Genomic DNA, 56,041 nt, shown 5'->3' with positions numbered 1-56,041 from the left:
CGGTCCTGGTGTTCGATATCGGGGTCTACCTAGTGGTCTTCGGATCCGTCCTGACCCTCGTCTTCGCCATGGAGGAGGAGGTCTGATATGGAAACCCTGATCGCCATCGCCATCGGCATCCTGACCGCCGCCGCCGTCTACCTGATGCTGGCGCGCAACGTGCTGCGCTTCATCTTCGGGCTGCTCTTGCTGTCCAACGCCGCAAACCTGCTGATCTTCACCGCCGGGCGGCTGACGCAGGGCGCGCCGCCGCTGATCCCGAAGGGGGCCGACATCCCCCCCGAGGGCGTGGCCAACGCGCTGCCGCAGGCGCTGGTACTGACCGCGATCGTGATCGGCTTCGGGCTGTTCGCCTTCGCGCTGGTGCTGATCTTCCGCGCCTACACCGGGCTTGGCACGCTGGACAGCGATGACATGCGCGTCGCCGAGCCGAAGGAGCAGGGGCGTTGAGCTGGATCCTGGCGCTTCCCATCGCCATCCCGTTCCTGACGGCGGTTCTGGCCTACCTGCTGCGCGAGCGCCCCGCCGGGCGCTGGGTCAGCGTGGGCGGCTCCGCCGTGCTGCTGCTGGCCGCCGTAGTGCTGATGCGCGCGGTGCTTGAAGAGGGCGTTGTCGCCGGGCAGATGGGCGGCTGGCCCGCGCCCTTTGGCATTACGCTGGTGGCGGACCGGCTGAGCGCTGTCATGGTGGTGATCACCGCGATCACCGGGCTGGCCGTCTCGATCTATGCCCTGGGCGAGATTACGAAGCGGGTCGCCTACCTTGGCTATCACGCGCTGTTCCAGGTGCTGATCGCGGGCGTCACCGGCGCGTTCCTGACGGGGGACCTTTTCAACCTCTACGTCTGGTTCGAGGTGATGCTGATCGCCTCCTTCGGGCTGCTGATCCTTGGAGGCACGCGCGCACAGCTGGACGGCGGGATCAAGTATGTGACGCTGAACCTGGTTTCGACCGTGCTGTTCCTTTCGGGGATCGGTCTGCTTTACGGGCTGACCGGCACGCTGAACCTGGCGGACCTGAGCATTGCCGTGGCGCAGGTCGAAAACCAGGGGCTGTTGACGGTGGTGGCGATGATGTTCATGTTCGCCTTCGGGGTGAAGGCGGCGGTGTTCCCGCTGTTCTTCTGGCTGCCTGCCTCCTACCACACGCCGAGTTTCGCGGTCTCCGCCGTCTTCGCGGGGCTGCTGACCAAGGTGGGCGTCTATGCGCTGATCCGCATGTTCACCCTGGTCTTCGATCACGATATCGCCTTTACCCACACGATCCTGCTGTGGGTGGCGGGCTTCACCATGGTCACGGGCGTTCTGGGCGCGGCGGCGCAGTCCGATTTCCGCAAGATCCTGTCGTTCCACATCGTCAGCCAGATCGGCTACATGATCCTGGGCCTTGCGCTGATGACTCCCATGGCGCTGCTCGGCGCGGTGTTCTACCTGGTGCACCACATCATCGTGAAGGCGAACCTGTTCCTGATCGCGGGTGTCGCCCATCGCATCGCGGGCGGGACCGAGCTTGCGCGCATCGGCGGGCTTTACAAGACCGCACCGCTGCTGGCCTTCCTGTTCCTGATCCCCGCCTTTTCGCTGGCCGGGTTTCCGCCGCTGTCGGGCTTCTGGGCGAAGTTCCTGCTGGTGAAGGCCGCGCTGGAGGTTCAGGGCTGGATCATCGCCGGCGTCGCGCTGGCCGTGGGGCTGCTGACGATCTATTCCATGACGAAGATCTGGGCCCAGGCCTTCTGGGAGCCGCACCCCGGGGGGCATGACCCGAGGCTGTCGGACATGTCCGGTTTCGAGCGCCGCGCGCTGCTGATCCCCATCGGGGCGCTGGCAGCCATGACCATCGTGATTGGCTTCTTCCCCGAACCCTTCGTGCAGTTCGCCACCGCCGCCGCCGCCGACCTGCTGGAGCCTAGCGCCTATATCGCCGCCGTGCTGGGGGGTGCCCCGTCATGAACCTGTTCGTGCTGAACCTGATCCTTGCCATAAGCTGGGCTGCGCTGTCGGGGGCATTCTCGCTGGTCAGCCTGTCGGTCGGCTTCGTGCTGGGCTACGGCGTGCTGTGGATCCTGCAACCGCTGATGGGCGGGCGCAGCCGGTACTTCCGCCGCCTGTATGCCTGGGGCAAGCTTTTAGTGATGTTCCATTATGAGCTGGTTGTCTCCTCCCTCGCCGTGACGTGGGACGTGCTGACGCCGCGCCACCGGGCGCGCCCCGGCTTCGTGGAAATGCCGCTGGACGTGAAGACGGACGCGGGCATCCTGCTGGTGACGAACCTGATCTCGCTGACGCCGGGCACGCTGAGCCTCAACGTCTCGGACGATCGCAAGACGCTGCTGGTACACGCGATGTTCATGGATGACCCGGACGCGGTGATCCGCCAGCTGAAGAACGGCATGGAAAAATGGGTGAGGGAGGCCATCGAGTCATGACACCGCAGGATTTCGCCGAACTCGCCGTCGATATCGGTTTCGCGATGCTGATCGTCGCGCTGGTGCTGGCCTTCATCCGCCTGATCCTGGGGCCGAGCCTGCCGGACCGGGTGGTGGCGCTGGACATGATGACCGTGCTGATCGTGGCCTTCTGCGGGCTGTTTTCGATCAGCACCGGGGACCGGGCGTTCCTGGACGTGGCCATCGTGCTGGCGCTTGTCGGCTTCCTCGCCACCGTCGCGCTGGCTCGCTTCGCCGAACGGCGCGTCTCCCGGCGCGAGGACGAAGAGCTGGAGTCCCTGGAATGAGCGAGATCGTCATCGGCATCCTTGTCTTGTTCAGCGGCGGCTTCGCGCTGATCGCGGCGCTTGGCATCCTGCGCCTGCCGGACGTGCTGCTTCGGATGCACGGCTCCACCAAGGCGGGGACGCTGGCCTGTGGGCTGGCAATGGCGGCGGTGGCGGTCCATTTCGGAGACCTTGCGATCATCTTCCGCGTGGTGGCGATCGTCGCCTTCCTGCTGCTGACCGCCCCGGTGGCGGCGCATATGATCGGGCGCGCGGCGGTGCGCACCGGCGTGAAGCTTTGGCAGCGCGACGGGGAAGACCAGCGCGCGAAGATCGGGGGCGAGGACTGACCGCTGGTCCCATGCGCGGTTTGGGCAGACTCAGGGCAGGGGGCGGCCCCGGCGGATCATGTCCTTCGCGGCCAGCACCGCGCCCAGCGTGATCAGCACGCAAGCAATGGCAATGGTGGCGGTGAAGCGGGCCTCTCCGGCGGCGATCAGGACCAGCGTGGACAGAAGGGGTGCCGCGTAGCTGGCTGCGCCGAGCACGCGCATGTCGCCGTGTTTCATGCCGATGTCCCAGATGAAGAACGCCAGCCCCACCGGCCCCAGTCCGAGGCCTATGACCGCCGCCCATTCAACCGTGTCCGCAGGCCAGATCGTCTGCTCGAACGCCAGGTGGCAGAGCGTGGCAAGCGCCGCTGTCACCAGGCAGTAGCCGGTGACGATGGCTGTGGGCACGCCCTTGAAACGCCCCGACAACACCGAGTAGCCCGACCACAGGAAGGCGGCCCCGAAGGCGACGAGGTAGCCGAAGCTGTACTGCGCCTCGAATTCGAAGCTGCCCCCGCGGGACACGATCAACCCGGCCCCGGCAAAGCCCATCAGCGCGCCCATCAGGTGATGCGCCCTCAGCCGTCCGCCCCCGGCGGCGGCGGAGAACAGCACGATCAGCAGCGGCCAGAGGTAGGCGATCAGCCCCGCCTCGACTGGGGGGGCGTTCCTCAGCGCGGTGAAATAGGCGAAGTGATAGCCGAACAGCCCGAAGATCCCCAGCGCCCAGACCGGCAAGGGCTGGCGGAAGACGGCCCAGGAGTCGCCCCGAAGCACCATCGCCACGGCCCCGGACGCCCCGCCGATGCCAAAGCTGAGCGCGGCCAGCAAGAACGGCGGGACCGCGCCGCTTGCCGCCGTGAACAGCGCCAGAAGCGCCCAGAGCAGGACGGCGCCGAAGCCGATCAGGGTTGCGCGGGCGGTGGTCATGGAGCGTTTCGGGCGGTCTGCTTTGGACGACTCTTGCCAGCGGACCGGCAAGGCGCGGGGGTGATCATTGCCGTTGTTTTTGGACAAAGCGGGCCTGCGCGTCCAGCGTCATCTGTGCCCCGGCCGAACGTGGCCCTGCGCTTATTTCAGCGCCTCGGGAATGGCGTTGGCGTCCGGGGCAGGCGTCCAGGCGTGGGCGGCGATGCTCCAGCGTCCGTCGGACTTCACCAGAAGGTAGCCGCTGACGTCATGGCTGGTCTCGGTCCCGTTTTCCAGCAGCTCGGACATGGCCAGGACAACGGCCACATCCCCGAACCGCAGGATCTGCATGCCGCGGGTCTGTTCCTGGAACGATTGCAGATTTGCCCGCGCCACGGTTTCCATCCGGTCGATGAACGCGTCGAGCGATTTGGCCGCGACGGGCCGGGCGGCCCCGAACAGCTGCGCATCGGGCAGGAAGTCCGCGCGGAACCTGTCCCAGTCCGGCGCGCTGTCCTTGTCCCAGCGCATGGCTTCGAAATGTGCGCCGATCAACGCGCGGATCTGGGCGTCGTCATCCATGGTACACCCCCCTGTCTGTCTTTTCACGCGGTATTCCGGCAACAGACGGATGGCGGCGCAACGCTGCGAACCCCGCCGGGTGGCCTCCCTGGGTTGGGAGGGAGGCCCTCAGTCCACCTGCATTTCCGACAGCAGCCACGCCCATTGCGAGGCGTGCATGTCCCGATCCTGCCGGCTGCCCTGGATGTTGATCCGGGGCATGGAGAATTTCAGCACGTGCAACTCCGGTATGGCGAAGCGCTTCAGCGTCTGGCCCGGTTGGTCGTAGAGCTTGGCGATCGCGGCCGTGGTCAGCTGCGGCTCCAGCCGCTCAAAGGTTTCTGTGTCGCCGCAGAAGATGTCGATGGTCAGCCAGAACGGCCCCGCGTTCTTGGATCGCACGCGGGAAACGAGACTTCCGAGTTCAGGCATGGGCGACCTCCTCGACTTCAAGACGGAAGGCCTGCATGGGGTCGTCCAGCGTCATCACGTGGTTCAGCGCGAATTCGTAGAGCGCCCCGCGCGCGCTGTCGGCGGGCGAGAAGGGGAAGGCGAAGGTCGCCTGCGGCTCGTCATCGGTCAGCGGGTAGTGCAGCAGGAAGGGGTTGGCGAGCTTGGCGATTTCGGCCGCGCGCTGTTGCGTTGGCGCGGTCACGATGGCCAGAACGCCGACCTCCACCGGGGTGCCGGCGCGGTTTTCCAGCGCGCCGAGGGTGGCGTTCTGCCCGATCAGGCGGAAGTCGAGCGCGTAGTCGTCCGGGCCTAGGCCCATGCGGCTGGCGATTTCGCCATGGAGGAAAGTGCCGAGCCGGTCCACCCAGGCCTGTGCGTTCTGGACGTAGCGCCGCTCACGCAGGGTGACGAGGATGGTGGACTGGTAGCCGGACAGGCGTGCCCCTTCGAGCTTCACGGTGTAGTTGTCCGAGGGCACCCATTCGGAGCCTTCGACACGCACCTCACGCTCGGTCAGGGCGGAGTAGCGCGCGCCGCGCACGTCGAGGTGGCCGCCCGGCTCATACAGGATGAACGGGTCCGAGTTTTCGTACAGCATATGGGCAGAGACGAGGGCGGGCGTCGCTTTCGCGCCCTCGGCCATGGGTTGCACGGTGAAGCCGTCCTCGTCGAAGTCGATCAGGATCACGCCGGAGGTGGGGTTGGTGGAACACAGCGCGCCGCATTCGCCGATTTTCGCGCCATGCCACGCGCCGCCGGGATGCGCGCCGCGTTTCAGGGGCAGGGCGGCGATGGTGGCGGTGTCGGTGGTGCGCCCCGCGATCACGATGTCCGCGCCGGTGTCCAGCGCCGCCGTGATCTGCTCGACCCCGGCAAGGGCGACGATGTTGGTCAGCGTGGCGGGGGCGCCGGCGTCCGCAGGGATCACCGGCTCAAGCGGGTGCACCTCGCCGGCGGACCAGGCGTCGGTGACGGTTGCGGCGTCCTGGCTGGAGTAGAGCTTGGCGATCTTCACGGTCTGGCCCAGCTCGGCGGCCAGCTCTCGGGTGATCTCGGCCATCCAGTCCACGGTGCTGTCGGTGCCGCAGGTGCCCGCGGTGCCCACGACCAGCGGCACACCTGCCTCGGCCCGGGCCAGCATCAGCGCGCGCCATTCCGCCCGCGTCGCGTCGCGGCCGTATTTCGAGGTGCCGGTGCCAAGGTAGAATGGCCCGCTGTCGGTGGAGCCGCCGTCAACGCAGATGATGTCGGGCTTGGCCGCGACGGCGCGCGCCAGCGCGTCAGCGTCAAAGCCGAGGCCGATGGCCCCGGTGGGGATGAGTACTCGGGTTCGCATGTCTTCTCGCTCAGTCTGTCACAGCCTGGGGTTTCTTCAGCACGCCGCGCAGGAACATCGGGGCGATGAACCCGGCCACGGCCGCGACCCAGAGCCCGATGGAGATCGGCGAGGAGAACAGGAAGCTCACGTCGCCATCGGACAGGATCATCGCGCGGCGCAGCGCATCCTCCATGTTGTTGCCCAGCAGGATGCCGAGGATAACAGGCACGGTGGGAATGTCGAGTTTGCGCAGCACGTAGCCGAGCACCCCGAAGGCGACCATCAGAGTCAGGTCGAAATAGCTGCCCGACAGCGAGTAGATGCCGACGAAGGAGATCATCGTCACCCCCGGCAGCAGCACCGCGGGGGGCACCATCAGCACCTTGACGAAGATCTTGACCATGGGGACGTTCATCGCCAGCAGCACGAAGTTCGCGATCAGAAGCGAGGCGATCAGCCCCCAGACCACGTCGGGGCGGTCGGTGAACAGCGTCGGCCCAGGCGTGATGTTCAGCGTCATCAGCAGCGCCAGCAGAACGGCGGTGGTGCCTGAGCCGGGCACGCCCAGCGTCAGCATGGGCACCAGCGCGCCCCCGGCGGCGGCGTTGTTGCCCGCCTCTGGCGCGGCCACGCCCCGCGGCGCGCCGGTGCCGAACTTGCCCTTCGCCCCGGCGATGGACTTCTCGCTCATGTAAGCAAGGAACGAGCCGAGCGATGCCCCCGCGCCGGGCAGCACCCCGGCGACGAAGCCGACGCCCGAAGCGCGGATCATCGTGCCGGTGCAGGCCCGCAAATCGCGCCAGGGCACGCGCACCTTGTCGAGCACGACACCGATGGAGGTGTTCTTGCCGTGGCTCTCGATGAAGAAGAACACCTCGGCTACCGCGAACAGCCCGACGATGGCGACCAGGAAGTCAACGCCGTCCATCAGGTGCAGGTTGCCATAGGTGAAGCGCGGCATCCCCGACTGGTTGTCGAGCCCGATCATCGCGATGCCAAGCCCGATGCAGGACGCCAGCGCCGCCTTCGCCTGGTTGTTCGAGGCGATCCCGCCAAGCGTGCAGAAGGCCAGCAGGTAAAGCGCGAAATATTCCGCCGGGCCGAAAAGATAGGCGACATTGGCCAGAAGCGGGGCGAGCAGCATCAGCCCCACGGTGGCCAGGAACGCCCCGACGAAGGACGCCACGCCGGAAATCACCAGCGCGTCGCCCGCGCGGCCCTGCTTGGCCATCGGGTAGCCGTCCAGCGTGGTCATCAGCGCCGGCTCGTCCCCCGGAATGTTCAGAAGGATCGAGCTGATCCGCCCGCCGTACATCGCGCCGTAGTAGACCGATGTCATCAGCACCAGCGCCGAGGTCGCATCGAGCCCCAGCGTGAAGGTCAGCGGGATCAGGATCGCCACCCCGTTGGAGGGCCCGAGCCCCGGCAGCGCGCCGATGATCGTGCCGAGGAAACAGCCGATCACCGCCAGCATCAGCGTGTAGGGCGAAAGCGCGATGCCGAAGCCCACGGAAAGGTTGGCGAGGATATCCATGTCCATCGAGTGGCTCCCAGCTCAGAACCAGCCCTTGGGGACGGGGACAAGGCCCAGCCCAAGCGCGTATTTGAAGATCACGAAAAGCCCGATCGACAGGCCCAGCCCCGTCAGCACCGCGAAAACGGGGCGGTTCTGGATCTGGTAGCTCAGGATCGTGGCGGTGATCGCGGTGGGGATCAGGAAGCCCAGCGGTTTCAGCGCATAGGCATATCCGACCATGACCACCACGGTGATCGCCAGCGCGCCGACTGTGGCCAGACCCGGCCAATCCGGTTCCTCGTCGGGTTTGAACACCATGACACCGCCGCAAAGCGCGGCCACCACACCGATGATTACGGGGAACGTCTTGGACCCCATGGGGTCGGACATGAAGCTGGCCTGGATCTGGAAAGCGCTGGCGATATACGCCAGCGCCACCAGGATCACGACCGCACCGAAGACGCGGTCGCTGGCCATTACTGGATCACACCGATTTCGCGGCTGAGTTCCTCGGTCGAGGCGACGACGCTGTCGACCCAGTTCTGGAAGTCATCCCCGACCTTGGTGAAGGGCGCGAGACCGTTGGCTTCCATAGCCGTTTTCCACTCGTCGCTGGCCGCGACCTGTGCCAGGCGGTCGGCCCAGGTGTTGAACGCCTCGTCCGAGATGTCCTTGGGCACGTAGAGCCCGCGCCAGTTCACGGCGACCACGTCGATGCCCTGCTCCATCGCGGTGGGGATATCCTCGAAGCCGGGGACGCGTTCCTCGGTCAGCACGGCCAGGGCTTTCACCTCACCTGCTTTCAGGAAGCCCACGACTTCGGACATGTCGCCGGTCATGGCTTGCGTGAAGCCACCCACGGTCTGCGTGATCGCGTCCGCGCCGCCGTCGACGCCGATGTATTTCACCGAGCGGATGTCATCGAAGCCCCCGGCGCGCAGCACCTGCAGCACCTTCAGGTGGTCGAACCCGCCCGCGGCCGAACCGCCCGCGAAGGCGACGGAGCCGGGATCGGCCTTCACCGCCTCGATCAGATCGTTGATGGAGTTCATCTCGCTGTCGGCGGCCACCACGATCACGCCCGGGTCCGCGCCGATCGAGCCCACGAAGCGCACCTGGTCGGCGGTCATGCCGCCAAAGGCGTTCTGCGCCAGCCGGGTCGTCGTGGCGGAAGAGGCGGCGACGATCAACTCGGCGTCGTCGGCGCGTTCGTTGACCACGTGGCTGAACGCCAGTCCGCCGCCGCCGCCAGCCATGTTGGTGACCTGGATCGGGGCGTCCACGGCGCCGATGTCATACATGATCTTGCCGATCTGGCGGCAGGTGAAGTCCCAGCCGCCGCCGGGGTTGGCCGGGGCGATGCATTCGGCGGCCGCGGCAGCGCCGGACAGGCCGACGGTGATGAGCACGCCGGCGGATACCCGGCGCAGGGTTGTCTTGATCATTTGTTCCTCCCCAAGAGGTTATTGTGTTGCAGTCCTGTGCCCCCTGTTCTTGTGTGCCGGGGATCACGCTGTTTGCCGGATCATTTAAGGGGCGCGCGGACGGGTATGTCAAACGCCCGTTGCAAAAAAGCACGGCGCACCCGGTGATCTGCATGACAGCCATTCCCCGCCGCGGGGCGGGGCGTTAGGGTCGCGCGAAAGCCAATTGCGGAACACAAGGGAATTGCACCATGGCGGATGTGCTTGTGCTGAACGGTCCGAACCTGAACATGCTGGGCACCCGCCAGCCCGAGGTATACGGCCACGAGACGCTGGCCGATGTCGAGGCGTTGTGCGCGTCCACCGCCGAGTCGCTGGGCCTTGGCGTCACCTGCAAACAGTCCAACCACGAGGGTGAACTGGTGACGCTGATCCAGCAGGCGCGCGGCAGTGCTGCCGCCATCGTGATCAACCCGGGCGCGTACAGCCATACCTCGGTTGCGATTCTCGATGCGCTGAACATCTTCGACGGGCCGGTGCTGGAGGTGCATATCTCCAACATCCATGCGCGCGAGGCGTTCCGCCACCACTCCTTTGTCAGCCAGCGCGCGACCGGCGTCATCGCCGGGTGCGGCGTGCAGGGCTACGCGCTGGCGCTGAGCCGCATCGCGACCCTGCTGCGCGGCTGATTCCCTGCGGATCTGGGCGGCTCAGGCCAGCAGGCTGTAGGCGTTCGGATCCACCGCGTATCCCTGATCCTCTAGCGAGGCGAGGGTCAGCGCCGTCAGCCCGCCCGCGCCGTTCAGGAACGGTGTCATCAGCGCATCGCCGAAGATGTCTTCGTCCCAGTGGCCGCTGGTCTCGTCGATCGGCACACCGTTGATCGCGGCCAAGCTGTCCCAGCCGTGGCCGAGCAACTCCTCGGTGGTGAACATCGCCATGTAGGCGTCAATCGCCTTGGCCCCGGTGAAAACGCGGCCGATGTCGGGATCGCCGCTTTGCGCCGTCAGCCCCTGCGCTTCCCACAGGGTGCCGACGCCGAGGATGTGGAACATCTCGTGGATGATCACTTCGTCCAGCAGGCCGTTCTGTTCCATGTACTTGATATCGAAGGAATCGAGCACCATCAGCCCGCCGGTCGGCATCGGGCCGGTGCGGCCGTAATCCGCGCCGCCGCCGCTGTCGTCATAGGACGCGCCGGCCAGGGCGAGGATCCCGAACTTGCCGTCCACGCGCTGGGCTTCCACGGTGAAGCGGATATCGTCGAACTGGATCAACGTGCTCGACGTCTGGTCGAAGATGCCGCCGTTGAAATAGAGCGCTTCCGTATCCGCAAGCCCCTGGGTGAACAGGCTGGCGATGAAGTCCGCCGCGTCTATGAAGGCCTGCTGGACCGAGGCGGAAAACTCGGTCAGGAAGTCGATGGTCAGGTTGAAGGGGTCGACGCCGTCGCCCCAGACCAGATCCTCCGCGCCGGCAGTATAACTGGTCAGCGTACTGCCATCTCCGTCGTTGTCCGGTTTGCCACGTCCGCCGCCACCGGGGTCCGTATTGCGCGCGGCGTCAAGGAAGGTGCTGATTTCGGGGGAAGAATACCCTCCGCCCGGCTGGGTGTCCGGGGTGCCGACGTCGATCAACTCCAATATCGCGGTCACGGGTTGCAGGACCGGGGCGGAGGCCGGATCGAGGCCGTTATCATCGGACCTAAAGATCAGGGTGTCAGCGTCCTGAATGGACAACGGCGATGACTGGTCGTCATCCAGCAAAGAGGTAGGCGGTGTCATCGGGCTATCCTCACGTTTTGGTGAATAATAGCATCCGGGGGCCGATTCCCGCTATGAATAATTCAGGTTACTTTACTTCTTGAATATGATTTTGGGTTATCGGCGCTGTCATTACTTGATAGCCCCCGTCGGTCCCGGTTGGAGGGGCGCGCGCCGCAGCCGCCGCCCGTGGTGGCGGGCCGGGGCTGTGAAATCGCGCAGGCCATACCCACTTGTTCATTGCGCCCGGTTTCCTGGCCCGCCGGGGCGCTATCTGCTTGTGGCGGCTGGTCAGCGCTTTAAAATGGCGCCGACGTATCTGTGGAGGCGAGACCATGAGATTTTCGACACTGGGCGGCGTGTCAGCCCTGGCCGTTCTGGCGGCCACCGGGGCGATGGCCCAGGAACAGGTGTCCTTCGGCACCAACTGGCTGGCCCAGGCAGAACATGGCGGGTTCTACCAGGCCGTCGCCGACGGCACCTACGAGGCTTGCGGCCTGGAGGTGGAGATCGTGCCCGGCGGCCCGCAGGTGAACAACCGCGCGCTGCTGCTGGCGGGGCGGATCGACTATTTCATGGGGGGCGACCTGTTCCAGGCCTTCGCCGCGGCGCAGCAGGGGATCCCGATGGTCGCCGTCGCCGCGATCTTCCAGAAGCACCCCCAGGTCATCATCGCCCACCCGGGAGAGGCGGAAACCTGGGACGATCTGAAGAACCTTGAGATCCTGATCGCGGAAACCGGCTTCCAGTCCTTTTACCGCTGGATGATGAGCGCGCATGGCTTCACCGCCGAGCAACGCTCGGCCTATACGTTCAACCCCGCGCCCTTCCTGGCGGACAAGCGCACGGCGATGCAGGGCTACCTTACCTCCGAACCCTACACGATCGAGAAGGAGGGCGGCTTCGAGCCGGAAGTTTTTCTGATCGCCGACGCCGGCTATTCCACCTATGCCACCACGATCGAGACGATGGCCGAGACCATCGAAACCAAGCCCGAGCAGGTGAAATGCTTTGTCGAAGGCTCGATCCTCGGGTGGTACAACTACCTCTACGGTGACAACACCGCGGCGAACGCGCTGATCAAGGACGCTAACCCCGAGATGACCGATGACAAGATCGCCTATGCCATCGACAAGATGAAGGAATACGGCATCGTGTTGTCGGGCGATGCGCTGGAAAAGGGCATCGGCGTGATGACCGACGAGCGGGTTGACGCGTTCTACGAGCTGATGGTCGATGCCGGTGTCGTCGAGCCGGGGATCGACTATTCGAAAGCCTATGATACCAGCTTCGTGGGTAAGGGGCTGGGCATGGACCTGGCGAACTGATCCACGCACGGCGCCGCAGGGCGTGCGGAGACCGTGTCAGGTGCGCGTGCCGTTACCAGGGGAATTGATGTGGCCGAACCGCGACCCGTGATCCTGTCCATGCGCGCCGTCGACAAGGTGTTCGGCGGTGATGTGGTGGCGTTGCGCCGCCTCAGCCTCGACGTGCGCGACGGCGACTTCATCTCGCTTCTCGGGCCGTCGGGTTGCGGCAAGTCCACAGCGCTGCGCCTGATCGCGGGGCTGTCCCATCCTACCTCGGGGCGGATCCGCTGGGAAGGGGCGGGGGCGCAGGACGACCTTGGCGTTGTGTTCCAAGAACCGACCCTGATGCCCTGGGCCACAGTGGCGAACAACGTCTGGCTGCCCCTGCGCCTGAAGGGTGTGCGCCGCGCTGCCGCGCGCCACGACATCATGGAGACGCTGCGCCTGGTCGGGCTGGAGAATTTCGCCGACGCCTACCCGAGGGAGCTTTCGGGCGGCATGAAGATGCGCGTGTCCATCGCCCGCGCGATGGTGACGCGGCCCCGGCTGATCCTGATGGACGAGCCCTTCGCCTCGCTTGACGAGATCACGCGCTTCAAGCTGAATGACGACCTGCTGGCGATGAAGCAGCAGCTTGGCTGCACCGTCGTGTTCGTCACCCATTCGGTGTTCGAAAGCGTGTTCCTGTCCAACCGCATCGTCATCATGGCCGCCCGTCCGGGGCGGGTGATCCGGGAGCTGGCCATCGACGCGCCCTATCCGCGCACCGAGGCGTTTCGCGGCTCGCTGGAGTATACCGCGTTCACCCGTGCCGCCTCGCAGGCGCTGCACGAGGCGATGGGAGAGGCAGCATGAGCTTGACCGACCCGATCCCCGACACGCTGGACCTGCAGATCGACCAGGAGGAGCAGGACCGCGCCCGCCGCCGCAAGGTGAACCGCATCGCGAAATGGGTGCTGCCGCTGGTGGTCATGGCGATCGCGCTTGGCCTGTGGCAGGCGGTGGTGACACTGAACGAGATCCCGCATTACATCCTGCCCGGCCCGGTGCTGGTGGCCGAAACGCTGGTCAAGGACTGGCCGCTGCTGCTGGAGGCGCTGCTGGTCACGGTGCAGATCACGCTGCTGGCGCTGCTGATCGCGGTGGTGGGCGGTGTCGGGCTAGCGGTGCTGTTCACCCAGTCGCGCTTTGTCGAGATGTCCTTTTACCCCTACGCGGTGATCCTTCAGGTGACGCCCATCGTGGCGATCGCGCCGCTGATCTTCATCTACGTGGACAGCAAGCTGGCGGGGCTGCTGATCTGTGCGTGGATCGTGGCGTTCTTCCCGGTGCTGTCGAACACCACGCTGGGGCTGAACTCGGCCGATCACAACCTGCGCGACCTTTACCGTATCTACGGCGCTACGCGCTGGCAGCGGCTGCGCTTCCTGCAGATCCCTTCGGCCTTGCCCTATTTCCTGGGCGGGCTGCGCATCGCCGGGGGGCTGGCGCTGATCGGCGCGGTGGTGGCGGAATACGTCGCCGGGACGGGGGGGATCGGTTCTGGCCTGGCGTTCACCATCCTTGAAGCGGGGTATCGGCTGAACATTCCGCGGATGTTTGCGGCCCTGTTCCTGATCGCGGCCACGGGGGTGGTGATCTTCGCCTGCCTCAGCCTGCTCAGCCACCTGCTGCTGCACAAGTGGCACGAAAGCGCCGTGAAGCCGGAGGAATGATGCACGATTTCATGGCCCTTCCGGGGGCAGGGCGCGTCCGGCTGGAAAACCTGGTGACGCCGGCCTGCTACACGGGCGGGTCCGGCCCCGGCTTCGCGCCGATCGCGCTGACCATCGCCGGAGGGCGGATCACAGAGGGGCCTGCCGATACGCATCTCGATATGGGCGGGCGGATCGTGCTGCCCTGCGGCGTGGACATGCACACGCATCTCGACAAGGGCCATATCTGGCAGCGCGCGCCCAATCCCGACGGCACTTTTGCCGGGGCGCTGGAAACGGTGGGTGCGGATCGCGCCGCCAACTGGAGCGCCGGGGACGTGCGCCGGCGGATGGACTTCTCGCTTCGCTGCGCGTTTGCGCATGGCACGCGCGCGATCCGCACGCATCTCGACAGCGTGCCGCCGCAGGACGAGATTACCTGGCCGGTCTTTGCCGAGCTGCGCGCGGACTGGGCCGGACGGATCGAACTGCAGGGCGTCTGCCTTGTCGGGATCGAGGACGTCAGCGCCCATGGCGCTTATGCGCGCACCGCGGACCTGGTGCAGGCCCATGGCGGCGTGCTCGGGGCGGTGGCCTATCCGCTGCCCGACATCGCTGAGCGCGTGCGTTTCGTGCTGGACATGGCGCAGGCGCGCAGGCTGGCCGTGGATTTCCACGTAGATGAAACACTGGATCCGGGTAGCGCGGTGCTGCGCGTGATCGCCGAGGCGGTGCTGGAAACGGGTTTCGCGCACCGGGTCGTCGTGGGGCATTGCTGTTCGCTTTCGACCCAGGGTGAGGCCGAGTCTGCGCGCACGCTGGACCTAGTGGCGGAGGCGGGGATCAGCGTCGTGTCGCTGCCGATGTGCAACCTCTACCTGCAGGACCGGCAGGCGGGGCGCACGCCGCGCTATCGCGGCATCACGCTGGTGCAGGAAATGGCGGCGCGGGGCATCCCGCTGGCCTTCGCCTCGGACAACACGCGCGATCCCTTCTATGCCTATGGCGACATGGACCTTCTGGAGGTGCTGCGCGAGGCGGTGCGGATCGGGCACCTGGATCACGGGAAGGAGCTTTGGCCGATGACGGTGAACGAGACCCCGGCCCGGATCTGCGGATTTGCCCAACAGCCGCTCAGCCCCGGCGCGCCCGCGGACCTGTTGCTGTTCAATGCGCGCAGCTGGACAGAGCTGTTCGCCCGGCCCCAGTCCGACCGGATCGTGATGCGCGCGGGCCGCGCCATCGCGCGGAACCTGCCGTCTTTCGCCGAGTTGGACGACCTGATGGAGGGGGCGTGATGGCTGCGTGGATTGCCGCCCCGGGCGCAAGCGCCCGCGGCGGCGGTGGCGGGGGGCTGTCTGCCCCCCGGGCAAGCCGGTGGCTTGCCTCCCCCCGAGGATATTTGAAGAATTTGGAGGGGGGCGGTTGTGTCCCGCCGTCACCCGGAGGGGCCGTGTGATGCGCGCTTTGGTCGTCTATGCGCATCCCAACCCGGAGAGTTTCACGGCGGCGGTGCGCGACCTGGTGCTGCGCCGCCTGGAAGAGGCGGGGGCGGAGGTAACGCTGCTGGACCTTTACGCGGAGGGGTTCGCGCCGGTCCTGAGCGCGGCGGAATGGGCGGGATATGCCGAAGGCGCGCCGGACGATCCGGCGCTTCAGCGCCACATTGCCGCGCTGAAGGCGTGCGATACGCTGATCTTCATCTATCCGACCTGGTGGTATGGTGTGCCGGCGATCCTGAAGGGCTGGCTGGACCGGGTGTTGTTGCCCGGCGTCGCCTTTCAGTTGCCCGAGCGGGGGGCGATCGAGCCGGGTTTGAGGCATATCGAGCGGTTCGGCGTGTTCACCACCTGCGGGGCGAGCCGCTGGCTGACATGGGCGATGGGCGCGCCGGGTAAGCGCATGCTGATGCGCGGGGTGCGGATGCTCTGCGCCAAGCGCTGCCGGACGGCCTTTGCCGCGCATTATTCCATGAGCCGTTCCAACATGTTTTCCCGCGCGGCGCATCTGGTGAAGGTCGATGTGAAGATCGAGGGCCTGTTGCTGAAACGCTGAGTGCGCCTGTGCCGCGTCGGACTGACATGGGCTGACACGGGCGCGTGATGCGCTAGGTTTGGGCCATGACACCCGACGCCCTGCTCCATCCCCGCCCCGAGGGGCTGTATTGCCCCGCTGGCGATTTCCATATCGACCCGGTGCGCCCCGTCGCCCGCGCGCTGATCACCCATGGCCATGCGGATCACGCGCGCGCGGGGCATGGCGCGGTGATGGCCACGCGCCGCACGCTGGACGTCATGGCGATCCGCTACGGGGCGGGGTTTGCAGGCTCGACCCAGGTGCCCGAGGGTGTGGTGGAGGTGAACGGGGTACGCGTCTCGTTCCATCCGGCGGGGCATGTACTCGGCTCGGCGCAGATCCGGGTGGAGAAGGATGGCGTCTCGGTCGTGGCTGCGGGGGATTACAAGCGCCTGGCCGACCCGACGGCGGAGGTCTTCGAGCCGGTGCGCGGCACGGTCTTCATTACCGAGGCGACCTTCGGGCTGCCGGTGTTCCGCCACCCGAACCCGCAGGCGGAAATCGGCAAGCTGCTGACCTCGCTCACCCGGTTTCCGGAGCGCGCGCACATGGTCGGGGTCTATGCGTTGGGCAAGGCGCAGAGGGTGATCCGGCTGATCCGGGACGCGGGCTATGACGCGCCGCTCTACATCCACGGGGCGCTGAAGAAGCTGTGTGACTATTACGAGGGCGAGGGGATCGCGCTGGGGCCGCTGTTGCCCGCGACCTCGGACGCGGAGCCGAAGGATTTCGCCGGGCGGATCGTGCTCGCGCCGCCCTCGGCCTTCGCGGCGAAGTGGGGGCAGCGCTTTCCCGATCCGCTGATCTGCTTCGCCTCTGGCTGGATGCAGGTGCGCGCGCGGGCCCGGCAACGCGGGGTGGAACTGCCGCTGGTCATCTCGGACCACTGCGACTGGGGGGAGCTGACCGACACCATCACCGAGTTGGACCCGGAGGAGGTCTGGGTCACCCACGGACGGGAGGAGGCGCTGGTGCGCTGGTGCGCGCTGAACCAGCGCGCGGCGCGGCCGCTGCACCTGGTCGGCTACGAGGACGAGGCCGAGGAATGAAGCGTTTCGCCGCCCTGCTGGAACGCCTGGCGCTGACGCCGTCGCGCAACGGCAAGCTGCGGCTGCTGGTGGACTACTTCGGGCAGACCCCGGACCCGGACCGCGGGCTGGGGCTGGCGGCGATCACCCGGGACCTGGATCTGCGCACCGTCAAGCCCGCGTTGTTGCGCGAATTGGTCAGCGAGCGCATCGATGCGGAACTGTTCGCCCTGTCCTACGACTATGTCGGCGACCTGGCCGAGACCATCGCCCTGATCTGGGAACCGCTGGGCCCGCCGCTCGATCCGGCGTTGTCGGACGTGGTGGCGCAGCTCAACGGGGCCGGGCGGGCCGGCGCGGGGGCGGAAATGGCGCGGCTGCTTGACGGGCTTGGCACCTCGGAACGCTATGCGCTGGTGAAGCTGGCCACCGGGGGGCTGAGGGTCGGCGTCTCGGCCCGGCTGGCGAAACAGGCGCTGGCGGATTTCGGCGGCTTCTACGTGGCCGAGATCGAGGAGCTTTGGCACGGGCTTCAGCCGCCCTACAGGCAGGTTTTCGCCTGGGCAGAGGGGCGGGCGGACAAGCCCGTGCAGGCGGCGTTGGCGCCCTTCCGCCCTGTAATGCTGGCGAGCGCGCTGGACGAGGCGGTGCTTGCGAAGCTTGAGCCAGGCGACTTCCTGGCGGAATGGAAGTGGGACGGCATCCGCGTGCAGGCCACGGCCGAGGGGACCGAACGGCGGCTTTATTCGCGCACCGGGGATGACATTTCCGGAGCGTTTCCGGACGTGATCGCCCACATGGCATTCGAGGGGGCGCTGGACGGCGAATTGCTGGTGCGCCGCGCCAGCGACGGGCAGATCGGCGCTTTTGCGGACCTTCAGCAGCGCTTGAACCGCAAGACGGTGTCCAAGGCGATGATGGCCCGCTTCCCGGCCTTCATCCGCGCCTATGACTTGTTGGAGGCGGGGGGTGAGAACCTGCGCCCGCTGCCCTTTGCCGAGCGGCGCGCGCGGCTGGTGCCATTCATGACGGGGCTGCCGGCGGAACGCTTCGACGTCTCGCCCCTGATCGATTTCGCGCATTGGGAGGAGCTGGCAGCGCTGCGCGCCGCGCCGCCCGACCCGGTGATCGAAGGGGTGATGTTGAAGCGGCGCGACAGCACCTATGTGCCGGGCCGCCCCAAGGGGCCGTGGTTCAAGTGGAAACGCGACCCGCATGTGATCGACGCCGTGCTAATGTACGCGCAACGCGGGCATGGCAAACGGTCGAGCTTCTATTCCGACTACACCTTCGGCGTCTGGAACGGCGAGGGGCAGCTGGTGCCGGTGGGCAAGGCGTACTTCGGCTTCACCGACGAGGAATTGCGCCAGATCGACAAATTCGTGCGCGACAACACGGTGGAGCGGTTCGGCCCGGTCCGCTCGGTACGGGCCGAGCCGGAATTCGGGCTGGTGCTGGAGGTGGCCTTCGAGGGGTTGAACCGCTCAAAGCGCCACAAGTCGGGCGTGGCGATGCGCTTTCCGCGAATCTCCCGGCTGCGCTGGGACAAGCCGAGCGCCGAGGCGGACCGCCTGGAAACGCTGGAGGCGATGCTGCCCCCGGCCTAGGCGGGGGATCAGAACGCGCGGAACGTCAGCGTGGTCAGCGAGCGGTCGATGCCCGGGATCTTCAGCACGTTGTCGTTGATGTAGCGCCCGATATCCTCATCCTCTTCGATATAGAGCTTCATAAGCAGGTCGTATTCGCCTGAGGTGGAGTAAAGTTCGGACGCGATTTCCAGGTCATACAGCGCGTCGGCAACCTCGTAGGTCTTGCCGGGGGAGCAGCGCAGCTGGACGAAGACACAATTCATGGCGATGGCTCCTTGAGGGTCGGGCCAGAGGATAGGCGCGCGCGCCCGCGCCGCCAAGAGCCAACTGGGCCCGGGAACCGGGTTTTGCGACGGCGCGGTCTTAGGGTTTGATTAACCAACTTCGGGCAAGATCGGGGCATCACCGAACAGGAGCGTTCCATGCACCGTTGCCTTGCCCTTTGCGCCTTGCTGGCGGCCAGCGCCTGCGCGTCCCCCGGACCGGGGTTCGATGGCCCCTCGCGGCAGGTGAGCGTGGGCGAGTACCGTTTCGCTGTCCATACCAAGGGCAAGCGCGCGCAGGCGCTGCGCACCAACATGATGTGGATACCCGACACGGCCGAGGTGATGGCGGCGGCGGTTGTCGCGGTGGAGCAGACGACGGGATGCCGCGTGCCAGTGTCGCGCGTCAGCGGCGATGCTGCGATCGTGCGCATGCCGATCACCTGCCCCTGACGCGGGGCGGGAGTATGCCCCTGACCGGGCCCCCGGGCGTTATTCCGTCGCGCGGGTCGAGGTGATCTCGTAGTCCCAGACCAGCACACCCTTCAGCGCGGGCAGTTGCGACAGCCCCAGCACCGCGTCGAAGGGACGGGTCTGGCCCGCCGGCACATCGGCGCGCGCTATGCCCGTCTCCTCGCCCACGACGTTGCAGGCGCTGCGCTCCGCGTCGGGCAAGGGGCAGTCGAACAGGCGCACGGCGACGTCGAAATCGCGCAGCCGGTACGCCTCGGACGTATTCGTGACCCGGCCCTGAAGCCGGTCGAAACGGTTGTCCTGCACGAAGGTCACATCCTCGAGCACCAGCTCATCGACACTGATGCGCTGCCCCTGGTTCGCGGGCGTGCCGTAATCGCCGAAGAACAGGTAGGCGGCCAGCGAGCCGAACAGCGCCACGACACCAAGTGCAAGAATGCGCAGGTGGGGATAGAGGATCGCGACGGCGATCGCCCCGGCGAGGATGAGGAAGAAGACGACGATGGGCATGCGTATCCTGGCTGGAGGTTGGTTAGCCTTATCTATCCTTCAGGCATGTGAAGTAAACACTCGGTACCCGGAGTGCGACGAATCTCTTGCTTTTTGACGCAGGCACATCACTTTCCGCCGCAAGATTCTTGCGCAACCACGCACGCGGTTCGCCGGAATCTGTACCGGGAACTGGGTATGTGGGGCGTCTTTGGTAAGAAAAAAAGACCAATATTGCCGAAAATGCGCGGAATTAGTTTGCAATGCGACCCGTTGCTCTACATCTTTCCGCGCTACCGGGGACGGTTTCGTTTGAATGCCAACGATAGCCGGTTAACGTATACGTAGACCCCACAAAGGGGTCACTAACAAAAACAGGGAGACTTCAATGTTCAAATCCAGACTCATGCTTGGAACTGCGCTCGTCGCGGGGCTCGCCATGCCGGCGGCCGCGCAGGAAACGCTCGAGATGACCAGCGCCTTTGGGAAGAACCTGCCGATCCTCGGCACCGCGGGCGTGGACTTCGTTGAAAAGATCAATGCCATCTCGGAAGGCGTCGAGTTCGAGCATTTCGATCCGGGCGAGCTGGTTCCAACCCTGGAAGCGCTGGACGCGGTGTCCAACGGCTCCGTCGATGCGGCCTATACCACCTCGGGCTACTGGCAGGGCAAGATTACCGCAGCCTCGCTGTTCGCGGCGGTGCCCTTCGGTCCGGAAGCGGGGGAATTCCTAGGCTGGATGTTGTACGACGACGGCGCGGCCCTGTTCCAGGAAATGTACGACATGAACGGCTACAACGTTCACGTCCTGCCCTGCGGCATCATCGCGCCCGAAACCTCCGGCTGGTTCAAGAACGAGATCAACTCCATTGCCGACCTGGAAGGGCTGAACATGCGGTTCTTCGGCCTCGGCGCGGAAGTGATGCAGCGGCTCGGCGTGTCCACCTCGCTGCTGGCGGGGGGTGACATCTTCCCCGCGCTGGAGCGTGGCGCGATCGACGCGACCGAATTCTCCATGCCGCGGATCGATGCGCGCCTGGGCTTCTACAACATCGCGAAGTTCAACTACTTCCCCGGCTGGCACCAGCCCGCCACTATGTTCGAGTTGCTGGTGAACAAGGACCGCTGGGAAGCCCTGGACGAGCGTAGCCAGGAGCAGATCCGCATCGCCTGCCTGGCCAACATCACCACCAACTACGCGGAAGGCGAGGCGACGAACTACGCCGCCATGGTCGACAACACCGAGAACAACGGCGTGACCATCAAGCGGTGGTCCCCCGAGATCCTCGACACGTTCGAGAGCACCTGGAACGAGGTTGCGGCAGAGCTTGCAGCCGAGGACGAGTTTTTCGCCCGCGTCTGGGCCGACCTGCAGGAGTACCGGGACGGCTACGAGATCTGGTCGAACAACATCTACCTGCCGCGTCCGCGGTAAGACCCCACGTCCAAGATCGATCCGGGGCGGCATCAGGCTGCCCCGGAAACGACCGTTCGCAATTCGCGGACCGGTGACCTGTCCCCTGACAATCGGATCCTGCCATGAAAGAAGTCGAGGAAATCATCCAACTCTCCGACCCCGGTGAAGTGGGCCGCGCGGAGCATAACCGGGGTGATCGCATATCCGTGGTCATCTCGAACTTCTTTGCCTGGCTGTTCCCGATCCTGATGATCGCGATCTGCTCGCAGGTGGTCCTGCGCAGCTCGGGGTTCAACCAGGCGTGGCTGGATGACCTGCAATGGTGGCTTTACGGCGCGGCGGTGCTGATCGGCATCGGCTACGCCGTCACCACGAACAGCCACGTGCGCGTGGACATCTTCTATGACCACTACTCGACATCGCGAAAGAACCGGATCGAGATTTTCGGCCTGGTCTGGCTGCTGCTGCCCTTCGTGCTGATGTGCTGGGACGTGACGGTTCACTACGCAATCAGCTCGGTCCAGGCATGGGAGGGCTCTGACAGTCCCAACGGGTTGCACAACCTCTGGATCCTGAAGGTGTTCATGAACCTGTCGTTCATCTTCATCGCCTTCGCGGTCTGGTCCGCCTATGTCCGCTACCTGTCGAAAATGACCAGGCCGGTGCTGTGGAAACAGCTGCTCTATGCGTTCCCATCAACGATGTTCGGCGTGAACCTTGTCACCTACTACGCGATCTGGTGGTACCTGCGCCTGACCACCCCGGCCGAGGTGACGGACCGCGAGATTTCCCGCAACGGGATCTTCGGCCACCTCGAACTGGGGGTCGAGGAGATCAAGTACACCATCATCATCACTTTCATCTGCACCATCCTGCTGATCCTGGGCGCACGCCTGCTCGATCGCGGCGAGCGGGGGGCCTGAGCCTATGTTCATCCTTGAATTCCTGGGCCAGTACCTGACCCTGAACGAGATTGCCGTGCTGGCGATGTTCCTGATGTTCATCACCTTCCTGTTCCGCGGCATCCCGGTGGCTTTCGCGCTGGTCGGGGTCAGCCTGATCTTCGCGCTGTTCGCCGAGATCTTCCTGGACCCGTTCCGCGCCAGTTTCCGCGACATCATCGAGTTCGACCGCACAGGCATCGATTACCAGCGCCTTGGCGCGCTGGGCGGGCGGCTGTTCGGCTCCATCGTGAAGAACCCAGTGCTGGTGGCGCTGCCGATGTTCATCTTCATGGGGCTGATGCTGGACCAGTCGGGCGTGGCGCAGCGCATGATGCATTCCATGCAGAAGCTGTTCGGCCAGCTGCGCGGGGGCCTCAGCCTGACGGTGCTGCTGATCGGGATCATCCTGGCCGCCTCCACCGGGGTGATCGGGGCGTCGGTGACCTTGCTGGGCGTGATGGCGCTGCCGGCGATGATGAAGCAGAACTATTCCAAGCCCATCGCGACGGGCACCATCGCCAGCGCAGGCACGCTCGGCATCCTGATCCCGCCGTCGATCATGCTGGTCATCATGTCCGACCAGCTGGCCATTTCCCTGGGCGACCTGTTTATGGGCGCGCTGTTTCCCGGGCTTCTACTGGGCGGGCTCTATATCGTGTTCATCGTGATCTACGGTCTGATAAACCCCAAGGCGATGCCCGCGCCCGAAAAGCATGACGAGGTGGGCTGGCCGGTGATCCGCGAGGTGCTGTTGTCGGTGGTGCCGCCGATGTTCCTGATCCTGCTGGTGCTCGGCTCGATCTTCGCGGGGATCGCAACGCCGACCGAAGCCTCGGGGCTTGGGGCGTTCGGGGCGACGCTGCTGGCGCTGTTCAACCGCAAACTGAACTACACCGTGCTGAAAGAGGTCAGCCGCTCAACCTTGAACACCGCAGGTTACATCGTGGGGATCTTCCTCGCGGCGAACTTCTTTGCCTTCGTGCTGCGCCGCTACGGCGGGGACGAGATCGTGGAAAGCATGGTTCTGGCCACCTTCCAGGACCCGTGGCTGATCGTGCTGTTCATCCTGTTCATCGTGTTCCTGCTGGGCTTCCTGCTGGACTGGATCGAGATCACGATCATCATCATGCCCCTGATGCTGCCGATCATCCTGGGCCTGAACCTGCCGATCGAGGGGTTTGGCGTGGTGCGCGACCCGTCCATCGTGTGGTTCGCGATCCTCGTGGCGGTGACATTGCAGACCAGCTTCCTGACGCCGCCCGTGGGCTTTGCGCTGTTCTACCTGAAGGGCGTCTGCCCGCCGGGGGTCAGCCTTGGGCATATCTATCGCGGCGTGGTGCCCTTCGTGCTGCTGCAGCTGCTGGGCCTGTTCATCGTGTTCGAGTTCCCCTGGCTGGTGACATGGCTGCCATCGGTGGCGTACGGCAACTAGGCGCCGCATGACTGCGCAACGGGCCGCCCCCACCTTGCCGGGTGGGGGCGGCTTCCGTTAAGGCGTTGCTTACTTTGGCCGCGTACTCGTCGCGCGGCGTGAAATGGGGCGAAGGGTCGGGCCAGCGTGAAAATCTCACTGCATCTTGGGGCGCACAAGACTGCCTCCACCTACCTGCAAACGGCGCTGGAGCGGAACGCGGACCTGCTGGCCGCGCGCCGCGTCGGTTTCGTGCCGCTTGACGATCTGCGTGCCGAGGTGACGCGCCGGGTCTGGCAGCGGCCGGGCTGGGATGCAGAGCGACAGGCAAAGGCGGTGCGCCAGGCCGAGGCTTTCCTTGAACCGCAGCTGCGCCGGGACGATATCGACCGGCTGATCCTGTCGGATGAGAACCTGATCGGCACGCCGGGGGAAATCGTGCTGGGCGGGCAGTTGTACCCCGATGTCGCCGCGCGCCTGGGCGCACTGCCGGGGCTGCTGGCAGGGCACGAGGTGGAGATCTTCCTCGCGGTGCGCCCGCTGATCAACTTCACGCGCTCGATCTATTGCGAGTCCCTGCGCGCGCCCTTGCCGGAATTCACCGAGCCCGAGGCCTTTCGCGCCGCCTGGGACCGGAATGCCCCGGACTGGGGGCAAGTGATCCGCCGGATCCGGGGGGCGTTCCCCGACAGCCCCATCACCCTTTGGTCGCATGCCATGGTGCGTTCTGACGCGGGTGCGCTGCTGAACCTGCTTTCCGGGCTTGAGGACAGCCCCGGCTATGACCTTGAGCAGATCTACCGCCGCCCCTCGCTCAGCCAGCGCGCGACGGAGGCGCTGTTGGAGATTGGCCGCGGCGACGGTACCCGCGCCATGGCCGAAGCCGCGACGGACTTGAACCGCGCCCATCCGCTGGGTGAGGGGAACCGCCAGTACATGCTCTGGCCGCGCCCTCGGATGCGCAAGGACCGGCTGGCCTGGCCCGACACCTATGCCGCGCTGGCGGGGGCCGCGCCGGGGGTCAGGGTGCTGCCGCTTCCGTCAGAGGATGGCGCCATCAGTCGCTGAGGCGCGCGATCAACCGCGCGATGAAGGCCGCGCCGGCGTCAAGCTGGGATACGGCTATGAACTCGTCGGGCTGGTGCGCCTGCTCGATGGAGCCGGGGCCGCAGACCACCGCCGAATAGCCGCCGTCCTGGAACTGGCCCGCCTCCGTCGCGTAGGCGACCACGTTGACGGAGTTGTCCCCGGTCAGGCTACGCACCAGCGCTTCCGCCGCGCCGTTATCCTCGGCCCGGCAGGCGGGGACGACGGCGTTCACTGTAATCTCGACCCGCGCGTCCGGGTGCACGGCTTTCAGGCGCGATTCCAGCGCTGCCGCCTCTGTGCGATAGGCGGCCAGCCAATCCTCGGCGGTTTCGCCGGGCAGGACGCGGATATCGGTGGTGAACATGCAGTCGCGCGCGGTGATGTTATGGGCGGTGCCGCCCTTCACGACGCCGACATGCAGCGTCGTCCAGGGCGGCACGTAGGGCGAGTCCGGCTCGGCCCTTGCGCGGTTCGCCTCGGTCCGCGCGGCGTGCCACTGGATCAGCTCGGCCGCCGCCATGGTTGCGGAGACGCCGGTGTGCATCAGGCTTGAGTGCACCTCGTGCCCGCGAATGCGTGTGGTGAAGTCCGCGATGGCCTTGTGCCCGGTGACCGTCTTCATCAGCGTCGGCTCGCCGATGATGGCGGCGTCCGCCGGGGGCAGGGCGGCGCGCATCGCTTCGATCAGGGGCGGCGCGCCAAGGCAGCCGACCTCCTCGTCATAGGACAGGGCCAGCTGGATCGGGCGTTTCAGCGGCGCGGCCAGCATCCGGGGCACCGCCACCAGCACGCAGGCGAGGTAGCCCTTCATGTCCGCCGTGCCGCGCCCATAAAGCCGCCCCTCCCGTTCCGTCAGCACGAAGGGATCGCTGGTCCAGTCCTGCCCTTTCACGGGCACCACGTCGGTGTGGCCCGACAGGATCACGCCCCCCGACACATCCGGCCCGATCTGCGTAAAGAGTGCGGCTTTCTGCCCCGTCTCGTCCGGCACCCGCGTCGCGCTGACGCCATGTCCGGCGAGGTAGTCCTCGACGAAGTCGATCAGGGGAATGTTGCTGCGCTGGGACTCCGTGTTGAAGCCGACAAGTTTTCCCAGCATCTCCCGGGGGTAAGTACCTTTGCCATCGGCGCTTCCTTCGACTGACCTAGGGGAATATGGGCCCCGAAACTGTTTGCCCTGTGAGTGGCGACGTTCTAGCGTCCGGTCAAGGTGTCACCTTGAAAGTCACCCAAACGCCCGGACCAACAGGGAGCCGCCAATGCCCGACGGGTCAGAACCCATTCTGGACGTGCATGATCTGAAAACCATTTTCCGCACCCGCGATGGCGAAGTGCACGCGGTCAACTCCGTCAGCTTCTCGATCCGACCGGGTGAGCTGCTGGGCGTTGTCGGGGAAAGCGGTTCCGGAAAATCCGTCACGATGATGAGCCTGATGGGCCTGCTGCCTTCGCCCCCGGCCGAGGTGGTGCGTGGCGATATCCGCTACCAGGGCCACGACGTGCGTGCCATGTCCGAGGCGCAGCTGCGCAAGCTCAGGGGCGGGGACATCGGCTTCGTGTTCCAGGACCCGATGACCTCGCTGAACCCGGTTTTTACCGTGGGCTACCAGCTGGTGGAGCCGTTGCGCATCCACCTGAAGCTGTCGAAGCGGGCGGCCAGCGTCCGCGCGGCGGAGCTTCTGGCGCTGGTCGGCATCCCCGACGCGGCGAAGCGCCTGGGCGACTTCCCGCACCAGTTCTCGGGCGGGATGCGGCAGCGCGTAATGATCGCCATCGCACTGGCCTGCGACCCCAAGGTGCTGATCGCGGACGAGCCGACGACCGCGCTGGACGTGACGATCCAGGCGCAGATCATCGAACTTATCAAGGACTTGCGCCAGAAACTTGGGATGGCGATCGTCTGGATCACCCATGACCTGGGCGTGATCGCGGAAATCGCGGACCGGGTGCTGGTGATGTACGGCGGGCAGATCGTCGAACACGCCCCCGTGCGGGAACTGTTCCGCAACCCCCAGCATCCCTACACCCGCGCGCTGCTGGAAACGATCCCGCGGGTGGATGGCGCGCGCGACGCGCGGCTGCGCTCGATCTCGGGGCAACCACCCAGCCTTGCCGCGCATCCCGCCAGCTGCCCTTTCGCGGCGCGCTGCCCGCATGCGTTCGAGCGGTGCCTGGCCGAGAACCCCGCCCGGAGGCTGGTCAGCCCGGGCCATGACGTCGCCTGTTTCTGGGACTTCGCCACGGGGGGGGCGCACCATGGCTGACGGGCAGGACCCCCGCAAACTGGTCGAGGTTTCGGGGCTGAAGATGCATTTCCCCATCTACGCGGGCATTCTACGCAAGCAGGTGGGCACCGTGAAGGCGGTGGATGACGTGACCTTCGACATCTACGAGGGCGAGACGCTGGGCCTCGTCGGGGAAAGCGGGTGCGGCAAGTCCACCGCGGGCCGCGCGATCCTGCGGCTGTACGATCCCACGTCGGGCAGCATCGTGATTGACGGAAAGGAAATTGCCCATCTGGAGGGGGAGGCGTTGCGCAACCTGCGCCCGACCATGCAGATGATCTTCCAGGACCCGCAGGCCAGCCTAAACCCGCGCATGACCGTCGGCTCGATCATCGCCGAGCCGCTGCTCGAACATCACGCCATGAAACCGAAGGATCGCCGCGCCCGGGTGCTGGAGCTGATGGACGCTGTGGGCCTGAACCGGGAATTCGCCAGCCGTTACCCGCACGAGTTTTCCGGCGGTCAGCGCCAGCGCATCGGCATCGCGCGCGCACTGGCGCTGAACCCCAAGTTCATCGTCTGCGACGAGCCCATCGCCGCGCTGGACGTGTCGATCCAGGCGCAGGTGGTGAATCTGCTTGAGGATTTGCAGGAACAGTTCGGCCTGACCTACCTGTTCATCAGCCATGACCTGTCGATGGTGCGCCACCTCGCCACCCGGGTGGCGGTGATGTACCTCGGCAAGATCGTCGAATTGGCCCCGCGCGACGCGCTCTATGCCGATCCAAAGCACCCCTACACGCAGGCGCTTCTGTCCGCCGTTCCGAACCCGGACCCGGACTCCGTGCCCCAGAACCGCATCATCCTGAACGGCGATGTGCCAAGCCCGACCAATCCGCCCAAGGGGTGCAATTTCTGTACCCGCTGCCCGAAGGTGATGGATATCTGCCGCGAGAAGGATCCCGCCTGGCTGGACCTGGGGCAGGGAAGGTATGCAGCTTGCCATCTTCTGGAAGACGCGTAGCATGAAATTCACGGAAGAGCGTCCGCGAAAAAGCACGCATTCTCAACCTCCAAGGCAATAGGGAGCTAAAAGACTTATGAAACTCAAATTCATTCTAACAACGACCTGCGCGCTCTGCGTGGTCGCCTCTGCCGCGATTGCGGAGCGTGGCTCTGACGGGCAGCTCAACATTATCTACTGGCAAGCGCCCTCCACGATGAACACCTACTTGTCCGGCGGCACGAAGGAGGTCGAGGCAGCCTCCATGGTGATCGAACCGCTGGCAAGCTATGATCCGAACGGCAACCTGGTGCCGCGCTTGGTGGACGAACTGCCCACCGTGGAAAACGGTGGCGTTTCCGAGGATCTGATGTCGATCACCTGGGTGATCTCGGAAGGGATCACCTGGTCCGACGGCACGCCGCTAACGGCGGAGGACGCCATTTTCACCTGGCAGTATTGCACCGACCCCGCGGGCGGTTGCGCGCAGGCGTCCTATTTCGACGGCATCACCTCGATCGAGGCGATCGACGATCGCACCATCAAGATCAACTTCGCCGAGCCCAAGCCCTATCCCTACACCGCCTTTGCCGGGGCAGAGAGCCCGATCCTGCAAAAGGCCCAGTTCCAGGATTGCATGGGTGCAAGGGCGCCCGAGTGTACGGATGCCAACTTTGGCCCCATCGGCACCGGCCCCTTCGTTGTGTCGGAATTCCGCCCCAACGACGTGATCACCCTGGAAGCCAACCCGAACTACCGCGACCCGGCCAAACCGGCCTTTGGCTCGGTGCTGTTCAAGGGGGGCGGCGATGCGGCCTCGGCAGCGCGCGCGGTGCTGGAAACGGGCGAGTACGACTACGCCTGGAACCTTCAGATCGAGCCGGAAATCCTGACCCAGATGGAAGCGGCGGGCAAAGGCAAGGTGGTGGTGTCGTTCCAGACCTCGGTCGAGCGTCTGCACCTGAACCAGACCAACCCCGACCCGGCGCTGGGCGACATGCGCTCGGTCTATGATGAAGGCAACAACCCGCATCCTTTCCTGACCGATCCGGTTGTGGGTAAGGCGCTGAGCATGGCGATCGACCGTGAAATCGTGGTTGAGGCTGGTTACGGGCGGACCGGCCAGGTCACCTGCAACGTGCTGCCGGCACCGGAAATCTATGCCTCCACCGCAAATGACGGCTGCAAGGTGCAGGACATGGAAGGCGCCAAGGCGCTGCTGGACGAGGCAGGCTGGGTGCCGGGTTCGGACGGTGTGCGCGAAAAGGACGGCGTGCGCCTGAGCGTGCTGTTCCAGACCTCCACCAACTCCGTGCGTCAGGGTTCGCAGGCGCTGATCAAGCAGTGGTGGAACGAACTGGGCGTGGAAGTCGAGCTGCGCAACATCGATGCGTCCGTCTTCTTCGGCGGTGATCCGGGCAGCCCGGATACGTTCCAGAAGTTCTATGCCGACGTCCAGATGTACACCAACAACTTCGCGGGCGCCGACCCCGAGGCGTACATGGGCAACTGGCGCTGCGCGGAAATCCCGGGCCCGGATTCCCAGTGGCAGGGCGCGAACATCCAGCGTTTCTGCGACCCGGCCTATGACGCCCTGGTCGACGAGATGTCCAAGACCGCCGACCTGAACGAGCGTGGCCGCATCGCCAAGGCAATGAACGACATGCTCATGCAGAGCTACTCGATCATTCCGCTGGTCTATCGCGGCGGCACATCGGCCCATGCGAACACGTTGGAAGGCGTGCGCATGACCGACTGGGACAGCGAGTTGTGGAACATCGCCGACTGGACCCGCGCCGAGTAACCTGACCAACACGCGGCCCCGTAACTCCACGGGGCCGCCTCCTTCCATTTCCCCATCATCGAGGCGCATCGCCTATGCTCAACTACACGCTTCGCCGGTTGATGTTCGCCATCCCGACGCTGCTGTTGATCAGCTTCATCATCTTCGCGATCCTCGATCTTGCCCCGAACGATCCCACGGCCAGCCTGCCACTGACGATCCCGCCCGATGTGCGCCAGCAGATCCGCGAGAGCCTGGGCCTCGACCAGGCGATGCCGATCCGCTACTTCAAATGGTGCGTCCAGTTCTTCTGGAACGAACCATTGAACATCCTAGAGCAGTGGACCGGCTGGACCATCGGCGACAGCGAGAACCGCCTGCGCGTGATTTCCTGGCAGACACGTTCCCCCGTGGTGGACCTGATCGTCGAGCGGATGCCCCAGACGCTGTGGGTCGTGGGCATGTCCTATGTCCTTGGCATCCTGATCGCGCTGCCCATCGGCATCCTGTCGGCCTACAAGCAGTACAGCTGGTTCGACCAGTTCGGAACGCTGTTTTCCATGGCCGGGTTTTCGGTGCCGACCTTTTTCACCGGGCTTTTGTTCATCGTCATCTTCTCGGTCAACCTGCAATTGTTCCCGAGCGTCTACGACACCACCCACGAGGTCACCGACTGGGCCAGTTTCTGGGTGCAGGTGCGCCAGATGATCATGCCGACAATGGTGCTCGCATTGTTCAACGCCGCGCAGATAAGCCGGTTCATGCGCGCCTCCATGCTCGACAACCTGCAACAGGACTACGTGCGGACCGCCCGCGCCAAGGGGGTGCGGGAACGCTCGGTCGTGCTGATCCACGTGTTGCGCAACTCGATGATCCCGGTGGTCACGGTGATCGCGCTGGGCGTGCCGCAGGTGTTCGGCGGGGCGATCATCACCGAGCAGATCTTTCGCGTAAACGGCCTTGGCCAGTTGCTGATCGTCGGCATCCAGGGCGCGGACATTCCGCTGGTGCAGACGCTGACCTTCATCTTCGCGGTGCTGATCGTGGCCTTCAACCTGGTCGCCGACCTGCTCTACGGCATTCTTGACCCGAGGATCCGCTATGACTGACGCCCCGGCCACCGTGACGCTGTTGCAGGAAACGCGGCACCGCTCGCTCTGGAGCGATGTCTGGGCGCAGTACCGCACCCACAAGGGCGCGATGCTGGGGACCTTCATCTTCGTCTTCATCATCCTGCTGACCATCTTCGGCCCCTACATCCACGATGCGGACCCGCAGTTCCTGGATATCCGCAACAAGAACGCGGGCATGAGCTGGGCGCATCCGATGGGCACGGACAACCTTGGGCGGGACATGTTCGCGCAGGTGCTCTACGGGGGGCGCACCTCGCTTGCCGTGGGGATCACGGCGATGCTGCTGAGCCTAGTGGTGGGAACCTTCGTGGGCGTGCTCGCGGGGTATTTCCGCCGCCTCGACGGGCCGCTGATGCGCCTGACGGACCTGTTCCTGGCGCTGCCGCTGCTGCCCTTGCTGCTGGTCATCATCATGCTGTTCCGCGACACGCTGCGCGCGGCCTTCGGGCCGGAGACGGGGATTTTCCTGCTGATCGTCTTCGTGATCGGGATCACCAGTTGGATGCAGACGGCACGCATTGTGCGCGGCGACGTGCTGGCGTTGAAGGAGCGGGAGTTCGTGCTGGCCGCGCGCTCCATCGGGACGCCGCCGCGCCGGATCATCCTGCGCCACGTGATGCCCAACATCCTGTCGCCAATCATGGTGTCGGCCACGCTGGGGGTGGCGAATGCGATCATCACCGAAAGCGCGCTCAGTTTTCTGGGGCTGGGCTTCCCGTCGGACTTTCCGACCTGGGGGCGGCTGTTGTTCGACGGCGCGAATTTCATGACGCTGACGCCCGCGCGGGTGATCTGGCCGGGGCTGGCGATCTCGTTGACGGTGTTGAGCGTGAACTTCATGGGCGACGGACTGCGCGACGCGCTGGACCCGCGCATCCGGGGCCGGTGAGCCAGCGGAGCGCCGCCCGAGGGGACGGCGCGCGCCTCTGCCTCGCCCGTGAGCGGGCTCGGGGTGCGGGTGATGTGACGCTTCTGCCCAAAGGGACCGCGTAGCGTGGCCTTACGATGCCTCCGGCGGGGATATTTCAGGACTTTGGAGCGGGCACGAGGCTGAGCCGGGCGAGCACCAGGGGCGTGAAGTACATCGGGATCTGGTAGAGCGCGACGAAGAGCGCGAAGACCGGCTCGAAGGGCACGACCGCGAGGTACATGGCGATGGTACGGTTGCCGAAGGTGATGCCGTAGGCGCCGGTGTCTTCGGCGGGCAGGCGGTTGCCAAGGGTTGCGCGTGTCGCGAGGTTCACGCCCACGTTGAAGGTGACGGCGAGGGCGAGGATCCCGGCGGCGCGGGCCGGATCGGCGAGGATGAGCGCGCCGACCTTGTCAAAAAGCGGGAACACGAAGACGAGCATGCCGAGCGCGGCGATTCCGTCGAAGATCTGCGCGTTGTCGGCGATCCGCCCCGGGCCGATGGCGCGGCGGATCAGCGTCGCGGCCAGCACGCCGCCGAAGATCATCAGGGACAGGTTGCGCGCAAGGATCAGCGGGTCTGGTCGGGGCGCGGTTTCGGGCGCGGCGAGGGCGACCGCCAGCGGGCCGAGGATCGGGGTGAGCAGGGAGGCGGCGACCGTGATCTCCAGTGCGAGGCGGGCGTTGAAGCCGAGCAGGAAGCACAGCCCGGCGGCGGAGGCGATCGGCGGCGCGGCGGCGAGGTAGACGAGCGTGAGCGACACCTCGGGGCCGAACAGGCGGCCGAGAGTGCCGTAGAGCAATGCGGTCAGCGGCAGGAGCAGGAAAGAAAGGACCAGGAGGAATGCCAGCCGCCGCGGCTGGATCGCCGCCCTGAGCGTTCCGGCGAGGTCGATCCGCGCCATGGCGAGCGCGAAGACCATGGAGACGAGGACCGGCAGCGCCGGGCGCAGGGACGCGGAGATGCCCGGCAGGAACAGCGCCAGGATGCAGCCGCCCGACAGGACCCACCGGGCATTGCGCCCGGTGCCGCGCAGGATCGCGATGATCATGGGCGCGGGGCGGTGTCGCGGCCCGTGGGGCCGCCCGGTGTCGCTTGGGCGCGGGTCATCGTGAAGGCCGACCTTTGCGCTCAGCCACCCGTATGGCTCATGTGGCGGGTCATCTTGCCGCCCACGCCCTGGCGGCTGTAGTCGAAGTCATGACCTTTCGGTTTGCGCGCGATGGCGGCATGGATCGCCGCGTCCAGCGCCGCGTCGTCGGGGCTTTCGCGCAGCACGCGGCGCAGGTCGGCCTCGTCTTCCTGGCCTAGGCACATGAACAGCTGGCCCGTGCAGGTCAGGCGCACGCGGTTGCAGCTTTCACAGAAATTATGGCTGAGGGGCGTGATGAAGCCGATCTTCTGGCCGGTTTCCTCCACCCGGACATAGCGCGCCGGGCCGCCGGTGGAGTGGGGGATGTCGGTCAGTGTCATGTGGGCGCCGAGGTGCGCGCGCACGTCATCGAGGTCCCAGAACTGGTCTAGGCGCATCCCGTCGCCCATATCCTCGCCCATGGGCATCACCTCGATGAAGGTGATGTCAAAGCCGCGCTGGCCGCACCATTCGACCATGTGCAGCGCCTCGTCGTCGTTGGTGCCCTTCAGCGCGACGGCGTTGATCTTGATCTTCAGCCCGGCCTCATCCGCGGCGTCGATTCCGTCCATCACCTGGGCGAAACGGCCCCAGCGGGTGATGTCCTTGAATTTCTGTTCGTTGAGCGTGTCGAGCGAGATGTTCACCCGTTTCAACCCCGCATCGGCTAGGGGATTAGCGAATCGGCGCAGCTGGCTGGCGTTGGTGGTCAGCGTCAGTTCCGACAGCGCCCCGCTGGCCAGGTGGCGGGACATGCCGTCGAAGAAGGTCATGATGCCCTTGCGCACCAGCGGCTCGCCGCCGGTGATGCGAAGCTTCTTCACGCCGTTGGCGATGAAGCGGGTGCACAGGCGATCCAGTTCCTCAAGGCTGAGCAGTTCCGCCTTGGGCAGGAAGGTCATGTTTTCCGACATGCAGTAGACGCAGCGAAAATCGCAGCGATCGGTCACCGAAACCCGCAGGTAGGTGATGGCGCGGGCGAACGGGTCGATCAGGGGCGTCGGGTCTTGCATGTGCGTCTCCTCCGGGGATCAGGGTAACGCCGCCCGGAAGGCGCTGCAAGCGATAGACCGGGCGCGGCGCGCTGGCTAGGGTGGGGCCAAATATGACGGAGGACTGCCCAGTGATCGACCCGCGCACAATCACCCGGCCCGGCCCCTGGGAGGAGATGCGCAGCGCCTTCGCCTGGCCCATGACCGAGCGGATGAACATCGCCGACCTGGCCTGCGAGCGCTGGGCGCGGGCGGCCTCCGAGCGGGTCGCGCTGAGCGTGCTGAGCGCCGAGGGCGCGGTACAGAGCCATACCTACGGCAGTCTGTCGCGCCAATCCAACCGGCTGGCACATCTGCTGGCGGCGCGCGGAATCGGGCGTGGCGACCGGGTGGCGATCCTGCTGCCGCAGACGCTGGAAACGGTGTTGTGCCACCTGGCGATCTGCAAGCTCGGGGCGATCGCGGTGCCGCTGTTCACCCTATTCGGAGAGGATGGCCTGCGTTTCCGCCTTGGCGACAGTGGCGCGCGTGCGCTGGTCACGGACCGGGCGAACCTGGACAAGATCGCGGCGATCCGCGCCGACCTGCTGGAGCTTGGCTGTGTCCTGTCGATCGATGGCGCAGGCGACGGAGCCGAGGATCTGTGGCCGGCGATGGAGGGGGCGTCAGACACGCCCGTCATGGCTGCGACAGGGCCGGACGATCCCTGCCTCTTGTCCTATACCTCGGGGACCACGGGGCCGCCGAAGGGGGCGCTACATGCGCATCGGGTGTTGCTCGGCCACTTGCCGGGGGTGGAACTGCCTCACAACCTGTTGCCGCAAAAGGGCGATTGCCTGTGGACCCCGGCGGACTGGGCCTGGATGGGCGGGTTGCTGGACGTGATGCTGCCCGCGCTGGCGCTGGGCGTGCCGCTGGTCGCGCATCGCATGGCGAAGTTCGACCCCGATTTCGCCTATTGGCTGATGGAGCGGATGGAGGTGCGCAACGTCTTCCTGCCCCCCACCGCGCTGAAGATCATGCGCCAGGCGGGGGCGCGGGCCGCGCCGGCGCTGCGCTCGGTCGCCTCGGGGGGAGAGGCGCTGGGCGCGGAGATGCTGGAATGGGGGCGCGGGGCCTTCGGGACGACGATCAACGAGTTCTACGGCCAGACGGAGTGCAACCTGATCCTGGCGAACTGCGCCGAGCTGATGCCGATCCGGCCCGGCTCCACCGGGAAGGCGGTGCCGGGGCACGAGGTGGCGGTTCTCGGCCCCGACGGGGCGATCCTGCCCCCCGGAGAGGTGGGGGAAATCGCCGTGCGCCGCCCCGATCCGGCGATGTTCCTGGAATACTGGAACCGGCCCGACAAGACGGCCGAGAAGTTCATCGGCGACTGGATGCTGACCGGCGACGTGGCGATGATGGATGAGGACGGCTACGTCTTCTTCTCGGCGCGCAGTGACGATGTGATCACCTCCTCGGGCTACCGGATCGGCCCGACGGAGATCGAGGATTGCCTGTCCGGCCACCCGGATGTCGCCATGGCGGCGGTGATCGGCGTGCCGGACCCGATCAGGACCGAGGCGGTGAAAGCCTTCGTCGTGCTCAGCGGCGATGCGACGGGGGACGCGGCGCTGGAGGAGGCGTTGATCGCGCGGGTGCGCAGGCGAATCTCGCCCCATGTCGCGCCGCGTGAGGTGGCCTTTGTTGAGGAACTGCCGATGACCGCGACGGGAAAGATCATGCGCCGCGCGCTGAAGGATGTTTGAGCGCGGCCTAAAGGCGATGCTCGCAGCACTTTTGGCCGGGTGCGGCGGCGTGGTCCTGCTGGCGCTGTTGAGCGCCGCGCTGGCCCCGGCGGATCCGAGGGGCGCGGCCATCGTGGTGCTTGGCGCGGGCGGTATGCCCGACGGCACGCCGACACCGGCCAGCCGCGCGCGGGTCGCGCGGGGTGTTGCGCTCTGGAAGGCGGGGGCGGCGCCGGTTCTTATCGTCAGCGACGGCGCGCGCGTGGCTCCGGCCATGGCGGTGCAGGCCCGCGCGCTTGGGGTGCCCGCATCGGCCTTGAGGGTGGATTCGAAGGCCGCCTCGACCTTGCAGAATGCGCTGAATGTGCGCAGGTTGCTGGAAACAGGCCCGCCGGGGCCGGTCGTGCTGGTGAGCGAGGGGATTCACATGGCCCGCGCGCGGGCCAGTTTCGCTTGGGCGGGGGTGACGGTTTCGGGCTATGCTCATTCCTCCGTCTTTCGCCCCGGGCCGGGGCCCGCCGTGGCGATGATCCTGCGCGAGACGCTGGCCTGGCCCTACAATATTGCCCGGGTGCTGGGCTGGCACGCCGCTGGCGTGCTCGGGGTGCCCGAGGCCCGTCGTATGCGCTGGCTGACCTGACCGCCCGCCTGAAAGGAGATGAGTTTGGACCCCATCGTATTGTTCGCCGTGATCGGCGCCCTTGGCATCGGCGCGCAGTGGATCGCCTGGCGTACCCAAACGCCCGCCATCGTCCTGATGCTGGCCGCCGGTCTTATCGCGGGGCCGGTGACCGGTCTGATCGACCCCGAGGCGGCTTTCGGGGACCTCATGCGCCCGATCGTCGCCGTTGCCGTCGCCGTTATGTTGTTCGAAGGTGGGCTGTCGCTCAACCTTGCGGAGTTGCGCGAAACCCGGTTGGGCGTGCGGCGGCTGGTGTTCATCGGCGCGCCGCTCGGCTGGCTGCTGTCGGCGCTGGCGATCCACTACGGCGCCGGGCTCAGTTGGCAGAGCGCGGCGGTTTTCGGCGGCATCCTCGTCGTCACGGGGCCGACGGTGATCATGCCGCTTCTGCGCCAGGCGCGGCTGAAAAGCCGTCCCGCGTCCATCCTGCGGTGGGAGGCGATCGTCAACGATCCGGTGGGCGCGCTGCTGGCGGTGCTGTCGTTCGAGGTTATCGCCGCCATGTCCGGCGCTGGTACCCTGCTGGAGGCAGCGGAGCATTTCGCGCTTGGCCTTGTCGTGGCGGGGATCGCGGGGGTCGCCGCGGGCAAGTTGATCGCCTGGGCGTTCCGGCGCGGCGAGGTGCCGGAATACATGAAGGTGCCGGTGCTCTTTGGCTCTGTGCTAGCAGTCTATGCCAGCACGGACAGCATCCTGCACGAAAGCGGCCTGCTCGCCGTCACCGTGATGGGGGTGGTGCTGGGCAACGCGCACCTGCCTAGCCTGGACGAGTTGCGCCGCTTCAAGGAGCATGTGACGGTCATCCTCGTCTCCGGCGTGTTCGTGCTGCTGGCGGCGTCGCTCGACACGGAGTTGCTGTCGCAGCTCGATTGGCGCGCGGTGCTGTTCGTCGTCCTGATCGTCTGCGTGGTGCGCCCGCTGACAGTGATGGTCGCGCTCGCCGGTGTGGGCATGCCCTGGCAGGAAAAGGCCATCGTGGCGCTGATCGCCCCGCGCGGCATCGTGGCCGTCGCGGTGGCGGGGCTGTTCGGGGTGCGGCTGGCCGAGTTCGGGTTCGAGGATGCACGGATGCTTGCCCCGCTCGCCTTCGTACTGGTCGCGGCGACCGTGGTGCTGGCGGGCTTCACCATCAAGCCCCTTGCGCGAAGGCTAGACCTTGTCTCGACCGAGGCGCCGGGCGTGTTGCTGGTGGGCGCGTCGGACTGGTCCGTCGCGCTGGGCAAGGCGCTGCGCGAGGCGGGGATCGACGTGCTGATCGCCGATCGCAACTGGTTCCGGCTCGGCAAGGCGCGCGAGGGCGAGCTGGAGTATTTCCATGGCGAGATCCTCAGCGAGGCGGCGGAACATCACCTCGACATGAACGCCTTTGGCACGCTGATCGCGGCCACCGACAACGATGCCTACAACACGCTGGTGTGCACGGATTTCGGCCCCGAGTTTGGGCGCAACCACGTCTACCAGGTGGGCCGGGGCGAGGGGGGCAACGGCCGCGGCCTGCCTGTCACGCTCGGCGGCCGCCCCCTGGCGGGCGGTATCCGGCACGCCGAACTGGAGCGTCGCGTGCGTAACGGCGAAGGCTTCAACATCTGGACCGAGATCGCCGACTGGGAGGATTGGCGCGCCCGCCACCCCGCTGACGCGGTGATCGCCATCCTGCACAAGGGCAGCGCGTTGTCCTTCGTCGAAAAGGGCACCTCGCCGACGCTGAAAGACGGGGATTCGGTCCTGTCGCTGGGCCCGAAAGAGGCCGTCGAGCCTGGGTCTGCTGACGCCGAGGACGCACAGGACGACGCCGACTGATCGCGGGGCGGCTCAGATCTGCTGCTGGATCGCGGCGATGCGGGCGACGGCTTTCGCCGGACCGTCCACATAGGCCCGGTGCGCGGGGCTGGCGATATAGCGCTTGAAGGCGGCCATATCCTCGAAATCCGCGACAAGGGCGTAATCGTGGTGATTGGGGCCGCTGCCGACATTCGCCCCGCAGGTCAGGGACAGCACCTCTGGCACCTTGTCCTTCAGGGCGGATACCGCGTCATGCAGCGCCTGCCGCTCGGCTTCGGTGGCGCTGTCCTTGAAGGTGAGCAGGACGATATGGCGAAGCATCTGCGGGCCATCCTTTCCGTGAACTGACCGCCTTCGGGCGGCAGTGCCGTTTCAGGGAGTCTCAGGCGGCAGTTTGCGCGTTGCGTCCTTGCGTGCAAAGCCTTTCATTGCGTCGCCGTGGGCCGCCATGAAGGCGCGCACCATGTCCGGATCATGCATCGAGAGGGTGCGCAGCCACCAGCTGAGAGCCTTTTGCAGGAACCACTCCGGCTCACGGGCATAACGCTCAGCCCAGGTGAGAACGCGCTTTCGCGCCGCAAGCTGGTCGGCGTTCGGATGCGTCAGTTTCGCCAACGGCAGGCTGAAGACCAGCGCCGCGCGCCGGGTCCAGAGGTGGGGGCTCTCGCTCCAGGCCTCCAGCGTGTCCAGCCGGCCGAGGTCTGCCATGACCCGCCGCTCGCCCGCGCTGGCGAGGTGGTCGGCGATGGCCCAGCCGTCGAACTCGGGCACCCAAGCGGCGATCTGCTCCCAGGTCTCGGCCTCCAGCTCGGGGGGACGGATCCGCGCCTTGATCAACAGCTTTCCGGCGGCGATCCGCGCCTCGAAGATGCCGCTGGCCCAGAGGTCGCGCGCTTCGGCAAGGCAGGCGGCCATGTCGTGCGCGCCGCGAAACTCGGCGACGGCGGCGTTGATCGCGGGGTTGGGCGTGCCAAGCACCGGCAGGGGCGTCTTGTGATAGGCGGTCTTGTCCGCGATCGTCGCGGGATCGGCGTTGGCCTTGAGGATCGGAAGAAGGCTGCTCATCTTTGGCTCCGGGGATGGGTAACGTAGCCCCGGGCGCCCGGGCAGGGGGCGCCTCTGGGGGTGGACCTTGCTTGCATCGTGCGCCCTGCGGAATGGGCGGAAGGGCCCGCCGCCTTTGGGTCTGCCACCCGGCACGGCGGTGCTTTCCCGAGGGCTATTCCACGGTCACCGACTTCGCCAAGTTGCGCGGCTGATCCACGTCAGTGCCCTTGGTCACGGCGGTGTAATACGCCAGTAACTGCGCGGGCAGGGCGTAGACGATCGGCGCAACGAAGGGATCGACATCGGGCATCTCGATCTGCTGCCAGGTGCCCTCACCGGCGGCCTGCAAGCCCTTCGCGTCCGAGATCAGCAGGATCCGGCCACCCCGGGCCATCACCTCCTGCATGTTGGAGACGGTCTTTTCGAACAGCGCGTCCGAGGGGGCCATGACGATCACCGGAACGGATTCGTCGATCAGCGCGATGGGGCCGTGCTTCAGCTCTCCGCTGGCGTAGCCTTCGGCGTGGATGTAGCTGATTTCCTTCAGCTTCAGCGCCCCTTCCAGCGCCAGCGGATACATGGCCCCGCGACCGAGGAACAGGATGTCGTCGGCCTTGGCAAGGTGCCAGCAGAGCGGCGGGAACAGTTTCTCGTCGCGGAGCACTTCCGCCATTGCGCCGGGGACTGTTTCAAGGGCGGAAACCAGCCGCGTTTCCTGCGTCCTGTCGATCACGCCGCGCTGGCGGGCGGCCAGCACGGCAAGCGCGCCGAGCACGATCAACTGGCAGGTGAACGCCTTGGTGGAGGCGACGCCCACCTCGATCCCCGCGAAGATCGGGAAGACCAGGTCGCTTTCCCGCGCGATCGAGCTTTCGGGAACATTGACCACCGCCGCTATGGTCTCGGCCTTGCCGGCCATGTAGCGCAGGGCGGCCAGAGTGTCCGCGGTTTCCCCCGATTGTGAGACGAAGACAGCCAGCGTGCGCGGGCTGACGGGCGGTTCGCGGTAGCGGAACTCCGAGGCGACCTCGATCTCCACGGGCAGGCGGGCGACCTGCTCGAACCAGTATTTCGCGACATGGCAGGCCAGGTGGGCGGTGCCGCAGGCGACCATGACGATCCGGTCGTAAGCGGTGAAATCCACCGTGGCGGGGCCGGCATGGGCGCTGGCGTGCTCGCCGTCCACGGTGTGGGTGTAGTGGCTCAGCGCATAGGTGGCGACGGTGGGCTGCTCATGGATTTCCTTTTCCATGAAGTGCTTGTGGTTGCCCTTTTCCGCCACCGCGTTCGAGGCGGAGACTTCGAGGATGTCACGTTCCACCACCGCGCCGCTGGCGTCGTGGATAACGGCGCCCGCGCGCCGGATAACGGCAAGATCGCCTTCCTCCAGGTAGCAGACTCGGCGCGTCATCCCCGCAAGGGCCAGAGCGTCGGAACCGATGAACATCTCGTTCACGCCATAGCCCAGCGCCAGAGGTGAGCCGCGGCGCGCGGCGATCATCAGGTCCTCTTCGCCCTCGAACAGGAAGGCCAGCGCGAAGGCGCCCTCCAGCCGCGCGACGGTGGCGGCGGCGGCTTCCTCGGGGGACTTTCCGCGGGCCAGTTCGCGCGCGGCCAGGTGGGCGACGGTCTCGGTATCGGTTTCGGTCTCGAAGCGGACGCCGTCGGCGGTCAGCTCTTTCCGCAGGGCGCGGAAATTCTCGATGATGCCGTTGTGGACGACGGCGACGGGGCCCACCTGGTGGGGGTGGGCATTGGCCAGCGTGGGCGCGCCGTGGGTGGCCCAGCGCGTGTGCCCGATGCCCGCCTTGCCGCGGATCGGGTCGTTCACCAGCAGGTCGGACAAGGCCACCAGCTTGCCGGTGGCGCGGCGGCGGTACATCGCCCCCTCGTGCAGGGTGGCGATCCCGGCGCTGTCATAGCCGCGGTATTCCAGGCGTTTCAGCGCGTCCAGGATGATCGGCGCGACCTCGTGATCGCCAAGGATGCCAACGATGCCGCACATCAGCGCGTTCCCTTCGCTTTCAGCGCCAGCAGCCGCGCGCGCAGTTTCGCGCCCAGCCCCGGCTTGTTCACTTGCCGTGCCCGCCCGATGGCAAGGTCACCGCCCGGGACGTCCGATGTCACCACCGTGCCCGAGCCGACATAGGCACCGTCGCCCAGCGTGACCGGGGCCACCAGCGCGCTGTTGGAGCCGACGAAGGCCCCTGCGCCGATGGTGGTGCGGTGCTTGAAGACGCCGTCGTAGTTGCAGGTGATGGTTCCGGCCCCGAGGTTGGCCCCCTCGCCAACGCTGGCATCGCCGACGTAGGACAGGTGGTTGACCTTAGCGCCGCGCTGCACGTCGGCGTTCTTCACCTCGACGAAGTTGCCGATACGCGCGCCTTCGCCGATCTCTGCCCCTGGGCGCAGGCGGGCATAGGGGCCGATCTGAGCGCCTTCCGAGATGTGGCAGCCTTCCAGGTGGCAGAAGCTGCGGATTTCCGCGCCGCTTTCCACCGTCACGTCCGGCCCGAAGGTGACATAGGGGGCGATGGTGACATCGCGCCCGATCACCGTGTCGAGTGCGAAAAACACCGTGTCCGGGGCGGTCAGCGTGACGCCGTTCTCAAGCGCCTCGGCTCGGGCGCGGGCCTGGAACACGGCCTCCGCACCGGCCAGTTCCGAGCGTGAGTTCACGCCGAGCGTCTCGGCCTCGTCACAGCGCACGACCGTGGCGCTCAGGCCGCGGGTGCGGGCGATTGCGACGATGTCGGTCAGGTAGTATTCGCCCTTGGCATTGTCATTGCCCACGGCGGAGACCAGTTCGAACAGCGTGCCGGCATCGGCGCAGACCACACCGGAGTTGCACAACCCGATCTTGCGCTGCGCCTCGCTCGCGTCCTTGTGCTCGACGATTTCCAGTAGTGCGCCGTCCGCGTCCGTCACCAGCCGCCCGTAGCCGGTGGGGTCCGCCGCCTCGAAGCCCAGCACGACCACGCCGTGCCCGTCGGCGCGGGCGCGGGCCATGGCGTCAAGCGTTTCGGGGCGCACGAAGGGCGTATCCGCGTAAAGGACGAAGGCGTCCCCCCGGTGATCCGCCAGCGCGTCGCGCGCCTGGGCCACCGCGTGCCCGGTGCCGAGCTGTTCTTCCTGCACGACGCAGCGCGCACAGTCGTCAAGGGCGGCGACCGCCGCCTCGACCGCGGATGCGCCATGGCCGGTGACCACGACGGTACGCTCGATCCCCGCGGCGCGCGCGCTGCGCATCGCGTGGTGGATAAGGGGGGCGCCGGCCAGCGGGTGCAGAACCTTCGGCATGTCGGATTGCATCCGTGTCCCCTGACCTGCGGCAAGCAGGATGACGGCGCTTTGCATTGTGCTCGACCTTTCCGATATCGGTATTTCGCTTCCCTGTAGCAGGCTATGCGGGCCAACGCCAAGGCGGCTTGGTCAGAAACTGTTTCATCTCTGACATGGACTGTGGCATCACCGGCGCGCAACACCGCGCCGGACCACCAGGGGAGCTTTTCATGCGCAGCGTCATATTCGATCTGGACGGCACGCTTGCCGACACCTCCGCCGACCTGATCGCCGCCGCGAACGCCTGTTTCGCGACGCCCCAGCTGGACCCGCTGGCGGACCGGGCGGTCGCCTTCGCCGGTGGGCGCGCGATGCTGCGCCTTGGCCACACGCGCGCCGGAACGCCCCTGCCCGAGGCGGAGGTGGACGCCGCCTACGACCGCTTCCTCGACGTTTACGCCGAAGGGATGGACAACCAGACCTTCCTTTACGACGGCGCGATGCAGGCGGTGGATACGCTCGCCTCCCGCGGGTGGCTGGTGGGCATCTGCACCAACAAGCCCCATCACCTGGCCGAGGACCTGATGACCCGCCTTGGCGTGCGCGACCGCTTCGGTGCGCTGATCGGCGCGGGCCATCTGCCGGTGAAGAAGCCCGACCCGCGCCACCTGCTGGAAACCATCGCGGCCCTTGGCGGAGACCCGGCGCAGAGCGCGTTGATCGGGGACACGCATACCGATCGCGATGCCGCGCGCAACGCGGGTGTGGTGTCGGTGCTCGTCACCTTCGGCCCCGAAGGCGACGGCGTCGCCGCGTTGGAGCCGGAGGCCCTGCTCTCGGACTACAATGAGCTGCCCGACATGATGGAGCGCTTTTTTCCCGGCTGACGTGGCAACTCTCACGCCCGGGGCTTGGGCGGGGCGAAACCCGCTGCTAGGCTTCCGCCCGAACCACGTTCGGAGGAAGTCATGGTCCGTCACTCGATCCGTGCCCGCTTGCTCAAGGGGTTGGTATTTTTCGCCGTTTCCGGGCTGTTGAGCGTTCCAGCACAGGCTCAGGATCCGGCGATGACCCCAGGTGTTGCCGCCTACGAGGCGTACATGGACGGGGTCGCGCAATTCACTGCCGCGGTGGACCGGGGCGCGTTCGACCTGGATGCGCTGTCGCTTCAGACCGCCCTGATGGAACCGGACGACATCGTGGCGCTTGTGCGCGACCGGATCGGGTTTCACCCCTATACCGGCTCGCTGCGCGGGGCGGACGGGGCGTTGCGGGCCGGGGCGGGCAACAGCCTCGACACGGCCTTGCTGCTCAGCCGCCTTCTGGGCGATTCGGGGCTGGAGACGCGGATCGCCCGCGCCACGCTGAACCCGGAACAGGCCGCGGCGCTGACCGCGCGTCTTGGCCGTGTCGCGCCCGCTGCCACCTTTGCCGACCCCGCCGGGGCGCAAGATGCTGCGGCGGTGATCGAACGGGCGTCGGGGAACCTCGGGCTTGGGGCGGGAATCCTCGGGTTCATCGCCGATCCCGCAGGGGGTGTGCCCGCCGCGCCGCCGAAGGTGGGGCAGGAGGCGGAGCGTATCGTCGCCGCCCTTGGCCCGGACCTGCCGGGGGCAGAGGGGCTGGCCGCGCACCTGCAGGCGGAGGTGGCTGACTACGCCTGGGTCCAGTCGCGCCTGTTCGGCGCGGATGACTGGGTGGATCGCCACGTCCTGCTGCCCGCGGACACCTCGCTCACGCTCGAGGGGTTCATCCCGGTCCCGGTTCCCGAAGAGATGAAGCACAGCGTGACCTTCGTCGCGGAACTGAAGGTGCGCGAAGGCGTCGATACACGCAGCATTCCCCTGTTCGATACCGGGCGCTTCACCACCGATTCCGCGGCCCTTCCCGCCCCGGTGATCAGCATCCTGCCCGACGCGGCGCTGAAGGGGCAGTCGGATCTCCTGACCGCCGGGCCGGACAGCCGCTTCTTCTTCCCGCTGGTCAACGGCGTGCTGCCGCCGGGCGCGCGGGCCTTCACCGCCCGTGGCCAGGTCATCCCCGCGCAGGACGTTCTGGCCGGTGGCGCGATGGCGGACCTGGTGGCGGAGGTCGGCTCGCAACTGGCGGAAACGACGGACCTTCTGGCGGCGATGCAGGGCGGTCGGGCCGAGGACGCCGAGCTGCCCCCGAACTCCCCCGTGCAGGAGGTGTTGGGCATCGTCCTGAAGGTGGCCTACACCCCGCCGGGCGGCGGAACGCGCACCACGTGGGAGCGTCACATCGTCGATCGCGTGGGCCCCGACGGGCGCGCCGAGGGGCGGATCACCGCGGCACCCGGGGCTCAGCCGACGGAAACCGCGGTGCTCGGGCGCTGGACACTGCTTCCGGCGGTGGGGGATATCAGCGCCGTGCAACTGGTCACCGCGCAGGCCGACCGCGCCCTTGGGCTGCGCCAAGACATGCGCGCCGTGGCCGAGGGCGGGGCGCTCTACGCGTTCCCGGCCGAGAACCCGGTGCAGCGTCTGCTCTCGACCCACCTGCTGGATCGCGCCGCCTCGCAGGGGGCGGGGCCGGGGGCGGTGGTCTATCGCGCCACGCCGGGGCTGATGATCCTGCGCCAGACCAGCGCCGCGCTGGGCGGCGGGCTGCGGCAGGCGGCGGGGATCGACATCCTGACCACGGGTCGGCGCGTGCTCGGTGCCAACGGCGCGCCCGATACGGCGGCGGCCCTGCGCGCAGGCGTGGCGGAAACGCTGATGGAATACGAACTGGCCAGCGCCATCCTGCCCGGCGCGGGCGGGGCGCGCACCCCGAGCGAAAGCGCCTGGGCCGTGTTGTCCGCCGCGCAAAGCCTGACGCCGGTGACCCGCGCGCAGGACCTGCCCCAGGGCCTGCCCCCCGGCACCCGCGCCGGGGCCGAGGCGGACCTGTCCGGCGGCGCGATCCTGGCGCTTGCGGCGGCGGACGAAGGCGCCGCCGCCTGGTGGCGCATCGATCCCCAGAGCGGTGCCGTGATCGGTGTGGACGGGCTTGGCCGTGGCGGCGAGGCGGCGGAATACCTGTCGCTGGTCGATGCGATCATCACAGGCACCTTCGTGGGCGTCGGCACCGCAAGCTGCACGGCGGGCGGGGGCGGATACGGCTGTTGCGTCGGAACCAACCTGGCCTGGGGCCTGCTCGGCTACGGGCTGCTTTACGGCGCGGGCAAGGGGATCGAGGCGATCTTCTTGGCCGATGCCTATACCGCCGGATTGATCGGCATGTCCGTGGGCGTGGGAACCTCCGCCTCGGGCTGGAGCCCGTTTAACGGAGTGTGCTCATGACCTTCGCTTCCCTTGTCCGCCGGGCCCTTTTGCCCGCGCTTGCGCTTGCGCCGCTGCCCGTCGCCGTGGCCCCGGTTGCCGCCCAGTCCAACACGCTGTTCAACGCGGTGCGCGATGCGGGCCCCGCGCTGCGCGACGAGCCAGGCCTGCAAAGCGGCGCGACCCCGGTCGAGATCGCCACACCGGCGCAGACCGCGTTCTTCTGGCTCGACGTGCCGGAAAACGGGCTCTACGACATCGCGCTCTCCGGCCCGGGCGCGCTGACGCTGTTCACCTTTCCCAACGCCGAGGGCCTGCCCGATGGCGACACGCGGCCCGCGGTGGCGGCCTATCACGGCAGCAGCCTGCGCCCCGCCGCGCTGGACTCGATCCTGCTGGCCGCCGGGCGGCCCGTGCTTCTCGCGGCCAGCAGCCTGACGCCTGTCTCGCTGAGCTTCGATCTGGACACGCCCCTTGGCGCAGCGCAGCCCGCCCCGCAGGAGGGGGCGGCGCTTTCGCCGGGCAGCTACCTTTTCCAGCCCGACCCGAAGCTGAGCCTGACCTTGCCCGCGTCCCGCGACCCGCTGGACATTCGCGTCACCTTCCCCCCGGGGACCGAGGGGCAGGCGGCAATCGGCCGCCAGTCCGTGCTCCGCAACGGGCTGACCCCGCTGAGCCTTGAAGACCCCGGGCAGCTTGCCCTTTCCGTGCGGACAGCCGACGGCGTGCCGCCCCCGCTGGCGCTGGTCAGCATCGCAAAGGCGACGCCGCGCGGGGCCGAGCGGGAAACGCCCGACGACCTGCCCAACACGCTGAGCCTGGGAACGCCCTTCCAGGGCACGCTTCTGGCGGGGGACAAGGACACCATCGACTTCACGATCGCCGAGGATGCGGCGCTGGACCTTTCGGTCCTGGCCGATATGCGCTGGCCCCGCTATTCCCTGTCGCTCGCGAAGTTCAACGAAGACAACTACCCCGAGGCGCTCTGGCAGCGCGAGTCCGAGGGCGGGGCCATCGGCCCGCAGACCATGCACCTCGGCGCGGGGACCTACCGGCTTCAGCTTGCGCGGGTTGATACCGACGAACAGGCGACCGGCTATACCCTCACCCTGAAGCAGGCGTCGCCCGCCCCAACCGGGCAGGAGCGGGAGCCGAACAACACCCCGATTGCCGCGATGCCACTGCCCGAAACCTGGGCCGTGCGCGGCGCGTTGCGACCCGACGACAACGACCATATCCGCTTTTCGATCCCCGATGACAGCGCAGAACGCCTGTGGCGGCTGATCGCCGTGGGGGTCGAGCAGATGCGCCTGAACGGGCAGGGCGGGGAAATCCGCCGCGCCGACGCGGCAGGCCCGCGCGCCACGATGGACGCGTTGCGCCTGACCCCCGGCGACTACGTGGTCGAGCTGCGCGGCGACGGGCCCTATGCCCTGCGGCTGCTCGATCTCGGCGCGGCGGACCAGGGATACGAGGGGGAGCCGAACGACGCCCCGGCCACCGGCCGCCGGCTGGCGTTCGGCGCGCAGATCGAGGGCACCTTCGGCGATGCGTCGGACATGGATTACGTCCTGTTCCACCTCGACCGGGAAAGCACCGTCGCGCTCAGCGTAGCCCCCGCCGATGACGGGCCGATGAGCGCCCGCCTGTTCCTTGAAGGCGCGCAATGGGGCAATGACCGCGCGTTTCAGCCGGGCGACGCCCCTTACACGTACCGCGCGACCCTGCCAGCGGGGGAGTGGCAGTTGCGCTTGCGCAGCGGTCATTCGATCACGCGCGGCACCTACCGCGTCGCGCTCGAGCGTGCGGTCAGCGCTGCCGATGGCGAGGCGAACGATCATCCCGCCGATACGCTGCCTTTCCCGCTGGACGGCGATCTCTCGGGCGGGCTTGGCGCGTTCGATGGCGCGGATCACGCGCTCGCCCGCTTGCCGGAGGGGGCCGGATCGCTGCTGATCGCGTGCGACGCACCGGAAAACATGGGCTTTTCCTGGCGCGCCTTCCGCTTTTCGGACGGCGAGCGGCTGGACAATCCGAACAACGGCTTGCTGATCGTCGACTACCCCGCGGACGACCCGCTCGGCGGGGGAGTCCAGCTGTCCCTTGCGGGGCAGACAACGCCCTTCGACTACAGCTGCGCCCAGCGCTTCGCGCCGGGGGCGCTGGACCTGCCCGAATCCGGCAGCGCCGAGGGGCTTTCCCCCGGGTCCGCCCTGCGCCTGACCGTAAACGAAGCGGCGGAAAGGTACGACATCCCGCTCGATCTTGCGCCCGGACAGTCGGCGGCCTTTGCCTGCCGGGACGAGGGCGGCGCGCCGGTCGGGGCGGATGCCGATGTCTGGCGGCTGCGCAACGTGAGCGTGTTGCGCGCGCTGCTCGGTGACCTCACCGTTCTGCGCGCCGGGCAGGATGCCCAGCTGCAACTTCGCGGCAACCGGTTCGAGTCACTTCCCGCAACGCTCAGCTGCCACCTCTACGGTCTGGACGACCTGCCGCGCCCCGCCGACATGGGGCCACTTGCCCCGCTGGAGCCGGGGCCGGAAAGCGGCGTTCCCGGCGCGGCGCGCGATGCGCTGTTGGCGCTTGCCCCGCCGCCGGAACAGCCGGATCGGGACTTGCCGGTCTCCGTCACTTTCGCGACGCCGCCGGTGCTGGCGGCCTATGCGCAGAGCGGCCAGATGCTCGACCTGCGCGCCACGCTCGCCAATGACGGGGAAACGCCGCTTGAGCTGACCCTGGCGGCCGAGCCGACCAACGCCGGTTGGCGCGCCGAGGTCAGCCCCCAGGTGCTTTCCCTGGCCCCCGGCGCGCGTCCCGAGGTCGCGATCACCGCCGAGGTGCCGCCCTGGCAAAGCCCGGTCGCGGCCCCCTCGCTGGTGCTGCGCGCCGGGAACGATACCGGCACGGCGGGCGGGCTTCTGGCGCTGCCTGTCGATCCGCTGGCCGCGCCTGTCGCGCCGATGGTGTTTTGGGATGCCCCCGAGGGTATGCGCGGCGGTTTGAACCTGCTGCACGCGGGCCTTGGCGCGCGGCTGGTGGCCGTGGACGGAAAAGCGCTGTCCGAGAAGGAGATACAGGACCACGCCCGCTTGCACGACGGGATTGCGCCCCACGCGGGGGCGAAGGTGACCGGCAAGACGATGGACTTCGCGCTTGCCGCTCCGGCGGAACTGGCCGGCGTCATGGTGCAGTTGCGCAGCACGAACACCCGCGACACCTGGCCGTCCGAGATGACGGTCGAAACCTCGGACGACGGGCAAAGTTGGACCTCCGCACTGAGCGCGCCGCTGGCCGCGATCCACTGGCCCCAGTACCTGCCCTTCGACACGCCCAAGCGCGCCGCCCACCTGCGCGTGTCCTTCCCGCGTTGCGCGCAGGATTGTTCTCGCGTCACCGTGCAGGAGGTGCAGGCAATCGCGGTGCCCGGCCAGCACCCGGAGGGGCTTGGCGACATCAACATCGCCTCCCCCGCGCTGGGCGGGCATGTGATCGACGCCCAGCCCGTGGTTTCCGGGGCGTGGAACGTTGATGTCCTGCAAATCGACGAACGCAACCGCGGCTGGACCGCGCGCGGCGCGCCGCATGTGATCCTTGTCGGGTTTCACCAGAACCGCGCGGCGCTGATCAACCGGATTCGCTGGGTGGGTCATGAGGATGATGCGGCCCGCCCCGAAGGCGCTACGGTCGAATACTCCCTGACCAGCCCCGCGGGGCCGTGGCAGCCCATCGGCACCTTGCCCGCGCCGCCCGTCGGCAGCGGCGGGGCAGGGGCGATCGACCTGCCCGATCCGCTCTGGGTGCGCTACCTGCGCGTCACCGTCCCGATCGAGGGCGACCAGCGCGGCCCCGACGCGATCGAGGTCTACGAGGAGCCGGGCCAGAGCGCCATCGCCCTGTGGGAGGATGACAGCCCGCGCGGGGCCTATGAGGCGGTGACGAAGATCACCCCGCCCCAGCCCGTTGCGCCCGCCGGCGGGGAAAGCCGCGATCGGGCGGTGCCCTACCGGCTTGGCACCACCGTCGAATCCTCGGTCCTGCTGGAGCGGAACGAGGATTGGTGGAGCGTCGCCGTCCCCGACGGGCCGCCCCAGGTGCTGACGCTGACCTACCCCTCCGTCCCGCTTGAGGTCGCGGTCCAGATCGAGGATACGGCGGGCGAGCCGGTGCCGCTCAGCCGTGGGGAAACCGAGGAGGGCACGGTTCTCAGCGCCGTCCTGGCGCCGGGGTCCTACCTGCTGCGGGTCTATGAACCGCCGCGCTCGGTCGTGATTGCCTGGGATACCTCGGGCAGTGTCTCGGCCTATATCCCGCGTACGCTGGCGGCGGTGCGCACATGGGGCGAGTCGCTGCAACCGGGGCGGGACGTGATCCAGCTTCTGCCCTTCGGCAGCCCGCCCCTGCTGGCAGACTGGGCCTCCACCCCGGAAGAGCTTGCCCCGGCCCTGCGCCGCCTGCCGGAGCCGCAGTCGAGCGACAGCGAGGGGACGCTGACCGTCGCGTCCGAGCTGCTGTCTGACCGCCTCGGCGCGCATGGGGTGGTGATCATCACCGACGCCGAAACCAGCCCCGTGAAGGAGCTGTGGCCCGCCTTGCTGGCGGCGCGTCCGCGTGTCGTCTCGCTGTCGGTCGACAGTGACTCGCGCCAGAACGCGGCGATCATGATGGACTGGGCCAACCTGAACGGCGGGCGCTTCCAGCGGGTGATCGGCCCGCTCGGCCTTGCCGACGGGATGGACATGGCCGCCGCGCTGTTCCGCGCGCCGAAGGGTTATCGCATGGCCTCCACGCTTGAGCCATACGTGGAGCCGGAGGGCGAGGTGGAGATCACCATCGCCGGCACCCTGCCGGTGGCCGAGCAGCCCGCGCCGAGTGGGGCGATCGAGGTGATCCTCGATGCCTCGGGCTCCATGTTGCAGCGGCTGAACGGCGAGCGGCGGATCGCCATCGCTCATGACGCGCTGGCCCGGCTGGTAGAGCGGACCCTGCCCGAGGGCACGCCCTTCGCCTTCCGCGCCTTCGGCCTGCAAGAGGACGCTTGCCGCACCGAGTTGCGCCTGCCGCTGGCCCCGCTGGACCGGGACGTGGCGGCGGCGGAAATCCGCGGCGTGCCGGCGATCAACCTGGCGAAGACGGCGATTGCCGACAGCCTGCTGGCGGCGGGCGCGGACCTGGCGCACAGCAGTGCGCCAAGGGTGATCGTGCTGGTGACGGACGGCGAGGAAACCTGCGACGGCAACCCGGAGGCGGCGATCCGCAGCTTGCGCGACAGCGGGCTGGACGTGCGCGTGAACATCGTCGGTTTCGCCATCGATGACGCGGACCTGGCCCGGACCTTCGCCGACTGGGCGAAGGCGGGGGGCGGCGCCTATTTCGACGCGGGCGACGCCGAGGCGCTCAGCACGGCGGTCGAATCGGCGTTGATCCCGCGCTTCGACGTGGTGCGCAGCTACCTCGACGGCACGTCGGAGGTGGTGGGCACCATCAGCCTCGGCGAAACGGCGGTGATGCCCGCGGGTCTTCTGACCATCCGCCCCGGCAGCGCCGCCACCGGCGCGGCGCAGACCCTGCGCCTGCTGCCGGGCGAGGCGGCCGCCTTCGACTACACGGCGGAGGAGGGGCTGAGCACGCCCTGAGCGCGCCCTGAGGGCCTATTCGCCCGCCGCCATCTCGGCGAAGGTCTGCTTGGCCAGCTTGATCGCGTGGTTCGCCTTTGGCACCCCGGCGTAAATGGCGACGTGCAGGAACGCCTGGATCACGTCGCTCTCGCTCGCGCCGGTGCGGGCGGTGGCGCGGATGTGCATCGGGATCTCGTCGAAATTGCCGGTCGCGGCGAGCAGCGCCAGCGTCAGCATGGAACGTTCGCGCCGGGTGATGCTGTCATCCGACCAGACGCGGCCCCAGGCCGACTCGGTGATCAGCGCCTGGAAGGGGGCGTCGAAATCCGTGGTGGCGGCCTTGGCGCGGGCGACATGCGCCTCGCCCAGCACTTCGGTTCGGGTCTTCATGCCCTTCGTCAGGGGATCTGTCATCGCGCGCTCCGGCTTTTCTGGTGGGCGTTGGGGCATCCTGTCCCTTGCGGGCGGGATTGTATAGCCGCCGCCCGGCCTGCTCAGCGGTCGGGCGGGATGGTTTCCAGCGTCAGTTTCGGGGACAGCGCCATCGGGTCGACCTTCAGGTCCAGGATGGCCGGGGTCCCGGCGGCGCGGGCGGCGGCCAGCGCCCCGGCGAAAGCCTCGTCGGACTCGACCGTCGCGCCGAACGCGCCGTAACTGCGCGCGAGCATTGCGAAGTCGGGGTTCACCATCGCCGTCCCCGAGGGGCGACCGGGATAGGTGCGCTGCTGGTGCATCCGGATCGTGCCGTACATCCCGTTGTTTGAGATCAGCACGATGACATTCGCGCCGTACTGGCAGGCGGTTCCGAATTCCTGCATGACCATCTGGAAACATCCGTCCCCGGCCAGGCAGATCACCTCGCGCCCGGGGTAGCGCAGCTTGGCGGCCACGGCGGCGGGCAGGCCGTAGCCCATCGATCCGCTGGTAGGCGCAAGCTGCGTGCGCCAGTTGCGATACCGGTAGTAGCGATGCAGCCAGGCGGCGTAGTTCCCAGCGCCGTTGGTCAGGATGGCGTCATCGGGCAGCACCTCGTTCAGGTGGGTGATGACGTTCTCCATCTTCAGGCGGCCCGGCGTCTCCACCGGGGTTTGCCAGGACTCGTAGTCCCGCCGCGCCTCCGCCCGCGCCGTTCCGGCGGCAGGCTTCGGCGTTGCGGCTTCGGCAAGCTGGCGGATCACCACGCCGGGGTTGGCGCAGACCGACAGCGTGGGGCGATAGACGCGCCCCAGTTCCGAGGTGTCCGGGTAGACATGCAGCAGCGCCTGGCGCGGCACGGGGATGTCGAGCAACGTGTAGCCGCTGGTCGTCATTTCGCCGAGGCGCGCCCCGAGACACAGGATCACGTCCGCCTCACGTACCCGCGCGGCGAGGGCGGGGTTGATGCCGATGCCCACGTCGCCGACGTAATTGGGGTGGCGGTTGTCCAAAAAGTCCTGGCAGCGGAACGAGGCCCCGACCGGCAGGTCCAGCGCCGCAGCAAAGTCGCCGAGCGCCTGCGCCGCATCGGGCGACCAGCGCCCGCCGCCGACGATGACGAAGGGCCGCTCGGCGCTTTCCAGCCGGGACAGGATCGCGGCGATATCGCTTTCAGCCGCCGCGCCCGAGGGCAGCACGGCGGGCGGCACGTCGGCCACCTCGGCGCGGGCGGAGAGCATGTCCTCGGGCAGGGCCAGCACCACCGGGCCGGGGCGGCCCGACTGCGCCACGTGGAAGGCGTGGCTGACGTATTCGGGCAGGCGGTCGAGGCGGTCCACCTCCGCCACCCACTTGGCGAGGGGGCCGAACATGGCGCGGTAGTCCACTTCCTGGAACGCCTCGCGGTCGCGCTGGTCGCTGGCGACCTGGCCCACGAACAGGATCATCGGCGTGCTGTCCTGGAACGCGACATGCACCCCGGCGGAGGCGTTGGTCGCCCCCGGTCCACGGGTGACGAAGGCGACGCCGGGGCGGCCGGTCAGCTTGCCGTCCGCCTCGGCCATCATGGCAGCGCCGCCTTCTTGGCGGGCGACGATGGTGTCGATACCAGAGTCGTAAAGCCCGTCCAGCGCGGCGAGGTAGCTTTCGCCGGGGATGCAGAACACCCGCTCCACGCCCTGCAGTGACAGGGCGTCCACGAGGATCTGACCACCGTGCCGGGAAGTGTTGTCTTTCATTGGGGGGCTCCGTCTTGTCCTGTGGTCTTCTTGGCGGGGGGCAGGGGCTCAGGGGGTCATCCTATTGGATCTTTCCGCGCCACGACAGGGCGCAAGGCGCGCGCCCGGGCACTGCTTAGCCGGGCACAGGCGTCTTCATCGCCCAGGCCCGCGCGGTCAGGCGGATGGGCGTACCCTGGCCCAGCATCGATGCCAGTTCCGCCTTCAGGGCGGCGCGGCGATCCTCGGGCAGGGCGGCGCAATACCCCGGCGCGGGACCGGCCCCAAGGGTGAACGGGTGCCAGAACGCCTCGAAGTCGGGGAACTCCGTCGCAATCTCGATCGGGGCGATCTCGGCTTCGGGAAGCCCGGCCTGCGCGCACAATTCGGTCAGCGCATCGGGGGTGCAGTCGGGAAAGCGCGCCGCCTCGTCCAGCGCGGCGGCCCCGGGGTCGAGCCGCGCCGCCGCTTTCCAGAAGGCGTCGATGAAGCCGATTCCGCCACCGGGATAGTCCCAGACGTAGAAGGACAACAGCCCGCCGGGCCGCAGGACGCGCTGCATCTCGACCAGCGCCTCGCGCCGATCCGGCACGAAGTTCAGCGCAAGTGCCGAGGTAACGACATCCACGCTGCCGTCATTGGCCGGCAGGTCCCGGGCATCCCCGACCTCGACCCGTGCGCGCGGATCCTGCGGATCGTCGAGCGTTTGCCGCGCATGGGCGACGAAAGCCTCCGACGGGTCCGTCGCCAGCACCGAGCGCGGCGCGGCCCGCGCCAGGATGGCCGTGGTCAGCGCGCCGGTGCCGCACCCGATCTCAAGCCAGTCGGCCCCCTCAGTCGCATCCAGCCAGTCAAGGAAGCGCGCCGCGACCATCCTGCTCCAGCGGCCCATGTAGTGTTCGTAGTTCTGACCGGCGCTCCAGGCATCGAAAGTCGACGTCGCGGGCATCTCATGTCCTTTCGCTCAGACCTTTGCGCAAGGGGCCGGGGTGCCACCGGGCACGTTCACGGCGAAGGGTCGTCACCCGGCAACGGTGCAGGCCATTTCCGTGCCCTCGGTCCACACGAAGGCGGCGTCCTCGCCTTTCATCCAGAAGTACCGACCGAAGCTGCCCTCGTACCGGCTGCCGGAGGCGGCGGGCGCAAGGGTGGCGGTGTCGACGCTGTCGCCGTATTCGATGCGCGCGCTCGGCAGTTCGGTATCGAACAGGAACACCGTCACCTCGTTGGAGGGATTGTCCTCGCACGTGTAAGGGATGACAATGGTCGGCTCCTCCAGCATCCACTCGGCGACCAGCTGCCCCTCCCGGCGGAGGTAGGAGCCCTCCACGCAGGATCGCAGGTCGTCGGCCTTCCAGCACTCGTCCCGCCCGGAGATCCAGCCCCGCTGGAAGGTGCGCAGACTGGTGGCCGCTTCCTCTGTCCCGGCGTCCAGGCCTTCGGCTACCGCCAGTGCGGTGGCGAAGCGCGCGGCAAGGCGGTTGTCCAGCGTAGCAAGCGCTTCGTCGCTGCAAACCAGTTGCTCGACGCTCGATTCCGCCGCGCCGCAGTCGAAGGACGGGGCGACCCCCGTGTCATCCGCCGCCCCTTCGGAGGTCTCTCCGCCGCTGGTCCGGATCAGCCTGTAGACCAGCGCCTCGGCGGACCGCCCGGAGCTGTCGGCAACGCGCACTGCCGGGGCGCTGACGGCGGCGTCGGGGGCGGCCGTGGAAACACCGGGCTCACCGCCAAGAATGCCGAGGATGGAAATGATTTCAGGAAGATACATGTGACAGGCTCCAATTGGCGGGCGAGTTGGCGGATGATGAAATGTTGCGCGGGAATTTTCGCGAATTCCAGCGATAAGACAAGCAAAACCGGATTCCGCCGTCGCCGCAGGGGGCTGGAAGCCACCTTCTCGCAATTGACCCCGTGCCGGGGAGGTCAGCGCTTGGCGTGGCCTTTTGCCTGCCCGACGTCGCTAACGATGGCGGCGATCTGCAGCAGTTGCTCCGACAGCGGGTTGCTCGCCCGCCAGACCATGCCGATGGTGCGCGAGGGCGTGGGCGGCGGAAACCGGGCGAGCGACACGCGGGCCGAGCGTGTTTCAAGGTTTGCGGCCATTTCCGGGATCAGGGTGACACCCATGCCCGCCCCGACCATCTGCACAAGGGTCGACAGCGAGCTTCCCTCCATCAACTGGCGCGGCCGGGCTTTCGCGGACTGACAGAAGGACAGCGCCTGGTCGCGGAAGCAGTGCCCCTCTTCGAGCAGCAGCAGGCCCATGGACAGCAGGCTCTGCGGGTCGGGAACGGGCGCGCCTTCGTCCGCCTCGGGGCGCACGAGGATGAAATCCTCGTCGAACAGCGGGAATTCCCTGAGCGACGGTTCCGATATCGGCAGCGCCACGATCGCGAGGTCAAGCCGCGCTTCCAGAAGTTCGTCGATCAAGGATTGGGTCACCGTCTCTCTCAGGTCGAGTTCGAGGTCGGAAAAACGGGTCGAGAGCGCGCCGATGATCTGGGGCAGAAGATAGGGCGCTACGGTGGGAATGATGC

The 56,041-nt window shown here is 67.3% G+C and carries 52 protein-coding genes (2 of these 52 running past the window's edge); 30 read left to right on the top strand and 22 right to left on the bottom strand.

All coding sequences use genetic code 11. The annotated features are described in order from the left end of the window. The 6 genes in view from DJ029_RS15900 to mnhG are tightly spaced (at most 1 nt apart) and all read left to right on the top strand, a layout consistent with a single transcriptional unit that may run on beyond the window. Positions 1-86: the 3' portion of a Na+/H+ antiporter subunit B gene (locus DJ029_RS15900; RefSeq protein ID WP_112323480.1), read on the top strand. Its footprint begins 334 nt before the window's first position; the window shows 86 of its 420 coding nt (coding positions 335-420); its start codon lies off the left edge, out of view; its stop codon occupies positions 84-86. 1 nt (position 87) lies between these two features. Then, complete coding sequence (locus tag DJ029_RS15895) at positions 88-450, top strand: Na+/H+ antiporter subunit C (protein WP_112323479.1); 363 nt, start codon at positions 88-90, stop codon at positions 448-450. Further along, positions 447-1,949: a Na+/H+ antiporter subunit D gene (locus tag DJ029_RS15890; protein WP_112323478.1), complete on the top strand. Its 1,503-nt coding sequence runs from the start codon at positions 447-449 to the stop codon at positions 1,947-1,949. Before DJ029_RS15895 ends, DJ029_RS15890 begins: the two co-directional genes overlap by 4 nt. Next, positions 1,946-2,425, top strand: coding sequence for a Na+/H+ antiporter subunit E (locus tag DJ029_RS15885; RefSeq protein ID WP_112323477.1), 480 nt, complete (start codon positions 1,946-1,948; stop codon positions 2,423-2,425). The genes DJ029_RS15890 and DJ029_RS15885 overlap by 4 nt, the downstream gene beginning before the upstream one ends. Beyond that, positions 2,422-2,733 carry an MrpF/PhaF family protein gene (locus DJ029_RS15880; RefSeq protein WP_112323476.1) on the top strand — a complete coding sequence of 104 codons (312 nt, stop codon included), beginning with the start codon at positions 2,422-2,424 and terminating at the stop codon, positions 2,731-2,733. Before DJ029_RS15885 ends, DJ029_RS15880 begins: the two co-directional genes overlap by 4 nt. After that, positions 2,730-3,062, top strand: coding sequence for a monovalent cation/H(+) antiporter subunit G (mnhG, locus tag DJ029_RS15875; RefSeq protein WP_112323475.1), 333 nt, complete (start codon positions 2,730-2,732; stop codon positions 3,060-3,062). The genes DJ029_RS15880 and mnhG overlap by 4 nt, the downstream gene beginning before the upstream one ends. 30 nt (positions 3,063-3,092) lie before the next feature. On the opposite strand, the gene yddG is transcribed toward mnhG, so the two are convergent. The 7 genes from yddG to DJ029_RS15840 form a co-directional block, all read right to left on the bottom strand. Then, positions 3,093-3,974, bottom strand: coding sequence for an aromatic amino acid exporter YddG (gene yddG, locus DJ029_RS15870; RefSeq protein ID WP_112323474.1), 882 nt, complete (start codon positions 3,972-3,974; stop codon positions 3,093-3,095). A 141-nt stretch (positions 3,975-4,115) separates the two neighbouring features. Beyond that, positions 4,116-4,535, bottom strand: a complete 420-nt coding sequence (locus DJ029_RS15865; protein ID WP_112323473.1) for a nuclear transport factor 2 family protein — start codon at positions 4,533-4,535, stop codon at positions 4,116-4,118. Between the two features lie 108 nt (positions 4,536-4,643). Beyond that, the gene (locus tag DJ029_RS15860; RefSeq protein ID WP_112323472.1) at positions 4,644-4,946 is read right to left on the bottom strand and encodes a DUF4387 family protein; all 303 of its coding nucleotides are present in this window, start codon (positions 4,944-4,946) and stop codon (positions 4,644-4,646) included. After that, positions 4,939-6,303 carry an acyclic terpene utilization AtuA family protein gene (locus DJ029_RS15855; RefSeq protein WP_112323471.1) on the bottom strand — a complete coding sequence of 455 codons (1,365 nt, stop codon included), beginning with the start codon at positions 6,301-6,303 and terminating at the stop codon, positions 4,939-4,941. The genes DJ029_RS15860 and DJ029_RS15855 overlap by 8 nt, the downstream gene beginning before the upstream one ends. Positions 6,304-6,313: 10 nt before the next feature. Next, positions 6,314-7,819, bottom strand: coding sequence for a tripartite tricarboxylate transporter permease (locus DJ029_RS15850; protein ID WP_112323620.1), 1,506 nt, complete (start codon positions 7,817-7,819; stop codon positions 6,314-6,316). Between the two features lie 21 nt (positions 7,820-7,840). Continuing rightward, entirely contained in the window at positions 7,841-8,278 is a 438-nt protein-coding gene (locus tag DJ029_RS15845) for a tripartite tricarboxylate transporter TctB family protein (RefSeq protein ID WP_112323470.1), read from the bottom strand. Beyond that, positions 8,278-9,246, bottom strand: a complete 969-nt coding sequence (locus DJ029_RS15840) for a Bug family tripartite tricarboxylate transporter substrate binding protein (RefSeq protein WP_112323469.1) — start codon at positions 9,244-9,246, stop codon at positions 8,278-8,280. The genes DJ029_RS15845 and DJ029_RS15840 overlap by 1 nt, the downstream gene beginning before the upstream one ends. A gap of 230 nt (positions 9,247-9,476) precedes the next feature. On the opposite strand from DJ029_RS15840, the gene aroQ reads away from it, so the two are divergent. Continuing rightward, entirely contained in the window at positions 9,477-9,914 is a 438-nt protein-coding gene (gene aroQ, locus DJ029_RS15835; protein ID WP_112323468.1) for a type II 3-dehydroquinate dehydratase, read from the top strand. A gap of 21 nt (positions 9,915-9,935) precedes the next feature. Here aroQ and DJ029_RS15830 read toward each other — a convergent pair whose 3' ends face one another. Further along, positions 9,936-11,009: a hypothetical protein gene (locus DJ029_RS15830; RefSeq protein WP_157966399.1), complete on the bottom strand. Its 1,074-nt coding sequence runs from the start codon at positions 11,007-11,009 to the stop codon at positions 9,936-9,938. A 314-nt stretch (positions 11,010-11,323) separates the two neighbouring features. Between DJ029_RS15830 and DJ029_RS15825 the strand changes: the two genes are divergently transcribed. The 7 genes from DJ029_RS15825 (at position 11,324) to DJ029_RS15795 (ending at position 18,703) form a co-directional block, all read left to right on the top strand. Then, positions 11,324-12,316, top strand: coding sequence for an ABC transporter substrate-binding protein (locus tag DJ029_RS15825; protein ID WP_112323466.1), 993 nt, complete (start codon positions 11,324-11,326; stop codon positions 12,314-12,316). Positions 12,317-12,415: 99 nt separating this feature from the next. Next, positions 12,416-13,153 (top strand): ABC transporter ATP-binding protein, encoded by a 738-nt coding sequence (locus tag DJ029_RS15820; RefSeq protein ID WP_112323619.1) that lies wholly within the window; start codon positions 12,416-12,418, stop codon positions 13,151-13,153. After that, positions 13,150-14,013, top strand: coding sequence for an ABC transporter permease (locus DJ029_RS15815; protein ID WP_112323465.1), 864 nt, complete (start codon positions 13,150-13,152; stop codon positions 14,011-14,013). Before DJ029_RS15820 ends, DJ029_RS15815 begins: the two co-directional genes overlap by 4 nt. Then, positions 14,010-15,290 carry a cytosine deaminase gene (locus tag DJ029_RS15810; RefSeq protein ID WP_232823105.1) on the top strand — a complete coding sequence of 427 codons (1,281 nt, stop codon included), beginning with the start codon at positions 14,010-14,012 and terminating at the stop codon, positions 15,288-15,290. Before DJ029_RS15815 ends, DJ029_RS15810 begins: the two co-directional genes overlap by 4 nt. Before the next feature lie 160 nt (positions 15,291-15,450). After that, entirely contained in the window at positions 15,451-16,047 is a 597-nt protein-coding gene (locus tag DJ029_RS15805) for an NAD(P)H-dependent oxidoreductase (protein WP_112323463.1), read from the top strand. 65 nt (positions 16,048-16,112) lie between these two features. Beyond that, complete coding sequence (locus DJ029_RS15800; RefSeq protein ID WP_112323462.1) at positions 16,113-17,117, top strand: ligase-associated DNA damage response exonuclease; 1,005 nt, start codon at positions 16,113-16,115, stop codon at positions 17,115-17,117. Further along, positions 17,114-18,703: a cisplatin damage response ATP-dependent DNA ligase gene (locus tag DJ029_RS15795; RefSeq protein ID WP_112323461.1), complete on the top strand. Its 1,590-nt coding sequence runs from the start codon at positions 17,114-17,116 to the stop codon at positions 18,701-18,703. The genes DJ029_RS15800 and DJ029_RS15795 overlap by 4 nt, the downstream gene beginning before the upstream one ends. Before the next feature lie 8 nt (positions 18,704-18,711). On the opposite strand, the gene DJ029_RS15790 is transcribed toward DJ029_RS15795, so the two are convergent. Further along, a complete protein-coding gene (locus tag DJ029_RS15790) occupies positions 18,712-18,948 on the bottom strand; it encodes an Lrp/AsnC ligand binding domain-containing protein (protein ID WP_112323460.1) in 237 nt (78 codons plus the stop codon). A gap of 159 nt (positions 18,949-19,107) precedes the next feature. Here DJ029_RS15790 and DJ029_RS15785 point away from each other — a divergent pair, with 159 nt between their 5' ends. Beyond that, positions 19,108-19,401, top strand: coding sequence for a hypothetical protein (locus DJ029_RS15785; RefSeq protein WP_112323459.1), 294 nt, complete (start codon positions 19,108-19,110; stop codon positions 19,399-19,401). Positions 19,402-19,440: 39 nt separating this feature from the next. On the opposite strand, the gene DJ029_RS15780 is transcribed toward DJ029_RS15785, so the two are convergent. Beyond that, positions 19,441-19,932: a hypothetical protein gene (locus DJ029_RS15780; RefSeq protein ID WP_112323458.1), complete on the bottom strand. Its 492-nt coding sequence runs from the start codon at positions 19,930-19,932 to the stop codon at positions 19,441-19,443. A gap of 367 nt (positions 19,933-20,299) precedes the next feature. Here DJ029_RS15780 and DJ029_RS15775 point away from each other — a divergent pair, with 367 nt between their 5' ends. The 4 genes from DJ029_RS15775 (at position 20,300) to DJ029_RS15760 (ending at position 24,751) form a co-directional block, all read left to right on the top strand. After that, on the top strand, positions 20,300-21,346 hold the full coding sequence (locus tag DJ029_RS15775; protein WP_112323457.1) for a TRAP transporter substrate-binding protein: 1,047 nt from the start codon (positions 20,300-20,302) through the stop codon (positions 21,344-21,346). A 104-nt stretch (positions 21,347-21,450) separates the two neighbouring features. Continuing rightward, positions 21,451-22,251 carry a TRAP transporter small permease subunit gene (locus DJ029_RS15770; protein WP_112323456.1) on the top strand — a complete coding sequence of 267 codons (801 nt, stop codon included), beginning with the start codon at positions 21,451-21,453 and terminating at the stop codon, positions 22,249-22,251. Between the two features lie 4 nt (positions 22,252-22,255). Further along, positions 22,256-23,704, top strand: coding sequence for a TRAP transporter large permease (locus DJ029_RS15765; protein WP_112323455.1), 1,449 nt, complete (start codon positions 22,256-22,258; stop codon positions 23,702-23,704). 126 nt (positions 23,705-23,830) lie between these two features. Next, the gene (locus tag DJ029_RS15760) at positions 23,831-24,751 is read left to right on the top strand and encodes a hypothetical protein (protein ID WP_112323454.1); all 921 of its coding nucleotides are present in this window, start codon (positions 23,831-23,833) and stop codon (positions 24,749-24,751) included. On the opposite strand, the gene argE is transcribed toward DJ029_RS15760, so the two are convergent. Beyond that, the gene (argE, locus tag DJ029_RS15755; protein WP_112323453.1) at positions 24,741-25,871 is read right to left on the bottom strand and encodes an acetylornithine deacetylase; all 1,131 of its coding nucleotides are present in this window, start codon (positions 25,869-25,871) and stop codon (positions 24,741-24,743) included. The two genes, DJ029_RS15760 and argE, sit on opposite strands and share 11 nt — an antisense overlap. Positions 25,872-26,031: 160 nt before the next feature. On the opposite strand from argE, the gene DJ029_RS15750 reads away from it, so the two are divergent. The 5 genes from DJ029_RS15750 (at position 26,032) to DJ029_RS15730 (ending at position 31,805) form a co-directional block, all read left to right on the top strand. Beyond that, positions 26,032-27,036: an ABC transporter ATP-binding protein gene (locus DJ029_RS15750; RefSeq protein ID WP_112323452.1), complete on the top strand. Its 1,005-nt coding sequence runs from the start codon at positions 26,032-26,034 to the stop codon at positions 27,034-27,036. Further along, a complete protein-coding gene (locus DJ029_RS15745; RefSeq protein WP_112323451.1) occupies positions 27,029-28,021 on the top strand; it encodes an ABC transporter ATP-binding protein in 993 nt (330 codons plus the stop codon). Before DJ029_RS15750 ends, DJ029_RS15745 begins: the two co-directional genes overlap by 8 nt. 76 nt (positions 28,022-28,097) lie before the next feature. Continuing rightward, entirely contained in the window at positions 28,098-29,804 is a 1,707-nt protein-coding gene (locus DJ029_RS15740; RefSeq protein ID WP_112323450.1) for a peptide ABC transporter substrate-binding protein, read from the top strand. A 74-nt stretch (positions 29,805-29,878) separates the two neighbouring features. After that, positions 29,879-30,892, top strand: coding sequence for an ABC transporter permease (locus DJ029_RS15735; protein WP_112323449.1), 1,014 nt, complete (start codon positions 29,879-29,881; stop codon positions 30,890-30,892). Then, positions 30,885-31,805 carry an ABC transporter permease gene (locus DJ029_RS15730; RefSeq protein ID WP_112323448.1) on the top strand — a complete coding sequence of 307 codons (921 nt, stop codon included), beginning with the start codon at positions 30,885-30,887 and terminating at the stop codon, positions 31,803-31,805. The genes DJ029_RS15735 and DJ029_RS15730 overlap by 8 nt, the downstream gene beginning before the upstream one ends. A gap of 136 nt (positions 31,806-31,941) precedes the next feature. Here DJ029_RS15730 and DJ029_RS15725 read toward each other — a convergent pair whose 3' ends face one another. Both DJ029_RS15725 and moaA read right to left on the bottom strand, forming a co-directional pair. Further along, positions 31,942-32,877, bottom strand: a complete 936-nt coding sequence (locus DJ029_RS15725) for a hypothetical protein (protein WP_112323447.1) — start codon at positions 32,875-32,877, stop codon at positions 31,942-31,944. 80 nt (positions 32,878-32,957) lie between these two features. Continuing rightward, complete coding sequence (gene moaA, locus DJ029_RS15720; RefSeq protein ID WP_112323446.1) at positions 32,958-33,971, bottom strand: GTP 3',8-cyclase MoaA; 1,014 nt, start codon at positions 33,969-33,971, stop codon at positions 32,958-32,960. Between the two features lie 155 nt (positions 33,972-34,126). On the opposite strand from moaA, the gene DJ029_RS15715 reads away from it, so the two are divergent. The 3 genes from DJ029_RS15715 to DJ029_RS15705 are packed head-to-tail and all read left to right on the top strand — an operon-like array spanning position 34,127 to position 38,162. Further along, positions 34,127-35,701, top strand: coding sequence for an AMP-binding protein (locus tag DJ029_RS15715; RefSeq protein WP_232823110.1), 1,575 nt, complete (start codon positions 34,127-34,129; stop codon positions 35,699-35,701). 16 nt (positions 35,702-35,717) lie between these two features. Then, positions 35,718-36,320: a YdcF family protein gene (locus DJ029_RS15710; protein ID WP_157966398.1), complete on the top strand. Its 603-nt coding sequence runs from the start codon at positions 35,718-35,720 to the stop codon at positions 36,318-36,320. A gap of 18 nt (positions 36,321-36,338) precedes the next feature. Next, positions 36,339-38,162: a cation:proton antiporter gene (locus tag DJ029_RS15705; protein WP_112323443.1), complete on the top strand. Its 1,824-nt coding sequence runs from the start codon at positions 36,339-36,341 to the stop codon at positions 38,160-38,162. Between the two features lie 12 nt (positions 38,163-38,174). Here DJ029_RS15705 and DJ029_RS15700 read toward each other — a convergent pair whose 3' ends face one another. From DJ029_RS15700 to glmU, 4 genes are all read right to left on the bottom strand, one after another. Next, the gene (locus tag DJ029_RS15700) at positions 38,175-38,465 is read right to left on the bottom strand and encodes a Dabb family protein (RefSeq protein WP_112323442.1); all 291 of its coding nucleotides are present in this window, start codon (positions 38,463-38,465) and stop codon (positions 38,175-38,177) included. A 51-nt stretch (positions 38,466-38,516) separates the two neighbouring features. After that, positions 38,517-39,209, bottom strand: a complete 693-nt coding sequence (locus DJ029_RS15695) for a DNA alkylation repair protein (RefSeq protein WP_112323441.1) — start codon at positions 39,207-39,209, stop codon at positions 38,517-38,519. A 154-nt stretch (positions 39,210-39,363) separates the two neighbouring features. Further along, positions 39,364-41,196, bottom strand: a complete 1,833-nt coding sequence (gene glmS, locus DJ029_RS15690) for a glutamine--fructose-6-phosphate transaminase (isomerizing) (RefSeq protein WP_112323440.1) — start codon at positions 41,194-41,196, stop codon at positions 39,364-39,366. After that, positions 41,196-42,548, bottom strand: coding sequence for a bifunctional UDP-N-acetylglucosamine diphosphorylase/glucosamine-1-phosphate N-acetyltransferase GlmU (glmU, locus tag DJ029_RS15685; protein ID WP_112323439.1), 1,353 nt, complete (start codon positions 42,546-42,548; stop codon positions 41,196-41,198). The genes glmS and glmU overlap by 1 nt, the downstream gene beginning before the upstream one ends. A gap of 155 nt (positions 42,549-42,703) precedes the next feature. Between glmU and DJ029_RS15680 the strand changes: the two genes are divergently transcribed. The 3 genes from DJ029_RS15680 to DJ029_RS15670 all read left to right on the top strand — a co-directional run bounded on the left by DJ029_RS15680 (position 42,704) and on the right by DJ029_RS15670 (position 51,390). Continuing rightward, the gene (locus DJ029_RS15680) at positions 42,704-43,360 is read left to right on the top strand and encodes an HAD-IA family hydrolase (protein ID WP_112323438.1); all 657 of its coding nucleotides are present in this window, start codon (positions 42,704-42,706) and stop codon (positions 43,358-43,360) included. 180 nt (positions 43,361-43,540) lie between these two features. Continuing rightward, on the top strand, positions 43,541-45,778 hold the full coding sequence (locus DJ029_RS15675) for a hypothetical protein (RefSeq protein ID WP_112323437.1): 2,238 nt from the start codon (positions 43,541-43,543) through the stop codon (positions 45,776-45,778). Then, positions 45,775-51,390, top strand: a complete 5,616-nt coding sequence (locus DJ029_RS15670; protein WP_112323436.1) for a VWA domain-containing protein — start codon at positions 45,775-45,777, stop codon at positions 51,388-51,390. The genes DJ029_RS15675 and DJ029_RS15670 overlap by 4 nt, the downstream gene beginning before the upstream one ends. 15 nt (positions 51,391-51,405) lie before the next feature. Here DJ029_RS15670 and pcaC read toward each other — a convergent pair whose 3' ends face one another. The 5 genes from pcaC to DJ029_RS15645 all read right to left on the bottom strand — a co-directional run. Further along, complete coding sequence (gene pcaC / locus DJ029_RS15665) at positions 51,406-51,786, bottom strand: 4-carboxymuconolactone decarboxylase (protein WP_112323435.1); 381 nt, start codon at positions 51,784-51,786, stop codon at positions 51,406-51,408. An 80-nt stretch (positions 51,787-51,866) separates the two neighbouring features. Then, the gene (locus tag DJ029_RS15660) at positions 51,867-53,525 is read right to left on the bottom strand and encodes a thiamine pyrophosphate-binding protein (protein WP_112323434.1); all 1,659 of its coding nucleotides are present in this window, start codon (positions 53,523-53,525) and stop codon (positions 51,867-51,869) included. A gap of 115 nt (positions 53,526-53,640) precedes the next feature. Beyond that, a complete protein-coding gene (locus tag DJ029_RS15655; RefSeq protein ID WP_112323433.1) occupies positions 53,641-54,453 on the bottom strand; it encodes a class I SAM-dependent methyltransferase in 813 nt (270 codons plus the stop codon). Between the two features lie 72 nt (positions 54,454-54,525). After that, positions 54,526-55,272 carry an MliC family protein gene (locus DJ029_RS15650; protein WP_112323432.1) on the bottom strand — a complete coding sequence of 249 codons (747 nt, stop codon included), beginning with the start codon at positions 55,270-55,272 and terminating at the stop codon, positions 54,526-54,528. Between the two features lie 155 nt (positions 55,273-55,427). Then, on the bottom strand, positions 55,428-56,041 hold the 3' portion of the coding sequence (locus tag DJ029_RS15645) for a hydrogen peroxide-inducible genes activator (protein WP_112323431.1). Its footprint extends 295 nt past the window's final position; 614 of the gene's 909 nt are visible here — the last part of the coding sequence; the start codon falls outside the window, past its right edge; its stop codon occupies positions 55,428-55,430.

The sequence above is a fragment of the Oceanibium sediminis genome (assembly GCF_003265325.1).
GTDB classification, from domain to species: domain Bacteria; phylum Pseudomonadota; class Alphaproteobacteria; order Rhodobacterales; family Rhodobacteraceae; genus Halovulum; species Halovulum sediminis.
This window is presented reverse-complemented; position numbering and strand designations above follow the sequence as displayed.

Excerpts from the sequence above, each read along its gene's own strand:
- DJ029_RS15805 (WP_112323463.1), top strand. The coding sequence starts at position 15,451 with ATGCGCGCTTTGGTCGTCTATGCGCATCCCAACCCGGAGAGTTTCACG.
- DJ029_RS15830 (WP_157966399.1), bottom strand. The coding sequence starts at position 11,009 with ATGACACCGCCTACCTCTTTGCTGGATGACGACCAGTCATCGCCGTTG.
- DJ029_RS15885 (WP_112323477.1), top strand. The coding sequence starts at position 1,946 with ATGAACCTGTTCGTGCTGAACCTGATCCTTGCCATAAGCTGGGCTGCG.
- glmS (WP_112323440.1), bottom strand. The coding sequence starts at position 41,196 with ATGTGCGGCATCGTTGGCATCCTTGGCGATCACGAGGTCGCGCCGATC.
- DJ029_RS15715 (WP_232823110.1), top strand. The coding sequence starts at position 34,127 with ATGCGCAGCGCCTTCGCCTGGCCCATGACCGAGCGGATGAACATCGCC.
- DJ029_RS15810 (WP_232823105.1), top strand. The coding sequence starts at position 14,010 with ATGATGCACGATTTCATGGCCCTTCCGGGGGCAGGGCGCGTCCGGCTG.
- DJ029_RS15650 (WP_112323432.1), bottom strand. The coding sequence starts at position 55,272 with ATGTATCTTCCTGAAATCATTTCCATCCTCGGCATTCTTGGCGGTGAG.
- DJ029_RS15880 (WP_112323476.1), top strand. The coding sequence starts at position 2,422 with ATGACACCGCAGGATTTCGCCGAACTCGCCGTCGATATCGGTTTCGCG.
- DJ029_RS15780 (WP_112323458.1), bottom strand. The coding sequence starts at position 19,932 with ATGCCCATCGTCGTCTTCTTCCTCATCCTCGCCGGGGCGATCGCCGTC.
- aroQ (WP_112323468.1), top strand. The coding sequence starts at position 9,477 with ATGGCGGATGTGCTTGTGCTGAACGGTCCGAACCTGAACATGCTGGGC.
- DJ029_RS15820 (WP_112323619.1), top strand. The coding sequence starts at position 12,416 with ATGCGCGCCGTCGACAAGGTGTTCGGCGGTGATGTGGTGGCGTTGCGC.
- DJ029_RS15845 (WP_112323470.1), bottom strand. The coding sequence starts at position 8,278 with ATGGCCAGCGACCGCGTCTTCGGTGCGGTCGTGATCCTGGTGGCGCTG.
- DJ029_RS15785 (WP_112323459.1), top strand. The coding sequence starts at position 19,108 with ATGCACCGTTGCCTTGCCCTTTGCGCCTTGCTGGCGGCCAGCGCCTGC.
- DJ029_RS15700 (WP_112323442.1), bottom strand. The coding sequence starts at position 38,465 with ATGCTTCGCCATATCGTCCTGCTCACCTTCAAGGACAGCGCCACCGAA.
- DJ029_RS15735 (WP_112323449.1), top strand. The coding sequence starts at position 29,879 with ATGCTCAACTACACGCTTCGCCGGTTGATGTTCGCCATCCCGACGCTG.
- DJ029_RS15865 (WP_112323473.1), bottom strand. The coding sequence starts at position 4,535 with ATGGATGACGACGCCCAGATCCGCGCGTTGATCGGCGCACATTTCGAA.
- DJ029_RS15855 (WP_112323471.1), bottom strand. The coding sequence starts at position 6,303 with ATGCGAACCCGAGTACTCATCCCCACCGGGGCCATCGGCCTCGGCTTT.
- DJ029_RS15730 (WP_112323448.1), top strand. The coding sequence starts at position 30,885 with ATGACTGACGCCCCGGCCACCGTGACGCTGTTGCAGGAAACGCGGCAC.
- DJ029_RS15710 (WP_157966398.1), top strand. The coding sequence starts at position 35,718 with ATGCTCGCAGCACTTTTGGCCGGGTGCGGCGGCGTGGTCCTGCTGGCG.
- DJ029_RS15800 (WP_112323462.1), top strand. The coding sequence starts at position 16,113 with ATGACACCCGACGCCCTGCTCCATCCCCGCCCCGAGGGGCTGTATTGC.
- DJ029_RS15790 (WP_112323460.1), bottom strand. The coding sequence starts at position 18,948 with ATGAATTGTGTCTTCGTCCAGCTGCGCTGCTCCCCCGGCAAGACCTAC.
- DJ029_RS15695 (WP_112323441.1), bottom strand. The coding sequence starts at position 39,209 with ATGAGCAGCCTTCTTCCGATCCTCAAGGCCAACGCCGATCCCGCGACG.
- DJ029_RS15850 (WP_112323620.1), bottom strand. The coding sequence starts at position 7,819 with ATGGATATCCTCGCCAACCTTTCCGTGGGCTTCGGCATCGCGCTTTCG.
- DJ029_RS15775 (WP_112323457.1), top strand. The coding sequence starts at position 20,300 with ATGTTCAAATCCAGACTCATGCTTGGAACTGCGCTCGTCGCGGGGCTC.
- DJ029_RS15750 (WP_112323452.1), top strand. The coding sequence starts at position 26,032 with ATGCCCGACGGGTCAGAACCCATTCTGGACGTGCATGATCTGAAAACC.
- DJ029_RS15705 (WP_112323443.1), top strand. The coding sequence starts at position 36,339 with ATGAGTTTGGACCCCATCGTATTGTTCGCCGTGATCGGCGCCCTTGGC.
- DJ029_RS15825 (WP_112323466.1), top strand. The coding sequence starts at position 11,324 with ATGAGATTTTCGACACTGGGCGGCGTGTCAGCCCTGGCCGTTCTGGCG.
- DJ029_RS15725 (WP_112323447.1), bottom strand. The coding sequence starts at position 32,877 with ATGATCATCGCGATCCTGCGCGGCACCGGGCGCAATGCCCGGTGGGTC.
- yddG (WP_112323474.1), bottom strand. The coding sequence starts at position 3,974 with ATGACCACCGCCCGCGCAACCCTGATCGGCTTCGGCGCCGTCCTGCTC.
- moaA (WP_112323446.1), bottom strand. The coding sequence starts at position 33,971 with ATGCAAGACCCGACGCCCCTGATCGACCCGTTCGCCCGCGCCATCACC.
- DJ029_RS15770 (WP_112323456.1), top strand. The coding sequence starts at position 21,451 with ATGAAAGAAGTCGAGGAAATCATCCAACTCTCCGACCCCGGTGAAGTG.
- DJ029_RS15895 (WP_112323479.1), top strand. The coding sequence starts at position 88 with ATGGAAACCCTGATCGCCATCGCCATCGGCATCCTGACCGCCGCCGCC.
- DJ029_RS15675 (WP_112323437.1), top strand. The coding sequence starts at position 43,541 with ATGACCCCAGGTGTTGCCGCCTACGAGGCGTACATGGACGGGGTCGCG.
- DJ029_RS15740 (WP_112323450.1), top strand. The coding sequence starts at position 28,098 with ATGAAACTCAAATTCATTCTAACAACGACCTGCGCGCTCTGCGTGGTC.
- DJ029_RS15815 (WP_112323465.1), top strand. The coding sequence starts at position 13,150 with ATGAGCTTGACCGACCCGATCCCCGACACGCTGGACCTGCAGATCGAC.
- DJ029_RS15860 (WP_112323472.1), bottom strand. The coding sequence starts at position 4,946 with ATGCCTGAACTCGGAAGTCTCGTTTCCCGCGTGCGATCCAAGAACGCG.
- DJ029_RS15765 (WP_112323455.1), top strand. The coding sequence starts at position 22,256 with ATGTTCATCCTTGAATTCCTGGGCCAGTACCTGACCCTGAACGAGATT.
- DJ029_RS15660 (WP_112323434.1), bottom strand. The coding sequence starts at position 53,525 with ATGAAAGACAACACTTCCCGGCACGGTGGTCAGATCCTCGTGGACGCC.
- DJ029_RS15745 (WP_112323451.1), top strand. The coding sequence starts at position 27,029 with ATGGCTGACGGGCAGGACCCCCGCAAACTGGTCGAGGTTTCGGGGCTG.
- glmU (WP_112323439.1), bottom strand. The coding sequence starts at position 42,548 with ATGCAAAGCGCCGTCATCCTGCTTGCCGCAGGTCAGGGGACACGGATG.
- DJ029_RS15795 (WP_112323461.1), top strand. The coding sequence starts at position 17,114 with ATGAAGCGTTTCGCCGCCCTGCTGGAACGCCTGGCGCTGACGCCGTCG.
- DJ029_RS15680 (WP_112323438.1), top strand. The coding sequence starts at position 42,704 with ATGCGCAGCGTCATATTCGATCTGGACGGCACGCTTGCCGACACCTCC.
- DJ029_RS15655 (WP_112323433.1), bottom strand. The coding sequence starts at position 54,453 with ATGCCCGCGACGTCGACTTTCGATGCCTGGAGCGCCGGTCAGAACTAC.
- argE (WP_112323453.1), bottom strand. The coding sequence starts at position 25,871 with ATGCTGGGAAAACTTGTCGGCTTCAACACGGAGTCCCAGCGCAGCAAC.
- mnhG (WP_112323475.1), top strand. The coding sequence starts at position 2,730 with ATGAGCGAGATCGTCATCGGCATCCTTGTCTTGTTCAGCGGCGGCTTC.
- DJ029_RS15840 (WP_112323469.1), bottom strand. The coding sequence starts at position 9,246 with ATGATCAAGACAACCCTGCGCCGGGTATCCGCCGGCGTGCTCATCACC.
- pcaC (WP_112323435.1), bottom strand. The coding sequence starts at position 51,786 with ATGACAGATCCCCTGACGAAGGGCATGAAGACCCGAACCGAAGTGCTG.
- DJ029_RS15670 (WP_112323436.1), top strand. The coding sequence starts at position 45,775 with ATGACCTTCGCTTCCCTTGTCCGCCGGGCCCTTTTGCCCGCGCTTGCG.